Origin of the sequence: Herminiimonas glaciei, assembly GCF_042664955.1 — a bacterium.
In the GTDB taxonomy this organism is placed as follows: Bacteria; Pseudomonadota; Gammaproteobacteria; order Burkholderiales; family Burkholderiaceae_D; genus Oxalicibacterium; species Oxalicibacterium glaciei.
Window position 1 is genome coordinate 1,045,463 of record NZ_JBHTBU010000002.1, and the last position, 57,074, is coordinate 1,102,536.

55 protein-coding genes (2 of these 55 running past the window's edge) are annotated in these 57,074 nt (G+C 54.9%); 25 read left to right on the forward strand and 30 right to left on the reverse strand.

What is annotated here, in order from left to right; translation table 11 throughout:
* Positions 1-491: the beginning of a serine hydrolase domain-containing protein gene (locus ACFQPC_RS15870; protein ID WP_382272811.1), read on the reverse strand. Its footprint begins 847 nt before the window's first position; only the first 491 of its 1,338 coding nucleotides appear in the window; the start codon lies at positions 489-491; its stop codon lies beyond the left edge, outside the window.
* A gap of 231 nt (positions 492-722) precedes the next feature.
* On the opposite strand from ACFQPC_RS15870, the gene ACFQPC_RS15875 reads away from it, so the two are divergent.
* The 4 genes from ACFQPC_RS15875 to ACFQPC_RS15890 all read left to right on the forward strand — a co-directional run bounded on the left by ACFQPC_RS15875 (position 723) and on the right by ACFQPC_RS15890 (position 4,079).
* Complete coding sequence (locus ACFQPC_RS15875) at positions 723-1,412, forward strand: response regulator (RefSeq protein WP_382272812.1); 690 nt, start codon at positions 723-725, stop codon at positions 1,410-1,412.
* Positions 1,387-2,799, forward strand: coding sequence for a sensor histidine kinase (locus ACFQPC_RS15880; RefSeq protein WP_382272813.1), 1,413 nt, complete (start codon positions 1,387-1,389; stop codon positions 2,797-2,799). The genes ACFQPC_RS15875 and ACFQPC_RS15880 overlap by 26 nt, the downstream gene beginning before the upstream one ends.
* A 131-nt stretch (positions 2,800-2,930) precedes the next feature.
* Complete coding sequence (locus ACFQPC_RS15885; RefSeq protein WP_382272814.1) at positions 2,931-3,623, forward strand: TerC family protein; 693 nt, start codon at positions 2,931-2,933, stop codon at positions 3,621-3,623.
* Positions 3,624-3,650: 27 nt separating this feature from the next.
* Positions 3,651-4,079, forward strand: coding sequence for a universal stress protein (locus tag ACFQPC_RS15890; protein ID WP_382272815.1), 429 nt, complete (start codon positions 3,651-3,653; stop codon positions 4,077-4,079).
* A gap of 268 nt (positions 4,080-4,347) precedes the next feature.
* Here ACFQPC_RS15890 and ACFQPC_RS15895 read toward each other — a convergent pair whose 3' ends face one another.
* Complete coding sequence (locus tag ACFQPC_RS15895; RefSeq protein ID WP_382272816.1) at positions 4,348-5,673, reverse strand: hypothetical protein; 1,326 nt, start codon at positions 5,671-5,673, stop codon at positions 4,348-4,350.
* Between the two features lie 20 nt (positions 5,674-5,693).
* Positions 5,694-5,936 (reverse strand): hypothetical protein, encoded by a 243-nt coding sequence (locus ACFQPC_RS15900; RefSeq protein ID WP_382272817.1) that lies wholly within the window; start codon positions 5,934-5,936, stop codon positions 5,694-5,696.
* A 387-nt stretch (positions 5,937-6,323) separates the two neighbouring features.
* Between ACFQPC_RS15900 and ACFQPC_RS15905 the strand changes: the two genes are divergently transcribed.
* From ACFQPC_RS15905 to ggt (ACFQPC_RS15935), 7 genes are all read left to right on the forward strand, one after another.
* Positions 6,324-7,730, forward strand: a complete 1,407-nt coding sequence (locus ACFQPC_RS15905) for a patatin-like phospholipase family protein (protein WP_382272818.1) — start codon at positions 6,324-6,326, stop codon at positions 7,728-7,730.
* A gap of 42 nt (positions 7,731-7,772) precedes the next feature.
* Positions 7,773-8,837: a PAS domain-containing sensor histidine kinase gene (locus tag ACFQPC_RS15910; RefSeq protein WP_382272819.1), complete on the forward strand. Its 1,065-nt coding sequence runs from the start codon at positions 7,773-7,775 to the stop codon at positions 8,835-8,837.
* The gene (locus ACFQPC_RS15915) at positions 8,834-9,478 is read left to right on the forward strand and encodes a response regulator (protein WP_382272820.1); all 645 of its coding nucleotides are present in this window, start codon (positions 8,834-8,836) and stop codon (positions 9,476-9,478) included. The genes ACFQPC_RS15910 and ACFQPC_RS15915 overlap by 4 nt, the downstream gene beginning before the upstream one ends.
* A gap of 108 nt (positions 9,479-9,586) precedes the next feature.
* The gene (ggt, locus tag ACFQPC_RS15920) at positions 9,587-11,179 is read left to right on the forward strand and encodes a gamma-glutamyltransferase (protein WP_382272821.1); all 1,593 of its coding nucleotides are present in this window, start codon (positions 9,587-9,589) and stop codon (positions 11,177-11,179) included.
* 30 nt (positions 11,180-11,209) lie between these two features.
* Positions 11,210-12,520 (forward strand): amidohydrolase family protein, encoded by a 1,311-nt coding sequence (locus ACFQPC_RS15925; protein ID WP_382272822.1) that lies wholly within the window; start codon positions 11,210-11,212, stop codon positions 12,518-12,520.
* A 31-nt stretch (positions 12,521-12,551) separates the two neighbouring features.
* Positions 12,552-13,103 (forward strand): DUF1097 domain-containing protein, encoded by a 552-nt coding sequence (locus ACFQPC_RS15930; protein WP_382272823.1) that lies wholly within the window; start codon positions 12,552-12,554, stop codon positions 13,101-13,103.
* A gap of 201 nt (positions 13,104-13,304) precedes the next feature.
* Complete coding sequence (gene ggt, locus ACFQPC_RS15935) at positions 13,305-14,999, forward strand: gamma-glutamyltransferase (protein ID WP_382272824.1); 1,695 nt, start codon at positions 13,305-13,307, stop codon at positions 14,997-14,999.
* A gap of 150 nt (positions 15,000-15,149) precedes the next feature.
* Here ggt (ACFQPC_RS15935) and ACFQPC_RS15940 read toward each other — a convergent pair whose 3' ends face one another.
* The gene (locus ACFQPC_RS15940) at positions 15,150-15,368 is read right to left on the reverse strand and encodes a hypothetical protein (protein ID WP_382272825.1); all 219 of its coding nucleotides are present in this window, start codon (positions 15,366-15,368) and stop codon (positions 15,150-15,152) included.
* A 302-nt stretch (positions 15,369-15,670) separates the two neighbouring features.
* On the opposite strand from ACFQPC_RS15940, the gene ACFQPC_RS15945 reads away from it, so the two are divergent.
* Both ACFQPC_RS15945 and ACFQPC_RS15950 read left to right on the forward strand, forming a co-directional pair.
* A complete protein-coding gene (locus ACFQPC_RS15945) occupies positions 15,671-17,539 on the forward strand; it encodes a hypothetical protein (RefSeq protein WP_382272826.1) in 1,869 nt (622 codons plus the stop codon).
* A 37-nt stretch (positions 17,540-17,576) separates the two neighbouring features.
* Positions 17,577-18,926, forward strand: coding sequence for a surface lipoprotein assembly modifier (locus tag ACFQPC_RS15950; protein ID WP_382272827.1), 1,350 nt, complete (start codon positions 17,577-17,579; stop codon positions 18,924-18,926).
* 6 nt (positions 18,927-18,932) lie between these two features.
* Here ACFQPC_RS15950 and ACFQPC_RS15955 read toward each other — a convergent pair whose 3' ends face one another.
* Positions 18,933-19,544, reverse strand: coding sequence for a response regulator (locus ACFQPC_RS15955; RefSeq protein WP_382272828.1), 612 nt, complete (start codon positions 19,542-19,544; stop codon positions 18,933-18,935).
* A gap of 124 nt (positions 19,545-19,668) precedes the next feature.
* Between ACFQPC_RS15955 and ACFQPC_RS15960 the strand changes: the two genes are divergently transcribed.
* Together ACFQPC_RS15960 and ACFQPC_RS15965 are read left to right on the forward strand one after the other, a co-directional pair.
* Positions 19,669-21,435 (forward strand): hybrid sensor histidine kinase/response regulator, encoded by a 1,767-nt coding sequence (locus tag ACFQPC_RS15960; protein WP_382272829.1) that lies wholly within the window; start codon positions 19,669-19,671, stop codon positions 21,433-21,435.
* Positions 21,436-21,633: 198 nt separating this feature from the next.
* On the forward strand, positions 21,634-23,757 hold the full coding sequence (locus ACFQPC_RS15965) for a sensor domain-containing diguanylate cyclase (protein WP_382272830.1): 2,124 nt from the start codon (positions 21,634-21,636) through the stop codon (positions 23,755-23,757).
* 16 nt (positions 23,758-23,773) lie between these two features.
* Here the strand turns inward: ACFQPC_RS15965 and ACFQPC_RS15970 are convergent, their stop codons facing one another.
* The 16 genes from ACFQPC_RS15970 to ACFQPC_RS16045 all read right to left on the reverse strand — a co-directional run bounded on the left by ACFQPC_RS15970 (position 23,774) and on the right by ACFQPC_RS16045 (position 39,121).
* Complete coding sequence (locus ACFQPC_RS15970) at positions 23,774-25,042, reverse strand: multidrug effflux MFS transporter (RefSeq protein WP_382272831.1); 1,269 nt, start codon at positions 25,040-25,042, stop codon at positions 23,774-23,776.
* Between the two features lie 66 nt (positions 25,043-25,108).
* Positions 25,109-26,581 carry an NAD-dependent succinate-semialdehyde dehydrogenase gene (locus ACFQPC_RS15975; protein WP_382272832.1) on the reverse strand — a complete coding sequence of 491 codons (1,473 nt, stop codon included), beginning with the start codon at positions 26,579-26,581 and terminating at the stop codon, positions 25,109-25,111.
* 110 nt (positions 26,582-26,691) lie between these two features.
* Positions 26,692-27,381 (reverse strand): helix-turn-helix transcriptional regulator, encoded by a 690-nt coding sequence (locus ACFQPC_RS15980; RefSeq protein WP_382272833.1) that lies wholly within the window; start codon positions 27,379-27,381, stop codon positions 26,692-26,694.
* Between the two features lie 141 nt (positions 27,382-27,522).
* On the reverse strand, positions 27,523-27,897 hold the full coding sequence (locus ACFQPC_RS15985; protein ID WP_382272834.1) for a VOC family protein: 375 nt from the start codon (positions 27,895-27,897) through the stop codon (positions 27,523-27,525).
* An 85-nt stretch (positions 27,898-27,982) separates the two neighbouring features.
* On the reverse strand, positions 27,983-29,203 hold the full coding sequence (locus ACFQPC_RS15990; RefSeq protein ID WP_382272835.1) for a THUMP domain-containing class I SAM-dependent RNA methyltransferase: 1,221 nt from the start codon (positions 29,201-29,203) through the stop codon (positions 27,983-27,985).
* 116 nt (positions 29,204-29,319) lie between these two features.
* Positions 29,320-29,922, reverse strand: coding sequence for a 2-hydroxychromene-2-carboxylate isomerase (locus ACFQPC_RS15995; protein ID WP_382272836.1), 603 nt, complete (start codon positions 29,920-29,922; stop codon positions 29,320-29,322).
* An 18-nt stretch (positions 29,923-29,940) separates the two neighbouring features.
* Positions 29,941-30,360: a CopD family protein gene (locus tag ACFQPC_RS16000; protein WP_382272837.1), complete on the reverse strand. Its 420-nt coding sequence runs from the start codon at positions 30,358-30,360 to the stop codon at positions 29,941-29,943.
* A gap of 97 nt (positions 30,361-30,457) precedes the next feature.
* Positions 30,458-31,723 (reverse strand): glutamate-5-semialdehyde dehydrogenase, encoded by a 1,266-nt coding sequence (locus ACFQPC_RS16005; protein ID WP_382272838.1) that lies wholly within the window; start codon positions 31,721-31,723, stop codon positions 30,458-30,460.
* 96 nt (positions 31,724-31,819) lie between these two features.
* Positions 31,820-32,836, reverse strand: coding sequence for a DNA polymerase III subunit delta (gene holA, locus ACFQPC_RS16010; protein WP_382272962.1), 1,017 nt, complete (start codon positions 32,834-32,836; stop codon positions 31,820-31,822).
* On the reverse strand, positions 32,820-33,344 hold the full coding sequence (locus ACFQPC_RS16015; RefSeq protein WP_382272839.1) for an LPS-assembly lipoprotein LptE: 525 nt from the start codon (positions 33,342-33,344) through the stop codon (positions 32,820-32,822). Before ACFQPC_RS16015 ends, holA begins: the two co-directional genes overlap by 17 nt.
* Positions 33,345-33,388: 44 nt before the next feature.
* Positions 33,389-36,034: a leucine--tRNA ligase gene (gene leuS / locus ACFQPC_RS16020; RefSeq protein ID WP_382272840.1), complete on the reverse strand. Its 2,646-nt coding sequence runs from the start codon at positions 36,032-36,034 to the stop codon at positions 33,389-33,391.
* A 68-nt stretch (positions 36,035-36,102) separates the two neighbouring features.
* Positions 36,103-36,429, reverse strand: coding sequence for a barstar family protein (locus tag ACFQPC_RS16025; protein ID WP_382272841.1), 327 nt, complete (start codon positions 36,427-36,429; stop codon positions 36,103-36,105).
* 4 nt (positions 36,430-36,433) lie between these two features.
* Positions 36,434-36,862, reverse strand: a complete 429-nt coding sequence (locus ACFQPC_RS16030) for an ExbD/TolR family protein (protein WP_382272842.1) — start codon at positions 36,860-36,862, stop codon at positions 36,434-36,436.
* Between the two features lie 17 nt (positions 36,863-36,879).
* On the reverse strand, positions 36,880-37,572 hold the full coding sequence (locus ACFQPC_RS16035) for a MotA/TolQ/ExbB proton channel family protein (protein ID WP_012080742.1): 693 nt from the start codon (positions 37,570-37,572) through the stop codon (positions 36,880-36,882).
* Positions 37,573-37,612: 40 nt separating this feature from the next.
* A complete protein-coding gene (gene dapB, locus ACFQPC_RS16040) occupies positions 37,613-38,419 on the reverse strand; it encodes a 4-hydroxy-tetrahydrodipicolinate reductase (protein ID WP_382272843.1) in 807 nt (268 codons plus the stop codon).
* Between the two features lie 18 nt (positions 38,420-38,437).
* Complete coding sequence (locus ACFQPC_RS16045) at positions 38,438-39,121, reverse strand: outer membrane protein assembly factor BamE (protein WP_382272844.1); 684 nt, start codon at positions 39,119-39,121, stop codon at positions 38,438-38,440.
* A gap of 76 nt (positions 39,122-39,197) precedes the next feature.
* Here ACFQPC_RS16045 and fur point away from each other — a divergent pair, with 76 nt between their 5' ends.
* On the forward strand, positions 39,198-39,623 hold the full coding sequence (fur, locus tag ACFQPC_RS16050) for a ferric iron uptake transcriptional regulator (RefSeq protein WP_041297148.1): 426 nt from the start codon (positions 39,198-39,200) through the stop codon (positions 39,621-39,623).
* Positions 39,624-39,696: 73 nt separating this feature from the next.
* Here the strand turns inward: fur and hrcA are convergent, their stop codons facing one another.
* Together hrcA and ACFQPC_RS16060 are read right to left on the reverse strand one after the other, a co-directional pair.
* Positions 39,697-40,725, reverse strand: coding sequence for a heat-inducible transcriptional repressor HrcA (gene hrcA, locus ACFQPC_RS16055; protein WP_382272845.1), 1,029 nt, complete (start codon positions 40,723-40,725; stop codon positions 39,697-39,699).
* 66 nt (positions 40,726-40,791) lie between these two features.
* The gene (locus tag ACFQPC_RS16060) at positions 40,792-41,508 is read right to left on the reverse strand and encodes an HAD family hydrolase (RefSeq protein WP_382272846.1); all 717 of its coding nucleotides are present in this window, start codon (positions 41,506-41,508) and stop codon (positions 40,792-40,794) included.
* A gap of 88 nt (positions 41,509-41,596) precedes the next feature.
* Between ACFQPC_RS16060 and ACFQPC_RS16065 the strand changes: the two genes are divergently transcribed.
* The 9 genes from ACFQPC_RS16065 (at position 41,597) to ypfJ (ending at position 52,207) form a co-directional block, all read left to right on the forward strand.
* Positions 41,597-42,514, forward strand: coding sequence for an NAD kinase (locus ACFQPC_RS16065; RefSeq protein WP_382272847.1), 918 nt, complete (start codon positions 41,597-41,599; stop codon positions 42,512-42,514).
* Positions 42,515-42,645: 131 nt separating this feature from the next.
* Entirely contained in the window at positions 42,646-44,292 is a 1,647-nt protein-coding gene (gene recN, locus ACFQPC_RS16070) for a DNA repair protein RecN (protein WP_382272963.1), read from the forward strand.
* Positions 44,293-44,355: 63 nt separating this feature from the next.
* Positions 44,356-45,462 carry a ferrochelatase gene (gene hemH, locus ACFQPC_RS16075; protein ID WP_382272848.1) on the forward strand — a complete coding sequence of 369 codons (1,107 nt, stop codon included), beginning with the start codon at positions 44,356-44,358 and terminating at the stop codon, positions 45,460-45,462.
* A gap of 462 nt (positions 45,463-45,924) precedes the next feature.
* A complete protein-coding gene (gene grpE / locus ACFQPC_RS16080) occupies positions 45,925-46,464 on the forward strand; it encodes a nucleotide exchange factor GrpE (RefSeq protein WP_382272849.1) in 540 nt (179 codons plus the stop codon).
* A gap of 89 nt (positions 46,465-46,553) precedes the next feature.
* On the forward strand, positions 46,554-48,506 hold the full coding sequence (gene dnaK / locus ACFQPC_RS16085) for a molecular chaperone DnaK (RefSeq protein ID WP_382272850.1): 1,953 nt from the start codon (positions 46,554-46,556) through the stop codon (positions 48,504-48,506).
* Positions 48,507-48,677: 171 nt separating this feature from the next.
* Positions 48,678-49,802, forward strand: a complete 1,125-nt coding sequence (gene dnaJ / locus ACFQPC_RS16090) for a molecular chaperone DnaJ (RefSeq protein ID WP_382272851.1) — start codon at positions 48,678-48,680, stop codon at positions 49,800-49,802.
* A gap of 110 nt (positions 49,803-49,912) precedes the next feature.
* Positions 49,913-50,500, forward strand: a complete 588-nt coding sequence (locus ACFQPC_RS16095; protein ID WP_382272852.1) for a chalcone isomerase family protein — start codon at positions 49,913-49,915, stop codon at positions 50,498-50,500.
* A 133-nt stretch (positions 50,501-50,633) separates the two neighbouring features.
* Entirely contained in the window at positions 50,634-51,308 is a 675-nt protein-coding gene (can, locus tag ACFQPC_RS16100; RefSeq protein ID WP_382272853.1) for a carbonate dehydratase, read from the forward strand.
* A gap of 35 nt (positions 51,309-51,343) precedes the next feature.
* Entirely contained in the window at positions 51,344-52,207 is an 864-nt protein-coding gene (gene ypfJ, locus ACFQPC_RS16105) for a KPN_02809 family neutral zinc metallopeptidase (protein ID WP_012080728.1), read from the forward strand.
* 59 nt (positions 52,208-52,266) lie between these two features.
* Here the strand turns inward: ypfJ and panB are convergent, their stop codons facing one another.
* From panB to hda, 7 genes are all read right to left on the reverse strand, one after another.
* Positions 52,267-53,085, reverse strand: coding sequence for a 3-methyl-2-oxobutanoate hydroxymethyltransferase (panB, locus tag ACFQPC_RS16110; protein WP_382272854.1), 819 nt, complete (start codon positions 53,083-53,085; stop codon positions 52,267-52,269).
* Between the two features lie 2 nt (positions 53,086-53,087).
* Entirely contained in the window at positions 53,088-53,729 is a 642-nt protein-coding gene (locus ACFQPC_RS16115) for a deoxynucleoside kinase (RefSeq protein ID WP_012080726.1), read from the reverse strand.
* A 56-nt stretch (positions 53,730-53,785) separates the two neighbouring features.
* The gene (locus ACFQPC_RS16120) at positions 53,786-54,133 is read right to left on the reverse strand and encodes a DMT family protein (protein WP_382272855.1); all 348 of its coding nucleotides are present in this window, start codon (positions 54,131-54,133) and stop codon (positions 53,786-53,788) included.
* Between the two features lie 62 nt (positions 54,134-54,195).
* Entirely contained in the window at positions 54,196-54,678 is a 483-nt protein-coding gene (gene folK, locus ACFQPC_RS16125) for a 2-amino-4-hydroxy-6-hydroxymethyldihydropteridine diphosphokinase (protein WP_382272856.1), read from the reverse strand.
* Positions 54,675-56,042, reverse strand: a complete 1,368-nt coding sequence (pcnB, locus tag ACFQPC_RS16130) for a polynucleotide adenylyltransferase PcnB (protein ID WP_382272857.1) — start codon at positions 56,040-56,042, stop codon at positions 54,675-54,677. The genes folK and pcnB overlap by 4 nt, the downstream gene beginning before the upstream one ends.
* Positions 56,035-56,709, reverse strand: coding sequence for a histidinol-phosphatase (locus tag ACFQPC_RS16135; protein WP_382272858.1), 675 nt, complete (start codon positions 56,707-56,709; stop codon positions 56,035-56,037). Before ACFQPC_RS16135 ends, pcnB begins: the two co-directional genes overlap by 8 nt.
* Before the next feature lie 19 nt (positions 56,710-56,728).
* Positions 56,729-57,074: the 3' portion of a DnaA regulatory inactivator Hda gene (hda, locus tag ACFQPC_RS16140; protein WP_382272859.1), read on the reverse strand. It continues 326 nt past the right edge of the window; only the last 346 of its 672 coding nucleotides appear in the window; the start codon falls outside the window, past its right edge; it ends in the stop codon at positions 56,729-56,731.

Here is a 57,074-nt window from a genome sequence, read left to right on the forward strand (position 1 = left end):
TTCGTGACGGACATGGCGCCATGCTGACCGTCTGCTTTCAGCACACCGAAGTAGCGTTCGTAGACGATGCGGCCCTTATGCAGGACGACGATGCCATCGGTGTAATTGGTGGCCAGCGATTCCCGCCACGTCATCGCTTGTTTGCCGTTTAGTGGCATGAAACGCACATCATCGATATCGCTACGCAAGGCATACGGCAAGGCGCCGGGCGCGGACAGTCCGCGTGAGACATTCATGGTTGGCATCAACTGGCGGAAGTTGGATACGCTCCAGCGCATCGCCGGAAACTGGAAATAGCTGCCGTCTTCGAAGCGCAGTATGCGATCGGCCGGCGGCGGCGCGCCGACCATCCAGCCCAACTTGGCCGGATCGCTGGCGGCGGCGTCGGGGAAGCGGGCTGCATCGGCTGCTGCAGCACTTGTACAAATACCGCCCACCAGCAAGGCCAGGTAGCAATGGGTGCGCGTATTGCGGAGGATATGTCCGAACATGATGGCAGCCTTTCGATGGAGTCAGCGTCAGTGTGGTGAGGATAGGGTATTTCATTTGCCGTGCATTTGTCTCATTTATCCTAAGCCCTGCCATTATTCAGGTTTTAATACAGATTCCGGTTTGCCAAGTTTTTAGAAGCCTGCGTAGAATGCATGCACAAGAGACGATACACAGCTGTCATTATTTTCAGTTGTGTTTCCAGCCGTTTAGAAAAAGCCACGGAAGCTTACATGCGTATTTTGATCGTCGAAGATGATGCGGTATTGGCTGCTGCGCTGACCCGGGCGCTGACCCAGGCCGGTTACTCGGTCGACCATGTCGATAATGGCGAGGATGCGCACCGCGCATTAGGTAACGATGTATACGCATTGTTGCTGCTGGATATCTCCTTGCCAAAAATGGATGGTTTGGCCGTGTTGCGTCGTTTGCGTGAACGCAAGTCGCGCCTGCCGGTGCTGATCCTGACTGCGCGCGATACGCTGGATGACAGGGTGGCCGGACTGGACCTGGGCGCCGACGATTACATGACCAAACCATTCGACCTGCCGGAGTTTGAGGCGCGGGTCAGGGCCCTGATACGGCGCGGGCAGTTCGATGCAGGCAAGACGCTGACGCACGGTGGTTTGCGTTTCGATCTCGAAGCGCATCGCCTGTTTTACAACGAACAGCCGGTAGAGCTTTCAGTGCGTGAACTGGCGGTGTTTGAAGTATTGCTGTCGCGCCAGGGGCAGGTCGTCACCAAGGAACAAATGATAGATCGCCTGTTTGGCTGGGGTGATGACGGTGGCAGTAATGCGATTGAAGTGTATGTGCACCGCACCCGCAAGAAGCTGGAACCCTACAATATCAACATCCGTACCGTGCGCGGCATGGGTTATCTGCTGGAAAAATCCGGTGAAGCCGAACGCCAGGAACAATAAACTCAATCCCAGCCTGCGCAGCCGCCTGCTGCGCCTGGTACTGGTACCACTCTCCTTTATCCTCCTGATCGATATCGTCGGCAGCTATTTTGTCGTGCGCCATGTCGCCAATGATGTGTACGACGTCGAGTTGAATGAAATCGCGCGCGAGATGTTGCTGCACGTGACGCGCAAGGGCGGGCAACTGGGTTTTGACCTGTCGCCGGATGCGGAGCGGACCCTGTTGCTGGATAAGGAAGACCAGGTGTATTACGCGATCCATACGACAGACGGCAAGTTGATTGCCGGTGATCCCAGCCTGCCGGCCCGGCCGGCGATTAAAAGTGGCAAGGAAACCGCCTACTACGACGGCATCTTGCAGGGACAGGATGTACGCATCGCGCTGTTGCGCGGCAAGCCATTGCTGGAGCCGCCGGCAGAGGCGGTGATGATCCAGATTGCGGAAACACAGATCAAACGTGACAGGCATGAGCGCGCCTTGCTGATCCAATTGATCCTGCCGCAGGTTTTGTTGATCCTTATCGCAGGCATACTTATCTGGCGTGGCGTCGCACACGGTTTGTCACCCCTGCGAAAATTGCAGCAGGAGCTGGCGATGCGCTCGCATCTGGATCTCAGTCCTATCGCCGCCGACAATGTGCCGGGTGAGGTCGAACCGCTGGTCGGTGCGGTCAATGATTTGATGACACGTGTCGATGGGGTGCTGGGTTTCCAGGGGCGCTTCATTGCCGATACCGCGCATCAGTTGCGTACCCCGGTGGCAGGTTTGAAAGCGCATGCCGAGCTGGCTTTGCGTGAAACCGATCCGGTCCAGGTCAAACGTGCACTCGGGCATCTTTATACGAGCGCCGAACGCTTGTCGCGCCTGGTTTCACAGTTGCTGTCCCTGGCGCGCAATGAACCGAATAATGTTGCCGCCAATTTTGCTCCTTTTGATTTGAATCAACTTGCCTTGCGCACCGCGCAGGATTGGGTGCCGCTGGCTTACAAGAAGCAGATCGACCTGGGATTTGAAACTGCCGAGCAAACAGTGCTGCTGAACGGTGAAGCGGCGCGCGTCACCGAAATGATCAATAATCTGGTCGACAATGCGATCCGCTATACACCATCCGGTGGCCGCGTGACGGTACGGGTGCACAAGGATGAGGAAGGCGCGCACCTGGTTGTCAGTGATGACGGCACGCGGATTCCTATCGATGAGCGGCAGCGTATTTTTGAACGCTTCCATCGCTTGCTCGGCAATCACGAAGAAGGTAGCGGCCTTGGCCTGGCGATCGTGCATGAGATCGCAACCCTGCACAATGCGCGGATTACACTGGAAGACGATATCGACGGTGTCGGCAATACGTTTACCGTGACTTTCCCTGACACGCCGGTGAGCGCCTAACTGGTTTTGTTTGCAACTGTAAGGATTTTGTAATATTCGCGAAAGCTGCCTGTAATGTTCGCGAAAGTACAGCGTAAGCGCTGATCTCTACTATGGAATTGCTTTCACAATAACCATAAACGGAGACAGAAATGCTAGCAACGCTAAGTGATTCGACCATGTGGGTGGCGCTCTTCCAGATCGTCATCATCAACATCCTTTTGAGTGGCGACAATGCGGTGATCATTGCATTGGCCTGTCGTTCGCTCCCTCCCAAAGACCAGAGGAATGCCTTCCTGATCGGTACGGTTGCGATCGTCTTGCTGATGACCGGCCTGACCGCAGTCGCATCCTACCTGCTTACTATTCCTTACGTCGAAGTGGTCGGTGCCATCCTGCTGCTGTGGATAGGTATCAAGCTGCTGATACCGGAAGATGAAGACGCCGAACTGAACGCCAGCGATAATTTCTGGGGTGCGGTTAAAACCATCATCATCGCCGACATTGTGATGAGCCTCGACAACGTACTCGGCATGGCTGGTGCTGCGAATGGCCATATGGGCTTGCTGTTCGTCGGTATGGTCATCACCATTCCATTGATCCTGTTCGGTAGCGCGATGCTGATGCGCCTGATGGAACGCTTCCCTATCATCGTTACGCTGGGCGCAGGTTTGCTCGGCTACGTTGCCGGTGAAATGGCGGTGGAAGATCCGGCCCTCAAGGGTTTCATCGCGAATGCGCACTATCTGGAAATTGCGCTACCCATCCTCGGTGTGTTGATCGTCATCGGCTTTGGCAAATTGCTTGCCTCGCGCCAGACACCAGCGCTGTCTACCGAAGCCTGATTACTGCCCATATCGAGGAGACTACAAATGAATACCGTCCTGGTTCCAATCAATGACAGTAGCGATATCGAATGTGCGATCAAACATGTGATCGAGCGTTATCGCACGCAGCCGGTCACCCTGTTCCTGTTGAATGTGCAAATGCCTATTTCAAAATTCGTCACACGTTTTGTCGGGCGTCGGCAGATCGATGAATTCCATCAGGAAAACGGCATGCAAATCCTGCAGCCGATGATAGAGAAGCTGGACGCCGCCGGTATCCCGCATCAGGAACGTATCGTGATCGGACACAAGGCAGAAAGCATCGCACAATTCGCACGCGAGCATCACTGCGACCAGATCGTGGTGCCCAAGCATCAAAGTATTTTTGAGAATATAGGCCTCGGTTCGGTCGGTAGCCAGTTGCGCCAGCTCATAGGTCGTGACGGCCGTTGCGATATCAGCGAGGTGTATTAACCCCGGATGCGCTGCCGGCAATAGCGGCGGCGCAGGAAACGAGTGTGTATCGAGATCAGTCCTCAAGCTGAATCTCTTGGCCCGGCCTTTGGTCGGGCCTTTTTTATTGTTGGTATTAATTTAATAGATCGCTTATTAATACCGGATTTTCTTCGATTGCACTTGGCATGCCGGGACGGCGGCAACTTACGTTTCTTACTTGGACGAGAAACGTAAAAAAGAAGGCGATCGCACAGCCCGCCTGGTATCCGCTTTCGACTCGAACACCTTACAAATTTTGAGTTGCGGTAATGACTCGCTGTTTTCCGAAGAAGGATTGCGGTGGAAAATATCTAATGTAATCAAACGCCCGTTTGCGGGTCGTTACTATCTCCTCTGTTTCATCAAGCCAGATGTCAGCTTGTTTTTTCTGGGCCGGGTGCATGCCGAAAAGCCACTGCTTGTCCGTTACATCTTTAAGTGGGACAACAAACTCTTCGTAAGCACACAATGCCGCAAACGCACGGAGAAATTTCTCTGTGGCGGTATATTCGGAATAGCGAGCCAACTCGATGGCTTTTATAAATAGATCTCGCGCTATCTTGGGTTTTCCTGTGAATACTGCCATTCTGGCCTGGAATGAATAGAGGTGATATTTGCCACGGCCATCATAGGCATCCACGATATCTTCAAATTCTTGCAAGCTTTTCAGTGCCAACTCATAGTCGCCATCTTTCCTTGCGGCTTGGGTACACAAGAGTTCATTTAAAATTAGATAACTTGGTGGAACCTCGGTGTCCAGGATGGCCTGGTTGCTCATATCGATGAAAGTGGCCCTCGCCGAGTCTTTGTCGTATCCTTTACCCACGCCTGCGGCGATTTCCTTCTTAAATTCGCTATCGCAATTATCCAGAACGATGGCAATCCAGAACCATAGTCCGTAAAGCGGATTTCCCTCCAATCCATATGCCTCGCGAATTTCCGGATAAGAATCTCTTCGGGGGGCGTGTTTTCCGCTTTCCCATCGATACATTTTTTTCCCGAATTCGTCGAATTCGGATATGCCAACCCTCTTTGCTGCATTTTGAATATCGAGCTTTTCCAATCTTCGAATCCAGCGGAGACATCTCCCTACCAGATTGGGTTTGGCAGGATCGTCTACGAATTTTCGCAAGAATCCTATACCCCATCGCTGTTCTAGCCAAGCCAAGGTCACCGCGATACGCTGTGCAAAGTAGAAACATCTGAGGTTGGAAACAACCTGAGTTTTCTTGAGAACCGCCGCCGAGATCCCGAGTACGTAAAGTTCGACATAGTCGGCCATAATTTTTGCGAGCCGTTCCCTTATTGAGGATGCGATTTCAGGAGATGTCCATTGCTCCCCCAATTTCTCTTCCAGTTCTTTCAGTACATCGGGTAGCCCTTGTGTTTTCGCGGTGACTGAGTCGTCTAGATGGGATAGGTCAAAGAGACGTCGCTTTCCATCACGAAGCTGCTTTACATCGGTGTAAAGTTTGCTTTCCTTTGGCACTAACTGGCTAGCCTTGATGAACCCGAATATCAAGGATTCAACGGACGGGTAGCCCCACAGATAAATTTCTTTTTTGACTTTCATACAATAGATATTCCCGGGGCTTACGCCTTCTTTTCAGAAACACGCTTCATAACATGTGCTGTAAGAGAGCTTTTTTCAACCTTGCCTCCATTGATGATGGCCTCGTGCGCATGGATTCGCTTCTGGGCGCTGATTGTCCACGGTGTTTTGGTTTTTTGCGAAGGATTACCGCTTGGCTCTTTCACGGCTTTGCTAGGGGAGACCGCAATTTGCGGTTTGGCTTTTAACTTGGATTGCTGGGCGGGCTTTTTATTGATGTTCACAATGACTCTCCTTATCGTAAATTTGCCAAATGATTTAGGCAACGAAAATATAGTGAAAGTCAGTTCTTCTGTGTACCGGCAAATCGGGGAACAAAATTTCCGAACAAGCTTATCGGGCCGTGTTTGCTGTTACTGGCTTTTGAAAGTCCGGGTTTTTCAAAGCACGAGTATTTCGCTCGGGAATAACACGCTGTGTCCGGTGATCCGACCTACCAAGAAATAAAGTAGTCTCGGTACTAAGAGCTTTGGCAGCTAAAGGCTGCCCTCAATCCACTTGCTTGGTACAAGCCTGACTACCAGCCGTATCCCCCGATATAATGCGGATCATCCCCCTGCGCGATCATGCCGGGTGTCCCGGTATTCCCAGCCAAGCAATGCGTAAAAATAATGATAACTAAACGTTCCCGCCTGTGGTGTACGGCGTCCTTACTTGCAATGACCGCCTTATTGGCCGGTTGTGGCAGCCTGGTCCAGTACAACATCAATGAGCCACTGACCGAATACAAGCCGGGTCACGGTTACACAGTCAAGTCGATCGACCTGGCGCCGGGCGACAGCAAAATCTTTATGGTGGTGCTGTTTTCCGGTGGCGGTGCGCGCTCGGCGGCCTTGGGCTATGGCGTACTGGAAGAGCTGGCGCGCAATAAATTTATTAAAGATGGCAAGAGCAGGCGTTTGTTCGACGAAGTCGACCTGGTGTATGGCGTATCCGGCGGCTCGATACTGGCGGCCTATTACGGCTTGCATGGCGAGGATGTGTTCCCGAGTTTTAATGATCGTTTCCTGAACCTGGACTTCCAGGACAAGATAGTCAGCCGCATCATTTCCTTTTCGAACCAGTGGCGCCTGACTTCGCCGCGTTTTGGTCGCTCGGATTTGCTGGAAGAACAATTGGATGAAGTCCTGTTCGATAAGCGGACTTTTGCCGACCTGGCCAGCAAGAAACGCAAGGGACCATTGACCATCATCAGTGCGACCGATATGTCTTCCGGCGCACGCTTCGATTTTATCCAGGAAACCTTTGATTTCCTGTGTTCGGACTTGAATCGCTTCCCGATTTCCCGTGCCGTTGCAGCGTCCAGTGCCGTGCCTTTGTTGTTTTCGCCTGTCACCCTGTGGAACTACGCCGGTACTTGCGACTTCCACGTTCCAGATGTCTTGCTTGCGGCTGCTGACAATAAGAACCGCGGGCGTATCGCAGCGGTTTCACGGACCCGGGCGCAAGAGTTGTTCAGCTATCTGGATCCAATTAAACGGCCGTATATCCACTTGCTGGACGGTGGCTTGTCCGACAATCTCAGTATACGCAGCATCCTGGATATGGAGGCATTGGTCGGCAGCGAAGAAGTGCGGCAGGATTTTCGCCTGGATGAAATGGAAAAGCTGGTACTGGTGGTCGTAAATGCACAAAATAATCCGGAAAATACGATAGACCAGAGCGCTGATGTACCTGGTTTTCGTGATGTGATTCGCGCGATCAGTGATATTCCGATTGCGCGCTATACCCAGGAAACCGAGTTGGCGATGCAATCATCGATAGAGCGCTGGCAGGAAGCCGGACGACTGCGGGCGGAGCAAAATCATACGAAAGCGCCATCTGTCTACTACATCAATGTATCGTTGAAGAATATGACGAACGAAGAAGAGCGGATGGACTTGTTGAATGTGCCGACTTCCTTGTACCTGCCGAAGAAAACTGTCCGGGAGTTAAGGTCGGCAGCGACGACATTGATGCATGAATCGCCGGAATTCCAGCGCTTGCTGAAAGATCTTGCTGTGCAAGGCGGCAACTGAGCTGCATACTCATGACTATGAAATCGGTAAACGAGGCGCACGATGAGCAAGGATGATGAATTGCAAAAAGCAATCCTGAACAATATTCCCGACCAGGCTTGGTTGAAGGATAAGGATTCGCGTTACATCCTCGTGAATGAAGCATTTGTCGCTGCCTGTCGCCTGCCGGAAAGCGAAATCCTGCACAAGACGCCGGCCGAGGTGTGGCCGGAAGAGTGGGGCAATGTCTATATCGATACCGACAAGCGCGTCATGGAGCAGGGCGAACGCCTGCGCTATGAAGAATGGCGCCATACCGAAGACGGGACCCTGCGCTGGTACGACACGATCAAGACACCGATCCGTAATGAGCAGGGTGAAGTGATAGGTACCACCGGCATTTCACGCGATATCACCGACCGCAAAATGGCGGAACAGGAATTGCTGGCATCGCGTACCCAGTTGCGAGAATTGTCGGCTTACCTGCAAGTAGTGCGGGAAGAAGAACGTACGCGTATTTCACGTGAACTGCATGATGAGCTGGGTCAATCGCTGACCGCTATCCGCATCGGCCTGAGCGTGATCGAAACCCAGCACGGGATGCAGGACGATGAATGGCTCAAGAGTGTTTCCGGTTTAAAGAAAATTGCCGATTCGACCGTAGAGTCGGTACAACGCATCGCGGCTGATTTACGCCCGTTGATCCTGGATGAGCTGGGTTTGTTGCCGGCGATGGACTGGTTGCTGGAATCTTTTTCCGAGCGCAGTGCGATCGCATATGAGTTGAGTTTACCGTCGACACCGCTGGCTTTCAGCCGTGAAGCCAGCACTGCCATTTTCCGCATACTGCAGGAGTCGTTGACGAATGTCAGCCGGCATAGCCAGGCTACGCTGGTAGGTGTGGCGCTGAAAGAAACAAAAGATTTCATTACGCTGAAAATTACTGATAATGGCAAGGGCATAGACAGTTCCGTGTCGCGCCATGACAGCCTGGGTTTGCTCGGCATGCGTGAACGTGCTTTCATGCTGGGTGGCAAGCTGAAGATCCAGAGTCGTGCCGGTTCCGGTACCAGTATCGAAGTGCGTATTCCAAAGACCAATGCCGCGCATGCGGGGGAAAGAAAATGATTCAAATATTGATTGCCGATGATCACGCCATCATTCGTGACGGCCTGAAGCAAATCATTTCTTTCGTGTCGAATATGGCGGTGGCCGGTGAGGCATCGAACGGCGAAGAGGTATTGCAGAAACTGCGTTCCCTGCAAGTCGATGTGCTGGTACTGGATATGTCGATGCCGGGCAAAAGCGGGATCGCGCTGATCCAGCAAATCAATGCAATCAAGCCGGACTTGCCCATCCTGGTGCTGAGCATGCATCAGGAAAGCCAGTACGCGGTGCAGGCGATGCGCGCCGGTGCTTCCGGCTATATTACAAAAAATACGGCATCCAGCCAGCTGATCGAAGGCATCCGCAAGGTGGCGGAGGGCGGCACCTTTGTTTCGCCGGAAATTTCAGCCAAGCTGATCAAGCAATTGCACAAGCCGGAAACCGACTTGCCGCATACCAAGCTGACGGCGCGTGAATTCCAGATTTTCAGCATGCTGGTCGAAGGGCATTCAGTCAACGATATTGCAAAAATATTATCTCTCAGCAATAAAACCATCAGCACCCATAAAGCGGCGGTTTTACAAAAAATGGAAGCTTCCACCACTGCCAGCCTCGTGTATTACGCTTTGAAACACGGCTTGATCAATGAGGGGTACGATTGATCCGTGGGCTCTAGGAAAATCCCTAGATTCGAATCAGGCAATCCCGATTCCCTCCCGGGCAATTGATCCCTATGCTCATCTTCCATGAACCCGATTCCTGGAGAAATGATGAGAACCACCCGCCCAGTCAGTTATGCCGAACACGGCATGGTCGCCACCGCCCATTACCTGGCGACCGGTGCGGCACTGGATGTGCTGAAAGAAGGCGGAACCGCGGTGGACGCGGCAATCTGTGCAGCCGCCACCATGAGCGTCGTGTTGCCGCACATGATAGGCATAGGCGGTGATGCATTCTGGATGATCCACGACGCCAAATCCAATACCCTGTCCGCGCTGAACGGCAGCGGCACCTGCGGCAAAGACATCACACTGGACACTTACCGCGGCATGGATGCGATTCCGAACCGTGGTCCGCAATCGGCGATCACCGTGCCGGGCGCTATCGATAGCTGGGCCTTGGCCCATGAGCGTTTCGGTACCATGCCGCTGACGCGCTTGCTGGCACCGGCAATCCGCTATGCCAGCGAAGGTGTGGCCGTGACCCAGGATATCAGCCGCTGGATCAGCGACGATACCGAAGATTTCCGCAAAGACCCTGGCTCGGCCGGCATCTTCCTGAAGAACGGCAATGCCTATCAACCCGGCGAACGCCTGCAACAACCGGCTTTGGCCAAGACCCTGGAAAACATCGCGCAGCACGGTCCGCGTTACTTTTACGAAGAAACGGCAAAATCGATCGTGTCTTACCTGAAGAGCCAGGACGGTTTGTTGACGGTTGAAGACTTCCAGAACTATCACGCCAAGTGGGTTAAACCGATCTCTACCAATTATCGCGGTTTCCAGGCTTTCCAGGTACCGCCACCGTCGCAAGGTATTGCGGGCCTGATGATCCTTAATTTCCTGAACGGTATCGACCTGTCAGGGCTGGATGCCAATTCGCCCGAGTACTACAACGCGATGATCCAGGCGATCAAATGGGCTTTCAACAAGCGCGACCAGTACCTGACCGATCCCGAGTTCTCGGATATTCCAATTGAGAAATTGCTCGACCCGGCACTGGCGAATGCCGAACGTGCAGAGTGGCTGGCCGATACCAAACGGACGCATGAAAACCGTCCGGGCGGCAGCGACACAACCTTTATCAGCATTGCCGATAAATACGGTAATGCAGTCGGCCTGGTGCAGAGCCTGTACTTCGACTTCGGCTCTTGCGTGACTGACCCGGGTTCCGGCGTCTTGATGCAAAACCGCGGCGCGTTTTTCTCGCTGAACCCCGAGCATCCGAATGTACTCAAACCAGGTAAGCAAAGTGCATCGACACTGATGTCGGGCATGCTGTTCAAGGATGGCAAGCCTTACATGGTGTACGGCACGCAAGGCGGCGAAGTGCAGCCGCAGACGCAGACATCAGTCGCTACCCGTGTGGTCGACTTTGGTTTGAATGTGCAGGAAGCAATCGACGCACCGCGCGTGCTGTATGGCCGTTCATGGGGTGACACCTCGAATAAATTATTGCTGGAATCGGCGGCACCGGAAGCGACCTTTGACGCATTGCGCGAACAGGGGCATCCGGTGGAGCCGGCCCAGTGGCCGTTCCCACGCATGGGTACGGCGCAGGCGATTCGTTTGCCGGGACCATGGTCCCCGTTCTTTGAAGGCGGAGCAGATCCACGCGGCGAAGGGATTGCATTAGGTTTTTAGTTGTTTCATCCAGAGGAGATGGTTATGGAGATGGACTTGTTAATACACAATGTACGCGTGTGGGATGACAAACCACTGATGGACATTGGTATCAAGGATGGGAAGATTGCTGCCATAGAAGAAGGTCTTGAAGCCTCGGCAAAAGAAGCAATCGATGCAGAAGGTCGTGCCGTTATTCCGGGCATGGTCGAGCCGCATATGCATTTGGAAAAAGCTTTCTTGCACCGCCGCTTGCCGCCGGTGCTGGGCACGCTGGAAGAAGCGATCCGTGTCACCGGTATCCTGAAAAGCAAACAGGAACGCAAGGATGTACTCGATCGTTCGCGCCAGGTATTGGATATGGCCGTAAAGAACGGTACCGTCGCCTTGCGTGCGCATCCGGACGTGGATTTGATCCAGGGCCTGATCGGTGTGGAAACACTGGTCGAGCTGCGCGACGAATACAAAGACCTGATGGATATCCAGATCGTTGCTTTTCCACAGGAAGGCATCATCAAATCACCGGGCACGACCGACCTGATGGAAAAATCCATGCAGCTGGGTGCCGACGTGGTCGGTGGCTGTCCATACAACGAGCTGACCTGGGAAGACACCAAGCGTCATATCGACATCGTGTTCGATATGGCTGCCAAGCATGATGCTCCTATCGATCTGCATGCGGATTTTTCCGACGATGCCAGCGATCAGCGTTTTGCCGCTACCGCTTACGTCGCGCAAAAAACCATAGATACCGGCTATCAGGGCCGTGTCTCGATGGGGCACGTAACCAGCCTTGGTTCACTTGATCCGGATGAGTTGAAACCGATCATTGAATTGTTGCGCAAAGCCGATATCAGCATCGTTACCTTGCCTGCGACCGATCTCTATCTCGGTGGCCGCAACGATACCAAGAATCGCCGTCGTGGTTTGACGCCGGTACGTTCGCTGCATGAAGCAGGTGTCAACGTCGCCTACTCGTCGAACAATATCCGTAATGCCTTCACACCTTTCGGTAAAGCCGACATGCTGGTGATCGGCAATATGCTGGCGCATGCGGTGTCCTTCGGTACCCCTGCACACCAGGCTGCGATCCTCGAGATGGGTACGACCAATGCTGCGCGCTCTATCGGCATCGGCGCCAATTACGGTGTCGCGGTAGGCAAGCAGGCAGATCTGGTGATCCTCGATACCTACCAGGTTGCTGATGCATTGCTCGATATCCCGGCCCGCTCATGGGTGATCAAACGCGGCAAGATCACAGTCGTCACCCATCACAAAGCGGAAATCCATCGCCACGGCTGTTGCGGCGCGCAGGACCATGGCGCCAAAGGCCATGTCTGCGAAACCGCTGCAGCGAAATAATTATTTTTAATTTATAAATCAGGAGACAAACATGAAAAAGCCACCACACGCAGTTGTTGCATCATTGCTCGCAGTTACCACCGTCCTCATGGTCCAGTTGCCATGGCACTTGCCGGTCTGGGCAATCTTTATCAGCTGGGCAGGTACGTTTGCGATGGGCGGCCCGACCGCTTCCAACTTGAAGCGCATCTGGCCGACCTTGCCTATCGGTTCGATTACCGGCTTCCTGGTCGTCACCGGTTTCGGTATTGCAGCGAAGAATTTCTCCGGGACCAATCTGGTTATCGCAGAGATGGTCATCCTGTTCTTCCTGAACACCGGCATGATCATGCTGGCACGTGTACCTGGCCTCAACTTCGTGCCAGGCATGTTCTTCGGTTTCGCGACCTTCTTTGCCACCATGTTTGGCGGCTTCGGTCCTACCCCGAAGGATCCATTGTCCGCGCTGGGCATAGCGATCCTGATGAATGCGATTGGTCCTGTGTATGCATGGATCACCGCTAACTTCTCGCATCGTCATGTACCGCTGGAAAACACCTTCCCGCAAGCCAAGCAAGGGCAGCAGGCACAGCACAAAGTTTAATTCTGTTGATCAGAACGCCACCCCTTCAGATTGAACCGGGTGGCGTTTTCTTATGTCCACGCAGCATCAAAGCTTGCTATGGTATAGCTGCTTGTACCGTTGTATGCATTGCCCGGAAAGGCGAGCTCGCATCAATTGCTGTGGGGTTTGTTGTTGGTGCGTGTCTTGCCTCAGTTATAAAAAACTAAAAGGAGAAGACACATGAAAAACAAAAATTTTCACGATATGACGAGAAGAGACTTTTTATCGGCTTCAGGTGCAATGGCACTGAGTTCGATTGCGCCCATGTCGATGGCGCTGGAAGCCAGGCCGAAGAGTGTGCTGGCTACCTCAACCAAGGGTATGGTCACCAGCCCGCATGAGCTGGCTACCAATGCCGGCCTGGAAGTATTGAAATCCGGCGGCAATGCGATTGAAGCTGCGATTGCCATCGCCAGCTGCCTGAGTGTCACCTATCCGCATTTCGCCAGCTTTGGCGGCGATGCTTTCATGATCATCAGCGATCGCAATGGCAAGGTGCGGACCCTGTCCGGCATCGGCCAGGCACCTGGTGTACTGCCGCAATACAGCGGCGCAATCCCGGTACGTGGCCCCGGCTCCATGCTGACGACTGCCGCCAATGTGGATACGCTCGGCAAAGCCTTCGACATCAGCAAGAATGAACTGGCCGGTACCAAGAGCTGGGCAGAATTGCTGAAGCCGGCGATCGGCTTTGCGCGCAATGGTTTCCCGGTCTCGCCTTCAGAGCGCTTCTGGATGGATTTCCGGCAAAAGGAAATGGCCGACCTGCCGGCCCTCGCCAGCAACTTCATGATAGACGGCAAGGTGCCGGAAGTCGGGCAAATGTTCAAGCAGCAGCAACTGGCCGATACGCTGGAAATGCTGGCGGTACGCGGTTACCGCGATTTCTATGACGGCAAGCTGGCGGAACGCATCGCCAAAGGTTTGAAAGAAGCGGGTTCACCACTGACTGCAGCCGACCTGGCAAAAACCCAGGCACGTATAGAGCCGCCTTTGCGCGTCGCTTATCGCGGTGGTGTCTTGCTGGCCAACCAGCCGCCTACCCAGGGCATCACGACACTGGAAATCATGGGCATACTGGATCGCTTCGACCTGAAGAAAATTCCGGAAGGCAGTGCCGACTACTACCACGTCGTAGTGGAAGCGGTAAAACGCGCTTTCATCGATCGTAATCAATATGTGGCAGATCCTGAATTCGTCAACATGCCATCGGCGAAGTTGTTATCCAAGGCCAATCTCGACCAGTGGGCAGGCAGCATCAAGATGGACCAGGCGATGCCGTGGCCGCACGTCTACAAGCATGGCGACACCGTCTATATCGGCGCTACCGATTCGCAAGGTAATTCGGTCTCCATGCTGGAAACCGTGTACTTCGATTGGGGTAGCGGCGTGATGGCAGGCGATACCGGCATTCTGTGGCATAACCGTGGCGCTTCATTCAGCCTGAAGCCAGGAGTGCCGAATGTACTGGAGCCAGGTAAGCGTCCGTTCCACACCTTGAATCCGGGCATGTATCTGAAGAACGACAAACCGCACATCCTGTACGGTACCCAAGGTGCTGATGGACAGCCACAAACCTTGTCAGCCATCCTGACGCGCATGATCGATTACGGCATGGATCCGTTGACGGCCTTGTCGCGGCCACGCTTCTTATTGGGTAAAACTTTTTCGGATACCCGTGATTCGCTGAAGCTGGAAAAAGATGCGGGCGATCAGGTATTCCAGGAACTGGCACGACGTGGTCACGAGATGAGTGTGATTCCGGCACAAAGTCCATTGGCAGGTCATCCGGGTGCGATCGTGATCGATCAGAAAACCGGGACTTTCTCCGGTGCGCATGATCCGCGCAGTGACGGCAGGGCATTGGGAGTCTGATTCGGGGATACGTTCAGACACGCGTTAACAACGCGTTAAGGGACGTATCTGCTTGTATGAAGTACGCGCCCATAAAAATGCCCGATCAGTATCCGGTCTGATCGGGCAATAAAAAAGACAGGCAAGCCTGTCTTTTTTAATTACTGCGAATTACTTAGCTGCTGCAGGAGCTGCTGCTGGTGCAGCTGCTTTTGCTTTCTTAGCTTTTTTGTGTTTCTTGGCGTGTGTTTTGGTTGCTTTAGCTGGGGTTGCTGCTTCTGTTTTTGCAGCTACTGGAGCTGGAGCAGCAGCAGGTGCTGGAGCAGCGGCTTGTGCAAAAACGGTGGAGGCAAACAGACCAGCAACCAGGGCAGCGATTAATTTGTTCATTTGAGTGCTCTCTCTAAAGTATTAGGAAATTTTGCGAACTGCTTAATCAGTTCGTACGTATATAACGCCAGCCGATTAATGCGGTTGACGCATTTACACAAATATTTTGAAATCATTTTCAGAGGGAAAACCATGTGTTTTGCGTGAGGATATCGTTAAGGATTTGTGACGATTTTTGACCCGTTAAAGTCATCTGCAGCGACCTCCGACTACTGCATTTGCAGTATTTACTCCCGGCAAACCCATTGCTATTCTCGCCGCCATCAGCCGTTTCCATATACGGCGTGGCCAGGGAGAAGCACATGCAATCATTTACCTCTATATATAAGTACAGCCCGCTTACACCGGTACGGCAGTCATGGGTGCTGAGTTGTGCTGCCTCTGTCTTGTTGACACTCGTAGCCACTCATGTAGGGCCGGTACAAGCGCAAGATGTGCAAGGTATCGATGTAGATTTGGGCCGAGCCATGCAGAAGCAGCCTCCTGGACAACAAGGAGGGCAGCAGTCAGGTGGTCAGCAGACGCCGATACCTTTATCTGACAGCGCATTATTGCGTATCACGAATATGCTGAAGAATCTCACGCCTGCAGGGCGGGACATCTTGTTGAGCAAGACATATACGCCGGAGGAAAGACAGCAGATCCTGGGCTACATGCAGTCGCAGACCAAGCAGCAGGAAGTCACACCGCAACCTCAGCCGCAGGAGTTAACACTGGAGCAGCGCAGGCAATTGATGTCAGCACCGCAGTCTGAAATGACGCAGCAACAGACTGTGCCGGAAGAAGTGAAGAAAACTGAACAGCTGACAATGGAACAGCAAAAGTTGCCGCCCAAGACTTTGCAGCAGCAAGAGCAGGTTAGGGAAGAAATCAAGAAGACTGAGACGCTGACGCCAGAACAGCAGAAGCAATTGTTATTGACACAGCAGTTGGAGCAAAAAAAACAGCTCGAGCAAGTTCAACCTGAGCAGACCAAAGAACAAATCAAGCAAGTGGAGAAGCCGACGCTTGAGCAACAAAAACAATTACTGCTGACACAGCAACTGGAGAAACAAAAGCTGCTGGAAAAAACGCAACAGCAGCAATTAAAAGAAGAAATCAAACAAGTCGAAAGGCCGGTGCTGGAACAGCCAAAACAAATTTTGCAGGTTACGCAAACCGGCCTGCCCGCAACTACGCCACCTGATAGCCTTGTGCAGCAGAAGTATCAAAAGTTGCTGGAAGCAGGTGTTTTCTCCAACAGCGATGGTACGACGCCGTTTTTGGATACGACGATGACGCGTGCACAATTTGCGATGATTGCGAACAAGCTAAAGGATCTGACTGGGAACTCAGGAACGACCTTCTCTGATATACCAAGCCCGCTCTGGGGTGAGCTGACGGGGCCGCAGACTATCGGCACGATAGAGGGCGCCAGTAAACCATCTATCACGGTGATTTCCGATGACAAGAAATCGTCAGCTGATTTTCTGGAATTGCTGGCAGCATACAGCAAGGAAAAAGTAAATCAGGAAGACTTGGATAAGTTAATCACAAAACTTGGCTCCATGAATCCGACTGTTAAACCGGCTGCATCACTGTTTAACGGCGAAGTTCCCGTACTGGGCGCAATCCGGCCAGTCGAGCAGATCGTCGCTCCGCATGGTGGAGCTGTTGTGGCAACGGGTATAGCCGGCATCACAAGCGGAGGACTAGCGGCCATACAGGCGGCTTTAGCTGCTGCCATTGCCGCATCCAGCAGTGCAAACAATATTGCGCTGGCAAACGCAGTGACAGTGGGCGCTGAATATACCGTGGTCACACCGCGTGCGAATTTCCCTACTAATCTGAACGCGACTTTCAATGGCCGCATGACCGGAACCCTGAGTGATAGTTCGGCAGTCGGCGCTAACCTGACCATGAACGTCAACTTTGCCAATATAGGCAATGGCACACCGATAGGCGGCAACGTCCAGTTCGACCATAACAAAGGCAGTGCGAGCTTTAATAGTGTCGCTTACATCGGCGGATATGTTGGTGGCGGCATGAGTGGGACGTATAACGGTGCAGCCATGAACGGCTTTATCCGGAACGGACAGTTCTTTGGCCCGGCCGCTAACGCAGTCAAGGGCTCCTGGGATATGACGACCAATAGCGTAAGCGGTGGTGGTAGTTTTGCCGCTACACGTTGATCTCATGACCTTCCTTTTTTTCAAGCCTACTTCACCCATGAATCACATTTTTCGTTCGGCTGCAGCTGCATTGATGTTTTCTTCTTCCGTGGCTTACGCTGCGCCGACTGCGGCCGATAGCCGCAGTGAATTACTGGTAGCGCGTTTGATGCAGGAAAACGGCAGGGCGGATATGGCATGTGCACTGCTGGCAGATACACCCGCAAACAGTGTGGATGCTGATCGCCTGTATGTACTGGCGCGCTGCAATGCTTCCTTGCAGCGGGTCGATGCCGCGATTGCTTACTACCAGCGTGTGATTGCTTTAAGACCGGCAGATGCAAATCCGAAAGTGGAGCTTGCAGCCATCCTGGTGGCGCTGGATCGCAAGGATGAAGCGACACAACTATACAAGGCAACCCTGCCTTTGCTGCCGGCCGGACAAGTATCGACCCAGATGAGTAACCTGATCGAGCAACTGGGGAGGGATGATCCTGCCTCGTTTGCGCGCCAGGCATCAGGCAAGCCGTGGTCGCTGGAATTCTATGCAGGGCTGGTGCATGACAGCAATATCAACGGTGGGCCGGTGTCGAATATCGTGCCGGCTATCGTAGGTGGCTTTCCCGGTAATTTCATTCTGTCGCCGGATGCGATGCCACGTTCGTCTTGGGGCGCGACCGGTAGCCTGACCGGTAGTTATGTGATGCCACTGAATGAACGCTGGACAGTATTGTTCCAGGGCGTGTTGCTGGGAAATGCTTACTTCGATACTTCTGACTTCAACAATGAATACATGTCCTTGTCGGCGGCTTTCATCTATCGTGCCAAGGACTGGAGCATGAGCATACAGCCGAACATCGGTTTTTCGCGGCAGGCGAATCGCATGAATGAAACGACGCCAGGTGTGATCGCACGTTTTTCGCGCAACCTGAATCCGACCTGGTCACTGACTGGTTCGCTTGGCTACATCAACCGTACCGTGCATCTGGATCACAACAGAAACGCAGATGGTGTGCTCGGCAGTGTCGGAGTGGTCGCGCAAGTGCAGCCTGATTTACAGGCAGGTGCTGATTACAATGTGCAGCGTGAGCATGCCGATGCCGCGGTGTACTCGCGTCGCCTGGACGGACCTAGCGTTTTCGCTGCCTATCGCATCAACCCGCAATGGACGGTAGTCGGTAACTATAGTTATTCCAAGGTGAAGTATGACGAAGGCAGCTTCTTCTTCCCGGCACGCGAAGATACGCAAAAGACCGCCAGCCTGACCAGCCTGTGGGACATCAGTTCATGGGCGGGGCGCAATATGGTGGTGCGTGCGCAATATACGCAGATCGATAATCCGTCGAATATTGGTTACAGCAATTACACGCGCAATATTTTTAGCGTGGGTGTGCAGACGCAATTTTGATGATGGTCAGAGCAAGCCCTGATGCATCGCGTAACGGGTCAGTTCAACCGCATTGTGCAGCGATAGCTTGGCCATCAGGTTTTGTTTATGTTTGCGTACGGTGAAGACGCTCAGTTCCAGCGCATCGGCGATTTCCTGTGATGACTTGCCGGCGGCGACCAGTTTCAGGATTTGTTGTTCGCGCGGCGTGACCGCTTGATCTTCGTTGTCCTGAAAGTGTGTCAATGGCCCCAGCAATTTGCTGACGTAGCGTCGATCAGCCAGCACGGTCGGGATCGCTTCCAGCAATTCGCTGCTGTCTTCCAGTTTGAGCAGATAACCATCCGCGCCGGCGGCAAAAGCCTGGCGCACGCTGTTGTGATCGGTCGAACCGGTCAGGATCAGGATTTTGATATGCGGGTGGCTTTGTTTGATGCGGGTGGTGAGGGTGATGCCGTGGCAGCCGGGCAGGTCGAGGTCGAGCAGGAGCAAATCAGTCGGGGTCTGCAGCAGGAGTTCTTCTACCTGTGCGCCACTGCCGGTGTCGGCGACGATCTCCATTCCCGCGACATGTGCCAGCAGGGATCGTAATCCTTCCCGGATCAGGGTGTGATCTTCTGCGATTACGATTTTCGTCATGGCGCTGGATACAGGGATGCTGGAATAATTGCCGCTGGAACTATTGTCACATGGTAATAATAGCGAGATATTACACTGCGGGGCGGTAGCGCCCCCCATTTTCTATGTTTTGGGCGAAACATTCATGAACGATCATTCCGCGGCACCTGCTGTTGAAGCGCGCATCTTCAGCGAGCTGGTGAATGTCTTGTACCGGCAGGCGACGCCTATTTTTTTTGGCAATTTCGCGGTGGTCGTGCTGTCGGTTTACTTGCTGTGGGGTGAGCTGCCGCACAGCGTGCTATTGCCGTGGGCGGCGGCTATCTTCGTACTGACTTCTCTCCGTATCGTGATCGTGCGGCGCGACCTGCGGACCGCACATGGCCCGGATCAGGCTGCGCGGCGTGCTTGGACCTATGCCTTGTTTGCCGGATTGTCGGGTTGTCTGTGGGGTTCCATCGGCATCTTTTTCTTTACACCTGAAAGCACCGTGATTACGGTATTCATTTGTATCTTGCTGGCCGGCATGACGGGCGGCTCGGTCGCATCGCAATCTTCGTTTCCGCCTGCGTATTACGCGTTTGCCTTACCGACGGTATTGCCGTTTGCTGTGCGCTGCTTTGCTTACGGCGGTCCTCTGTTTTCGGTGCTGGCCCTGCTCTCACTGTTTTTGCTGGGCGTGAACCTGGCGTATAGCCGCAATGTGCATCGCACCGTGCGGGAAGCGGTTTCGCTGCGCTTCGAGAATACGCAACTGATCGCGCAACTGCGGCAAGAGAAGGAAAAGGCCGAATCGGCCAGCCGTTCCAAGTCGCAATTTCTTGCCGCCGCCAGCCATGATTTGCGCCAGCCTACGCATGCGCTCGGTTTATACATCGCCACCTTGCGCGCACTGTGCAATGCACCTGTGGTTCGGGCCGAAGAGGTGGGCAATATTGCTGGCAAGCTGCAGGCAGCACTGAAGGGGCTGGTGCAGTTGCTGGATGTATTGCTGGATATTTCGAAACTGGATGCCGGTGCAGTCAAGGTCAAACGTGAAGTGTTTGATTTGCAGGATTTACTGGAGACGATAGACCAGCAGTTTTCAGCCGTCGCAGTCGAGCAACGCCTGCGCTTTATTGTCAGGCCCACCGCGGTACTGGTACAAACCGACCGTGCCTTGCTGCACAGCATATTGGCGAATTTTGTATCGAATGCCTTGCGCTATACCGAGCGTGGCAAGATTCTGGTGGGGGCGCGTCGACGCGGCGCTTTTATCGAAGTGCAGGTGCTGGACACCGGCCTCGGCATTGCGGCCGAGCAATCACAATTGATCTTCAGCGAGTTTTACCAGATCGGTAATGCGGCACGGCGGCGTGAGCACGGCCTGGGCTTGGGGCTGGCCATCGTCAAGCGCACTGCTGACTTGCTGAAGCTGCGTATAGGCCTGCATTCCATCCCGGGACGCGGGTCGGTCTTTTCGGTCTGGCTGCCACTGGCACCCAAGGTGGCTGCTGTGACGACCGCGCCACTGGCAAGGTCGGGGCTTCCGGCCGCCGCGAAAAACATCCTGGTGATAGATGACGACGCCAACGTACTGGATAGCATGCGCTTACTACTGTCGTCGTGGGGGCACCAGGTGGTGGCGGTATCGTCTTTAGGCGAGGCCTTGCAGGCAGTGAAGGCTTATCAGGGGGCGTCCGGGATGGCGTTTGACATGATTTTGAGCGACTTCCGCCTGGCGGAGAACGTCAGCGGTATCGATGTGGTGCAGGCGGTCCGACAGGCCAGCGGCTATCAGATCCCGGCGGTGGTGATCACCGGCGACACCTCAGTGGAGAGTATCAGCAGTATTGCCCAGGCGAATTTACGTATCCTGCATAAGCCCCTGGCGCCGGAGATGTTGCAGGAAGTGTTGCGTGATTTGCACTGATTTTCGCTTTTCCCCGTCAAATCCACCTATAAAATTCGTATTCATCTGCAAACAACGTTTAAAGTAGTTCGAGCCGTCATGGTATTCGCTTGGTAATAAAGAAATTTTTCACAAAAAGAAATCTTTCCATAAAACTATTAAAGCACCAGTGCATCTAAAAGATGCATGCTACCAATGCAGTAGCCACGGGACCTTCGAATGCGACCAAAAACGCCGGAGCGCTTGCGACTTGCCACCTTGGTGACGATAGGCGTGTGTGCGACTGTGATCGTTACCATGCTGACCTTGCTGGTGTTGATCGATCATTTCGCCGCGACTTACGCCAAGCAACAAGCGCAGGAACGCCTGCAACAACTATCGTGGCAAATGCGCGATTCACTGGATCGCGGCATGGGCCGCATGATAGATCACGCGCAAGTCATTGCTGACCTGGTGCCGGTGCGCGACGCCCAAAATCCTGCCGACATCAGGCGGGTATTCGACAACGTCCATAAAAATTTCCCCGATTATGCGTGGATTGGTTTGACCGATCCCAAGGGCACGGTAGTTTCTGCTGCCGGCGGTTTACTGGAAGGTGTCAACGTCAGTCAACGTCCGTGGTTCCAGGGCGGCGAAAAGCAGGTATTTGTCGGGGATTATCATCCGGCTGTTTTGCTCGAAGACAAATTGCCGGAGACGGAAGACCGCTGGCGTTTCGTTGATGTCGCCTTGCCAGTCACACGTAGCGACGGCAGTTATCGGGGCGTGCTGGGCATACACCTGAGCTGGAACTGGGCGCGCGGTATTGCCAACAGTTTGCTGGTGCCGGCAGATCGGCAGTATATGGTGGAAGTCATCGTCGTCCGTAACGACGGCATGGTGATGCTGGGGCCGGATTACCTTGAAGAAAGCACAATCGCGACAGCCAGCCTGGACCTGGCGCATACCGGGAATACCGGGGCCATCGCGGAAAAGTGGCCGGATGGGCGGCGCTATCTGACCGGCTATTCGCAAACCGGCGCGCGTCCCGGACATCCTTCCTTGAAGTGGGCCATCCTGATCCGGCAGCCGGAAGAAATTGCCTTGGCGGATTTTCGTGATTTACAGCAGCAGGTCTTGTGGGTAGGTGCGGCGCTCGGCCTCTTGCTGGCATTAATAGCCGTCGCGCTGGCGCGGCAACTGGCACGGCCGCTGGATGAGTTAAGTGCGGCGATCATGCAGCGCAAGGAAGGCATGATCGCCGCGATTCCGGTGATCGATGGTTATCATGAAGTGCATTTGCTGTCACGGACATTGGCCGATATGGTGGGGCGTGAGCAGCAACATGTGGGCAAGCTGCGCGCATTGAATGAAAACCTGGAACACCTGGTGCAGGAGCGCACGCAAGAGATAGAACACAAGGCACAGGCACTGGAAGACGCCCTGCAACAGCAATTGGCGATCCAGGAACGCTTGCAGGAGAGCGAAGCGGAGTTGCGTGCAACGCTGCAAAACGCGAACGATGCTTTCATCTCCATGGATCAGGACGGCATCATTGTCGACTGGAATGAGCAGGCCGAACACCTGCTGGGCTGGACGCACAACGAAGCAGTCGGGCAGCCCTTGGCGGAACTGATCGTGCCGCCGGCGATGCGCGAAGGATACGCCAAGGACCTTCAGCATTTCCTGGCAACGGGTGAAAGCAATATCATCAACCGGCGCGTGGAGCTAAGCGCTTTGCGCCGCGACGGCAAGGAGTTTCCGATTGAATTGGCGGTCGCCTGTGTACCGCGCCGCAATGGCTATCTGTTCATTGCTTTCCTGCATGACATCACTGAAAGAAAATTACTGCAAGCCTCGCTCATGGGCATGGCGCTGAAAGACCCATTGACCGACTTGCCGAATCGTCGCGCCCTGATACAAAGGTTGCCGGAGTCGATCGCACGTGGTGCACGCCTCGGTAAGCCACTCGCCGTTTTATTCCTCGACCTGGACGGCTTCAAGGGTGTGAATGATGGCTATGGTCACGAGGCCGGCGACGAGTTGCTGCGCACGATTGCGCAGCGCCTGCTGGGGGCGGTACGTACCACCGATACCGTCGCCCGCCTGGCCGGCGATGAATTTGTCATCGTGCTGGAAATGCTGAATGGCGATAGTGATGCGATGGATGTTGCCGACAAGATCCTGCATACCTTGCAACAGCCGTTTACATTGACGGCTGCCACGGTAACTATCTCTGCCAGCATAGGTATCGCGATGCACTGGCCGGATGACCATACAACGCCGGAGCAGCTCATTACCTTGGCCGACGGCGCCATGTATGCGGCGAAAAAGAAAGGCAAGAATCGCGCGGTGGCCGTCTAGCGATCAAGGCTTGGGGTCACTCGACGGTTTCCCATGCATTCGGTTCCTGGCGCGCATCAAGGAAGCGGCGGTAGCTACGACCACCCAGCCACAGACTCAGTGCAATCAAGGTAAAAATCATCTGGCCGGCAGCCAGTGCCAATGGCGAGTGTGACAGCGCCGGTGCAATGACACCTGCAACCAAAGCGCCCAGCAGTGTCAGCGTGAAGGATTGGCAGGATGCGACAGTGCCGCGTATATTCGGAAACAAATCCAATACCAATAGCGTCGCACCCGGTGCCACCATGGACATACCGAAGGTATAAAAGAATAAAGGTGCGACCGACCATGGCAAGGCCGGCGGGTATAGCGCGTGGTAAGTTACATTGAAAATACCGGCACCAATCAGGAAGACAAAACCGATCAGGACCTGGCGCGAAATCGGGATGTTCCCGGCCAGGCGATTCGCCGCCAGCGCACCGCAAAAAATACCGGCCACGGTAGGAATGAATTGCCAGCCGAACTGGTCCGGTCCCAGGCCCAGATGCTGTACCAGGAAAACCGGTGCCGCCGCTACATACAGGAACATGCCGGCAAAGTTGAAGGCAACGGTCCCGCCTTTCAAATGGAATAGTGGCGAACGGAATACACGCTTGTAGCTGTGGTACAGGAAATGCGGATTGAAAGGCTGGCGTTTTTCCGGTGGCAAGGATTCAGGCAAACGCTTGTAGCAATAAATCAGCAGCAACACCGCGTAGGCAAACAGTGCGAGGAAGATGTTGCGCCAGTTGCTGTGCTTGACGATCCAGCCACCGAGTATCGGTGCGATCGCCGGTGCAATGGAAAAGATCATTGTGACCAGCGACAGCAGGCGTTCCGCGGCCGAACCGGCATACAGGTCGCGGATGATGGCGCGCCCGATCACGACGCCGGCACCGGCTGAAATTCCTTGCAGCATGCGGAACACCCATAGGTATTCGATGCTGTGTACGGCGGCACAGGCGAGCGTTGCTACTGCAAATACGGCGAGTGAAACCAGGATGATATTGCGTCGTCCGAAGGCATCCGACAAAGCACCATGCCACAGGATCATGACGGCGAAGGAGAACAGGTAGGCGGTCAGGGTTTGCTGCACTTCGAGTGCGCTGGCATCCAGTGAGGCCTGGATGTTCGGGAAGGCCGGCAAGTAGGTGTCTATCGAAAACGGGCCGAGCATGGATAGCAGCGCCAGCATGATAGCCAGCGCGCTGCTATTGATCACCACTGCGGCCAGCGGTGCGGTCTTTACTTCATTTGTTTCTGACATCGGTATTATTCTTTTCTGCGTGCTTGATTCGTATGGCCGATGCGCTTGCGGTTTAAAGGAGCGGGATCAGATCCCGCCCATGCACAGGTATTTGATTTCCAGATACTCTTCTATCCCGTATTTCGAACCTTCACGGCCCAGGCCTGATTGCTTGACACCGCCGAAGGGTGCGACTTCATTCGAGATCAGGCCGGTGTTGATGCCGACCATGCCGTATTCGAGTTTTTCGGCAACGCGCCAGACGCGGCCTATATCGCGTGAGTAGAAGTAACTGGCGAGGCCGAAGTCGGTATCGTTGGCAGCGGCAACTGCTTCATCTTCGGTTTTGAATTTGATGACGGCGGCGACCGGGCCGAAGGTTTCTTCATGCATGATCAGCATGTCGGGGCTGATATTCGACAGCACGGTAGGTTCGTAAAAATAACCGCCCAAGGCGTGTTGCTTGCCGCCGGTGATGACTTTCGCACCCTTGTTCACGGCATCGCTGACATGCTGCTCCACTTTCTTCACCGCTTGCGCATCGATCAGTGGTCCTTGCAACACGCCTGCTTCAACGCCGTTGCCGACCTTGATTTTTGCCGCACCTTCACCCAGTTTTTGCACGAAGGCATCGTAAATTGATTCGTGTACATAGAAGCGGTTGGTGCAGACGCAGGTTTGTCCGGCATTGCGGTACTTAGATTGCAGGGCTCCGATAACTGCCGCATCGAGATCGGCATCATCGAAGACGATGAAGGGCGCGTGGCCGCCGAGTTCCAGGCCGATTTTCTTCACGGTAGGCGCGCATTGTTCCATCAGGATGCGGCCGACCGGTGTCGAGCCGGTGAACGATACATGGCGCACGATAGGGCTGGAACACAGGACCTTGCCGACTGCGATCGATTGTTCGGAGTCGGCGGTTACGACATTGATGACGCCCGGAGGAATGCCGGCACGGTGCGCCAGTTCTGCGATCGCCAGTGCCGACAACGGGGTTTGCTCGGCCGGCTTGATCACGATGGTGCACCCGGCGGCGATCGCTGGTGCAACCTTGCGCGTGATCATGGCGATCGGGAAATTCCATGGCGTGATGGATGCGCACACACCGATAGGCTGCTTGAGGGTGACTGTGCGTTTGTCGCTCCAGGTGGATGCCATGACGTCGCCGCTGACGCGCTTGGCTTCTTCGGCAAACCATTCGATAAAGCTGGCACCGTAAATCACTTCGCCACGTGATTCGATCAATGGCTTGCCTTGTTCTGCCGTCATGAGCGCGGCGAGGTCGTCCGCATTCGCGATGATGAGATCGAACCATATGCGCATGATGCCGGCACGTTCCTTGCCGGTTTTGGCGGCCCAGGCAGGGAAGGCTGCATGCGCGGCTTGTATCGCTTGCTCGGTTTCCTGTGTGCCCAGATTGGGTACATCGGTAATTTTGCTGCCATCGGCCGGATTGTTGACGTCGAAGCTGGCCTTGCCCGTTATCCATGCCCCGTTGATGTATGCGTGATTACGCAGGATGGTGGGGTCTTTTAACTGTAAGGCGGCGCTATGCGACATGGGATGCTCCTGCGTGGCAAAAGGAAAAGCATAGCCCAATCAAGCCGGGCGCGCTGACGGCGGCTGTAAACGTCTGTTGTCGTATTGAAAGAGGGCGCGGATGGGCAGCTTCAGTTGCAGCTCATCTCGCGTTTCATGGCACGCACAAAATCGGCCAGTCGACGCCCACTGACGCCGGTGTAAGGGCCGTCATCGGCGAGCGCCTGGACGCGATCAAGGCGGAAGGAGCGAAAATCGCTGCGGGTCTCGCACCAGGCGGCGATAGACCAGCCGCTGCCCCAGAAATACAGCGCCAGTGGCCAGATTGTGCGGCAACTGGCTTGTTGTTTGGCATCGACGTAGTCGAGCCGCAGTTTGTTTTGTTTGCCTATCGCCTGGCGTATATTTTCCAGTCGCTCACCATGGCTGGCTTCGATATGGAAATCAGGGGCAAACAAAGGCGTGGCTTCGACGAAATCGCGTTTTTCGCGCGGCAGGGCGAGCGTGATCTTGGCCAGTGCGGCGGCCCCGGAGGCCGCCAGTTGCGGTCCGCCCCAGGCTTGCACCATGCGCATGCCTGCCACCAATGCTTCTATCTCATCGCTGGAAAACATCAAGGGCTGTAAGTCGAAACCGGCCTTGACCCGATAACCGACCCCGGCTTCGCCTTCGATGGGTACTCCTGACAGGGACAGGTCACGGATGTCGCGATAAATCGTCCGCTCGGAGACATATAGCCATTCCGATAGTTGCAAGGCCGTGGTCAGTCGACGGCCGCGCAAATATTGCGCGATCTGGAACAGGCGTTCAGCACGGCGCATGATGTTTTTTGATAATCAGTAGGGGCTGCAGCATACGGATACTCCAGTGACAGGAAGGCCGGGCGCAGAGAACGTCAGGCGCTTCATTTTGACAAATGCTTGCGCCAGCGTCCAGTTGCCCGTGATGCTGATGATCGAGGTTTAGTGCATGGCGTGCAGGCCGATCAGATTGCCTTCGGTATCGACGAAATGCGCCATATAACCTATGTCGTCTGGCAATTGTGTCTTTGGTACATATACTTTGCCACCGGCCGGTGCGATGCGTTGTATGACGGCATCGATAGAAGCGCCCGCATCCAGGTAAATCATGGTGCCGTTGCTGCTGGGTTTTTGATGTTCGCTATGCGTTACACAGCCACAGGTGTCACCGTCAGGACTGGTGAAGATGGCCATCTGCATCAGGTCGGCAGTTGCACCTTCTATCCGCAGTGTGGTGTCAAACAGTGTTTCGTAAAAACGTGTGGCGCGTGCAAAGTCGTTGGAAGGAATTTCGAACCAGTTTATTTTTGTTTGCATGATGTCCTCGCAGGAAATGCCAAATGGCATGGAGCATTATGCGCGGGTGCTCCTGACAGCATACTGTCAGGAGACTTCAGTAGCTTTATTGTTTTGGCTCGGTCTTCGGGATCGCTTGTTCACGGCGATTGAAGCCGGCCACCATGTCGAAACGGAACAAACGGCATTCCAGTGCACCGTTGAAGAACGGCGTTTTACGTGCTTCTTTCAAGCGCAGCAGTTTCGGCAAACCGAGGTCGGCGGTGAACAGGAAGACTTTCCAGCCGGCGAAGCGTTGCTTGAGCGTGGTGCCAAAGGCGCTGAAGAATTCCTTCGCCATATCATCGGCTTCCACCGTGCTGTCGCCACGCACGCCGATACGCTCGCCATAAGGCGGATTGGTCAGCAGGATGCCTGGCGTTTCGCTGGGCGCTTTGACTTCCTGCGCTTCAATTTGCTTGAGCGGGACTTCGAAGCGTATACCGGCCTTGTTCAGGTTGTTGCGCGTCATGGAGACCATGTCACCGGAAATATCGCTGCCGAAGATGGTCGGTTCGGTTGGCAACGGATTTGGCTTGACGCTGGCTTTGATAGCCGCCCATTCGTCCTTGCTGAAACCGGCAAATTTTTCAAAGGCGAAATCGCGGTGCAGGCCGGGCGGGATACCGGCCAGCATTTGCGCCGCTTCGGCGAGGATGGTGCCGGAACCGCACATCGGATCGAACAAGGTCATGCCGGGCTTCCAGCCCGAGGTGCGCAACAGGCCGGCCGCCAGGTTTTCGCGCAGTGGCGCGTCGCCGGTTTCCATGCGCCAGCCACGTTTGAACAGGGCTTCGCCGGAAGTATCGAGGTAGAGCGTGAAAGTGCGTGCATCAAGGAAGCCGACGATGCGCATATCCGGCATTTTGGTATCGACCGAAGGACGACGGTTGTAAATGTCGCGGAAGCGGTCGCAGATCGCATCCTTGATCTTCAGCGTGGTGAATTCCAGGCTGCGCAATGGCGATTTGATGGCAGTGACGTCGATGCGTATCGTGTGGTCGACTTCAAACCAGTCTTCCCAGGCTTGCGCCAGTGTCAGGTCATAAATATCGTTTTCGGTGGCGTAGCTGGCATGTGCCATACGCATCAGTACGCGCGAGGCGATGCGGGAATGCAGGTTGATGCGATACGCATCCTGCAATGTGCCTGAGCAATGCACGCCACCCGGTACCTGGGTGTGTACCTTCAGGGTTTTATCGAGCAGCGCGATTTCGTTGAGTTCTTCAGCGAGGGCGATTTCCAGGCCGCGCGGGCATGGGCAAAAATAAGAATGTGATGAAGACATATGGGGAACCCTTTATCCGTTATAAAAATAGACGCGCGACCACATCATGGTGATGCGTCGCGCGAAGCTTGTTGCTACTGATGTTGCTGGTGTTGCCAAATACTGTATTGCTGCTTTTATTTCTGGAATGCGCGTTCCACGAAATCCAGGCGGTCCTGGCCCCAGAAGGCTTCGCCGTCGACGATATACCATGGTGCACCGAAGACACTGGCGGCCATCGCATCGTTGGTGAATTGTTCGTACTCATTCTGTACGCTGGTGGTTTCCGATGCTTTCACCAATGCCGCACCATCATGCCCGGCGGCACTTGCCAATCCGGCCAGCGTATCTGCATCCATGATGTTTTTATCCTCGGCCCAGAAGGCATGCATGATGGCGCTGGTCAATTCCAGTGCTGCATCTGTGCCATGCGCAAACTTGGTGGCGATGATCAGCTTGGACGCGGCATCACCGGAAGCAGGGGAAAACTTCGGTTGCAGGTTGAGCGGCAAGCCGAGATGGGCGCTCCAGCGCTTGAGTTCGACCAGGCGATAGGCCTGGCGTTGCGGTGGCCGTTTCGCCAGGGGCAAACCACCGGAGACACTGAACAGCTTGGGCAAATCGATGGGCTTCATGTCGATTTGCACATCGTATTGCTTCGCCAGTGCGATCAGGCGCGCATGGCCGAAGTAGGCCCACGGTGACTGGGGCGCAAAATAGTATTCGCAGATCTTGGCCATGGAGGCTCCGAAAAATGTTTAAAACGGTTTGACCACGACCAGGATCACGATGGCGAGCAGCAGGACGATAGGCACTTCGTTGAACCAACGAAACCAGGTATGACTGCGCTTATTGACGCCATGCTCAAATTTTTTCAGCAAAGAGTTGCAGGCATGTTGGTAACCGATGACCAAAATCACCAGCACCACTTTCGCATGCAGCCAGCCACTGCCTGGACTTTGGCCGAAGCCGTAGTACAGCAGGCCTACGCCAAACAATACCGCCGGTACCGCCAGGATGGTGGTGAAGCGGTACAGCTTGCGTGCCATCAGCAGCAGGCGCGTGGTCGCAGTGGCATCGGTTTCCATCGCCAGATTCACGAAGATGCGCGGCAGGTAAAACAGGCCGGCGAACCAGGAGATGACGAATACGATGTGCAGCGATTTAATCCAGAGCATGTGATTTTCCTGCTAAGTGAAGAAGGACTTGCGCAGGGCAATGCCCTGTGCCTGCGGAACGGTGTTGCCTTGCAAGGCAACACTCCTTTGCACGGCATTAAACACGTACTTCCCCGTGCCCGAAAACAACATATTTCAGCGACGTCAAGCCATCGAGACCCACTGGTCCGCGTGCATGTAATTTATCGTTGGAGATGCCAATTTCGGCACCCAGACCATATTCAAAGCCGTCGGCAAAGCGGGTCGATGCATTGATCATGACCGATGCTGAATCGACTTCCCGCAGGAAGCGCATCGCACGGGTGTAATCCTCGGTCACGATGGCGTCGGTGTGTTGCGACGAATAAGTGTTGATGTGATCAATGGCTTCATCCAGGCTGCCAACGATTTTGACCGACAGGATGGCGGCCAGGTATTCGGTGCTCCAGTCTTCTTCCGTCGCGCTGGCCAGGTGCGGATAGCCTTGCAGGATGGCACGTGCTTCATCGTCGCCGCGCAACTCTACTTCTTTCGTTGCATACAGCTTGGCGAGTTCAGGCAAGACGGCAGCAGCGACGCTACGCGCCACCAGTAGTGTTTCCATGGTGTTGCAAGTACCGTAGCGATGGCACTTCGCATTGAAGCAAATATCCAGCGCTTTTTTCAGGTCGGCCTTGTCGTCGATATAGACGTGGCAAATACCATCCAAATGTTTGATCATAGGTACGGTGGCTTCACGCATCAGGCGTTCGATCAGGCCTTTACCGCCGCGTGGCACGATGACGTCTACGTATTGCGGCATGGTGATCAGTTCACCGACTGCGGCACGGTCCGTGGTTGCGACGATTTGCACGGCATCAGCCGGCAAACCGGCTGCCGCCAGGCCTTCGTTGACCAGTTTGGCCAGGGCCTGGTTGCAATGGATGGCTTCGGAGCCGCCGCGCAGGATGGTGGCATTGCCGCTCTTGATGCACAGGCCGGCAGCATCGACCGTCACATTCGGACGCGCTTCGTAAATGATGCCAATCACGCCCAACGGCACGCGCATCTGGCCGACCTGGATGCCGGTCGGACGGTATTTCATGTTCGAGATTTCACCAATCGGATCAGGCAAGGCGACGATTTGCTCCAGCCCCTCGGCCATGGTGGCGATGGCTTTGTCGGACAGTGTCAGGCGATCGAGCAGGGCAGGGGCCAGGCCACCGGCGCGGGCTGCTTCCAGATCGAGCTGGTTAGCCGCACGCAAGGCGTCGGCTTCGCGTCGTATCGCCGTAGCGATAAAGAGCAAGGCCTGGTTCTTGGCAGCGGTGTCAGCCTTGGCCATGGCGCGCGATGCCTTGCGTGCCCGTTGACCGACTTCTTTCATGTATTGCTTGATATCCATTTTGCTAAGGAATGGTTGGTGTGACGATTGATATTAAAACCTGAATAACTTATATGGCGTGTATGAACGGTTATTGCAAGCCGTGACAGCTGCAAACTAGCCGCGGGCTATCTTCAGGCCCAGTTGCAGCATGGCATCCCAGGCGTCGCCGGAAAACTGTTTGGCGCGCAAACCTTTCACCATCTTATCGATTTGTGCGGCTTCTTGCAGCGCGCTCTCCAGCGTCGCCAGTTTAAGGCGGCGCAGTGCGGGTTCGACCAGGCGTTCGCGCGGGCCCCAGATGCGATATTCTTTTGTTAACTGGCTCAAAGGACGTCCCTGCGCCACGCCGGCTTTCAGCTTGAGCAAGGTGCGTACTTCTTCGGCCACCGCCCACAACACCAGCGGCAAGGCCTCGCCTTCGCCTTTCAAACCTTCCAGCATGCGCACCAGGCGGGTGGTATCGCCACTCAGCATCGCTTCATTCAGTTTGAAGACATCGTAGCGCGCGACATTCAGTACCGCGTCATGGATTTGCTCAAAGCTCAAAGGTCCTTCCGGATACAGCAAAGCCAGCTTCTGGATTTCCTGATGGGCGGCCAGCAAATTGCCTTCCACCCGATCTGCGATGAAGTCCAGGCATTCGCGATTCGCGCTTTGGCGTTGTGCCGCCAGGCGCACTCCAAGCCAGGCAGGCAATTGCGCGCGCTCGATCAGCGGGATGTCGATATACACACTGGCTTGCTGCAGGCTGGTAACCCAGGCTGCTTTTTGCGTGGCCCAATCGAGTTTGGGCAGCGTAATCAGCGTGACATTGTCAGGACTCAGCGAGGCCGCATAATCCTGCAGCGCCTTGCCGCCATCCTTGCCCGGTTTGCCGGTAGGGATGCGCAGTTCTATCAGTTTCTTGTCACCGAACAGCGATTGCGATTGATTGGCAGCCAGCAATTCACCCCATTTGAAACTGCGGTCAACCACCAATACTTCGCGTTCGGAATAGGCCTGCGCGCGCGCCGCCTTGCGTATCTTGTCGGCCGCTTCCAGTGCCAGCAAATGCTCATCGCTCGTGATGACATACAAGCCGGCCAACGGCTTGTTCAGATGAGCGTCGAGCGCATCAATCCGCAGTTGCATCATCCGCCGGTTTGATAGCCGCCATGCGACGCAGGATTTGTTGTACCAGGTCGGATTGCATATCACGGTACAGCATCGCTTCTTCCGCTTCCTTCGCCAGAACTTGCGATTCGTTATAACTGAGGTCGCGTTTCAGGGTGATGAGGGTTGGTGCCATGTATTCGACGCCGGCATTATTCCGTACACGGATAGTGACATGGTAGTACAACACGTATTCGCGCACGCGACCCTGGCTGTTGAGCGAGAGGATGACCTTGTTGCGGGTTTCACTGACGATTTCCAGGATGGCTTCGGCGTCTTCTGCCCTTTGCTTGATTTCGAGTTCGCCGCTGCCGCGGATATAACGACGCAACTCACTACCCAGCGTAGAGTTTTCCGGTGCTGCGATATAAATCGACTTGAACGGCAGGTCACCACCCAGGATGGTGCCGCGCAGCTTGAAGCCGCAGGCAGACAGCAAGAGGGTCGAAGCCAGCACCAAGGTAAGAAGACGGCGATTTTTAAACATGAATAATCCTGCGTCAGTTGTTACGTCAAATTAGATACGTCAAATCAGGCAACGATGTTAACCAGTTTGCCCGGTACCACAATGATTTTCTTCGGCGTGCCTTCGATGAATTTCTGCACGCTTTCATTGGCCAGCGCTGCTGCTTCTATGCTGGCTTTGTCCGCATCCTTGGCGACGATGATGCTGCCGCGCAGCTTGCCGTTCACCTGGATCATCATTTCTATCTCGGCCTGCTCCAGCGCTGCCGGATCGACCTGCGGCCATGGTGCATCGAGGATGTCGCCGTGTACTTTGGCCAGGCCGAGTTCCTGCCACAACGCGTGGGTGATATGCGGCGCGACCGGATTCAGGATGCGCAGGAAAATGCTGAGGCCTTCGCTGATGACGGCATTCGATGCCGGCGTATCATCCAGCTTCGCCGCTTCCAGCGTGTTCAGCATTTTCATGCTGGCTGACACCACGGTGTTGTACTGGATGCGTTTGTAATCGTTATCCGCCTGCTGCAGGATCTTGTGCGTTTCACGGCGCAAGGCTTTGTGCGCTTCAGGCAATGAGGCGAAATCAAATGCAGATGCGTTTGCCACGCGCGTCGCCTGGTTGTAGCCATAGGCCCAGACGCGGCGCAGGAAGCGGTTCGCACCTTCGACACCGGCACCCGACCATTCCAGTGTCTGTTCCGGTGGCGAGGCAAACATGGTGAACAGGCGGGCGGTATCCGCACCGTACTGATCGATTTGCGCTTGCGGATCGATGCCATTGTTTTTCGACTTCGACATTTTTTCGGTGCCGCCGATTTCGACTGCCTTGCCATCGCTGCTGAGGACAGCAGAAACAGGGCGACCCTTGTCGTCGAGTTGCAGTTGCACATCGGCCGGGTTGAACCAGGTCTTCTTGCCGCTGGCATCTTCGCGGAAATAGGTTTCGTTCAGCACCATGCCCTGCGTCAGCAGGTTGGTGAACGGCTCGTCGAATTTGACCAGGCCGAAGTCACGCATGACCTTGGTCCAGAAGCGTGCGTACAGCAAATGCAGGACCGCATGTTCGATACCGCCGATGTACTGGTCCATCGGCATCCAGTAATCGTTACGGCTGTCGACCATGGCGTCGCTGCTGTTCGGCGAGCAATAGCGCATGTAGTACCACGACGAATCGACGAAGGTATCCATGGTGTCGGTTTCGCGACGCGCCGGTTTGCCGCATTGCGGGCAATCGACGTGCAGGAATTTTTCGTGTTTATTCAGTGGGTTGCCGCTACCGTCTGGTACGCAATCTTCCGGCAGGACGACAGGCAAATCTTTTTCCGGTACCGGTACATCACCGCAATCCTTGCAGTGGATGATAGGAATCGGGGTGCCCCAGTAACGCTGGCGGGAAATACCCCAGTCGCGCAGGCGGTAGGTGATTTTCTTTTCGCCGAGGCCGAGTTCGGCCAGGTCGGCGGCAATCGCATCGACTGCTTGCTGGTAGTTCAGGCCATCGTATTTGCCGGAATTGATGCAGCGACCGTTTTCCTTGTCGCCATACCATTCATGCCAGGCAACGTCGGAGAAAGTCTTGCCCGGTACATCGATGACCGGGTGGATAGGCAATACGTATTTTTGCGCAAAGGCGAAATCACGTTCGTCATGTGCCGGTACGCCCATCACGGCGCCGTCGCCGTAAGTGATCAGTACATAGTTGCCGACCCAGACTTCGACCAGTTGGCCGGTCAGCGGGTGTTTGACGAAGAGGCCGGTTGGCATGCCTTTCTTTTCCATCGTCGCCATATCGGCTTCGATGACGCTGCCGAGTTTGCACTCGGCGATGAAGTCGGCCAGTTCCGGATTCGATTTCGCGGCGAAGGTCGCCAGTGCGTGCTCCGGTGCCACCGCGCAGAACGTCACGCCCTTGATGGTGTCAGCGCGGGTGGTGAAGACCCACAGCTTGCCGTCGTTGATCAGCTTACCTTCTTCAGCGATGTCATGCGTGAATGCAAAGCGGACGCCGGTCGATTTGCCGATCCAGTTCGATTGCATGATGCGCACGCGTTCCGGCCAGCCCGGCAATTTATTGTCGACGTGGTCCAGCAATTCTTCGGCGTAATCGGTGATGCGTGCGTAGTACATCGGGATTTCACGCTTTTCGATCAGCGCGCCCGAGCGCCAGCCGCGACCATCGATGACTTGCTCATTGGCGAGTACGGTCTGGTCGATCGGATCCCAGTTCACGGTCCCGGTTTTTTTGTAGATGATGCCTTTTTCCAGCATCTTCAGGAACATCCACTGGTTCCATTTGTAGTATTCCGGACGGCAGGCGGTCATTTCGCGTGACCAGTCGATCGCCAGGCCCATCGAGGCCATCTGCGTCTTCATGTAATCGATGTTGGCGTAAGTCCATTGCGCCGGTGGCACATTGTTGGCCATCGCCGCGTTTTCCGCCGGCATGCCGAACGCGTCCCAGCCCATAGGCATCAGCACGTTGTAGCCGTTCATCCGCAGGTAGCGGTACATCACGTCATTGATGGTGTAGTTGCGCACATGCCCCATGTGCAGTTTGCCGGATGGGTACGGCAGCATAGAGCAGGCATAGAACTTCTTCTTGTCCTTGCCGTTTTTATCCTTGGCGTTTTCGACGGCTTTGTAAGCGTCGATTGCCTGCCAGTGGTCGTGCGCCGATTTTTCTACTTCGGCGGGGCTGTATTTATCTTGCATGACGGATGGAGCCAAAAGTGAATGTGAACCCGTGATTATACTGGTTCACCCACCGAGGCGGGCTCAAACTAGGCCAGTTTGAGTTCCAGCGCAGGATTTTCGCCGTAATCGGCGTAGCGCTCGTTGATTGCCTCTATGCAGAAGGCAACATCTTCGAGGATGTCAGGGGCTTTTTTCTGCAGGATATCTGCATGATCGACGATGATCTGGAGTTTTTCCGCCGGCTTCAGGCGGAATTTCGTCATGCCGTCTTCATCGCGCAAATAACTCATGCAATCGACCCAGGCATCCATATTATCGCCATAGAAATCCGGGAAACCGAAGGCAGCCTTGCAGGCGCTGTGAAAGGATGGCCAGTCGGTGATGTTTGCACCGTTTAAATGAACGACAGCCATGGAGTTATTTCTTGGTGGATTGCGGTACTTCGGTCACAAAGCCGAGCTTGGTGATGCCATTGCCTTGTGCGGATGCCATCACTTGCGCAATGACCTCATAGCGTGTCCCCTTGTCAGCGCGCAATTGCACCTGCGGTTGCGGCTGTTGTTTGGACGCGGCGGCCAACCTGGTGTTGAGATCATCCAGCGTCACGGCATCGTTGTTCCAGAACACGGCACCGGCGCCATTGATGGAGAGCGAAATGGTGGTCGGTTCGGTCGGTGCCGGCGCCGATTGCGCACTAGGCAGGTCGAGTTTGATTGCATGCGTGAACAAGGGCGCGGTGATGATGAAAATCACCAGCAACACCAGCATGACGTCCACCATGGGCGTGACATTGATGTCTGCCATCGGACCGGCTTGCTGCTTGTCGTTGAATCCGCCGAATGCCATATCGTCTCCCGGTGGGCTTACTTGCCGACGCGTGCGCCGGTAGTCAGGTAGGCGTGCAAATCGTGGGCAAAGGCGTCGAGTTCAGCCAGTGTGACGCGATTGACGCGGGTAAATGCGTTATAGGCCAGCACTGCCGGGATTGCCACGGCCAGGCCGAGCGCGGTCATGATCAATGCTTCGCCGACCGGACCGGCTACTTTGTCGATTTGTATCGTGCCGGACGAAGAGACTGCGACCAACGCGTGGTAAATGCCCCAGACAGTACCGAACAGGCCGATAAACGGCGCGGTCGAGCCGACTGATGCGAGCAGTGTCAGGCCGGTTTCGAGGCGCGACGAGACGCGATTGATTTCCTGGCGCAGGGTACGTGTAATCAGTTCGCCGGGATCGGTATTGGCGTTGAGTGAATTCGCATGCGGCTTGATGTTGGCGGCTTCGACGCTTTGCGCAGCCAGCGGCGTATAGACGTTTTCGCTATCGCTGCGCCTGATCGTCGCGATCGCATCGGTCAGTGTCGGCGCTTGCCAGAAACCGTCGAGCGCCGCTGCGCTTTTGCGGATGCGCCATGAACTCCAGGCTTTCGACAGGATGTAGTACCAGCTGAGGATGGACATGATCAGCAGCACATAGGCAACCGAGTGCGATACCGCATCACCTTGTGCCCAGTAATGCGCGAGTCCGAGGCCCTGATCTGCTGCTGTTGAATTCATGGTGTCGATCCGAGTCTGTCAGTGATGGTTGTGTCTGCGATCAGCGCAAACCGAGTACGTCCTGCATATCGTACAAACCGGTTTTCTTGTCGGCCAGGAAGCGCGCAGCGCGCAGGCTGCCATGTGCATAGCTGACGCGGCTGGACGATTTGTGTGAAATCTCTATGCGTTCGCCGATGCCGGCAAACAGCACGGTGTGGTCGCCGATGATATCGCCGCCGCGTACGGTGGCAAAGCCGATCGACGATGGGTCGCGCGCGCCGGTCACGCCTTCGCGTGCCCAGACGGCGACATCGTTCAATTCCTTGCCGAGTGCACCGGCAATCACTTCACCCATTTTGATCGCAGTGCCGGATGGTGCATCGACCTTGTGACGGTGGTGGGCTTCTATGATTTCGATGTCATAGCCTTCGGAGAAATTCTTTGCGGCCATTTCCAGCAATTTCATCGTGACGTTGACGCCTACGCTCATATTCGGCGCAAACATGATCGCGGTCTTTTCAGCGGCGGCGGCGATGGCGGCTTTGCCGGCCGCATCGAAACCGGTGGTGCCGATGATCATCTTGATATTGTGTGCGGCGCAGTACTCAAGGTGCTGCAAGGTGCCTTCAGGACGAGTGAAGTCGATCAGGAATTCGGAATTGGCGAGGCCTTTGGCGAAGTCGGATTCGATCTGTACGCCGGCAGGTTTGCCAAGGAAGGCGGCGGCATCGCTGCCTACGGCCGGCGATGCGGCGATATCCAGTGCGCCGGTGAGCGTGGCATCCTGTGCTTCCAGGATGGTTTCGATCAGCATATGGCCCATGCGGCCGGACGCACCCGCTACCGCGATTTTCAGTTGATTCATGTGTTCAGATTCTGTTGATTATTTGTTTGCCGCTTTGGCTTTGTCGGCGATACGTGCCAGGTAATCTTTTTCGGTTGGCAGGTCACCACCGCCTTCGAAGGACGAAACCAGCTTGTCCTTGAAGTGGACCGTGACGCGGCTGCTGGTGATTTCGCCATTACCTTTTTGCATGCGGAACGCATAGTCCCAGCGATCGCCGTGGAATACATCGGTCAGCAAAGGCGTGCCGAGCAGGAAGATAACCTGGTCTTGCGTCATGCCTTCTTTCAGTTGCGCGACCATTTCCTGCGAAACGAAGTTGCCTTGCTGGATATCCGGACGGTAAGGGGAGAAAATGCCAAGGAAGCGTTTTTCACGTTTGACTTGCACGCCACTGGTGGCGGCTGGTGCGGCGGCAACCGCGGCGACAGGCTTGGCTTCGGCCACAGCGGCTTGCGTGGCCTCGGCTGCAGGCGCAGCAGCGACCGCAGGTGCTTCTGCCGCTACGGCTGTATCTGCAAGCACTTTTTCTTCGCTGGCCTGAACTGCGACTGGTGCCGGCTTGGCGGCAGGTTTCGCAGCCGGTTTGGCGGCGGCTACCGGTGCCGGTTCATCTATCAGCGGGTTTTTCGACGCACAGCCTGTGAGTACGCTTGCCAATAACAGGCAAAAAGTAGCAGCGAGGGCCGGGGCGCGATTAGAATGACGGGGCAGCATTTGCATATGGGGTCTCAAGGGATTGAGCAATTGTACGAAAACACTATATGATAAGGCAGATATCCTTAATATGAGCAAGAACATGCCGAACAATCCATCCGAGTTAAAAGCCAGCGGTCTCAAAGCGACCCTGCCACGTCTGAAAATCCTCGATATTTTCCAGACTGCCGAAGTACGCCACCTGAGTGCGGAAGACGTCTACAAGATGTTGCTGGCCGACAATCTGGATGTCGGCCTGGCAACCGTGTACCGCGTTTTGACGCAATTCGAACAAGCCGGCTTGCTGCAGCGTAACCATTTCGAAACCGGCAAAGCCGTATTCGAACTGAACGAAGGCTCACACCATGACCATCTGGTTTGCCTCGACTGCGGCAAGGTGGAAGAGTTTTTCGATGCGGAAATTGAAAAACGCCAGGTCCGTATTGCCGAAGAACACGGCTTTGAAATTGCAGATCATGCACTGGCCTTGTACGGTCATTGCAAAAATTGCCAAAAAGCTAAAAAATAAGACGACAAGACCCGATAAAAAACCATGCTGGCTTTGCGGCCGGCATGGTTTTTTTGTTTTCAGCAGCGTTGATTTAGCTGGAAGAGTGGCTGAGTGCGTTCGATAGCAACTTGGCAGTGATGTCGACGATAGGGATTACGCGTTCATACGCCATGCGGGTCGGGCCTATGACGCCCAAAGTGCCGACTACCTTGCCGTTGACGGTATAGGGCGAAGTCACCACGCTCATCTGGTCCATCGGCACCAGGTTGGATTCGCCGCCGATAAAGATTTGTACACCGGTCGCCTTGTTCGAGACATCCAGCAATTGCATCAGGCTGGTTTTTTGTTCGAACAGGTCAAACAACTGCCGTAGCGACACCATATTCGATGACAGGTCGCTGACGCTGAGCAGATTGCGCTCGCCGGAAATGACGACGTCATCGCTATTGTCATTCATCGCATCGCTGCCGGCTTCGACCGCCGCCTGCATCAAACGTGTCATATCGTCGCGCAACTGCTTCAGTTCGCCTTGCAAACGTATCCTTACTTCGTCGAAGCTGAGGCCGCCATAATTCTGGTTGATGTAGTTTGCAGCCTGTATCAATTGGCTCGGCGAGTAATCGACATCAGTCAGCAGCAGGCGGTTTTGCACGTCGCCGCTCGGGCTGACGATGACCAGCAGGATGCGCTTTTCCGACAGGCGCAGGAAGTCGATTTGCTGGAATACCGATTCGTGCCGCGGCGTCATGACGATGCCGGCGAACTCCGATAGCGAAGACAGGATTTGCGCCGCATTTGAAATGATCTTTTGCGACGAGCCGGTTTGCAGAGAAGTCTGTAACTTCGACTCAAGTGCGCTTTCATCGATGGATTGCACAGTCAGCAGCGTATCGACGAAGACGCGATAGCCGCGCGGTGTCGGGACCCGGCCGGCGGACGTGTGCGGGCTGGCGACAAAGCCCATCTCTTCCAGGTCCGCCATGATGTTGCGGATGGTGGCGGGCGACAGTTCCAGTCCGGATATCTTGGAAAGCTCGCGCGAGCCCACCGGCTGGCCATCCGCAATATAGCGTTCGACCAGGGCTTTCAGCAGGGTTTGGGCACGGTTATCAAGTTGCATAGTATCGCTATTGTATGAGTGGCCATGCCGGGCGGCAAGGGCAAGACCGCAGGGGCATGGCGACCATTATGCGCGCTTTAGCCAGGCATCGAGCTCATATAAGTTGGTGCAGCTGGCATCCGGCACGATATGGGCCGGCAGCGTATGGTCAAAACGGTTCATCCATACCGCGCGCAAACCGGCGTTTTGTGCGCCTTCGATATCCAGTTTCGGATCATCGCCGACGTAAACTGCTTCATGCGGTTCTACTGCCAAAGCTGCGCAGGCGGCATGGAAAATTTCCGCGCCCGGTTTGGCGCTGCCGAATTGGTGTGCCGCGATCGAGACCTTGAAATGTGCTGCCAGGCCGATTTCGCCAAGGTCGGCAAAACCGTTGGAAACCGAGCCGAGCAGATAGCGTTCGTTCAGGCTGCTTAACACCGGCACCACATCGTCAAACGGATTCACCGCATTACGCGCAACCGAAAAAACCGCCATCGCCTGGTCGACCAGATCCTTGTTTTCACTTGTTAAATGACAGGCACGTGTCAGTGCGGCGTGGCGCAAAGCCCATACATTGAATTGAAATTGCGGATCGGTAGGCAGCAATTCCATGCGCAACGCGCGCAGTTCTTCATTGCTGAAGCGTTGTGTGACCCCCGGGATGTGCACATTCAGCCAGTCGTACAAAATGGCTTCGGCCCTGACCAGGGTCGGGGCCAGATGCCACAAGGTGTCGTCCAGATCGAACAGGATAGCCTTGATTGGCGGAGGAGGGGAATGCGGTGTCGGCTGGGACGTCATGGTGCTTACTCAATCATTTACGTAGATGATGCATTGCATAGCGCAAGAGAAGGCCAAAAGAAGGACAAATTATGGTCTAATCTGCAGCATGTCGCTTACCCCACACACACCACATCCATCCAGTTTTAATACGATCGCTATCGTCGGCAAACATATGGCCGGCGGAATTGCGAAATCGTTGACGGATATTGCCGACTGCCTGGGCAGTACCGGCCGCAAAGTCATTTTCGAGGCGGAAACAGCCCTCAATTTCTCTTTGACCGATTACGATGCCATGACTTTGCCGGAAATCGGCGAGTGCGCGGATGCCGCTATTGTAGTCGGTGGCGACGGCACCATGCTGGGCATCGCACGCCAACTGGCACCCTACAATGTCCCGCTGATCGGGGTAAACCAGGGACGTCTCGGTTTTATGACCGATATTTCGCTGGACCAGATGATGCCGCTGCTCAAGGAAATGCTGAGCGGTAAAGTCCGTTCCGAGCAACGCACGCTGTTGAAAGGTTCGATAGAACGCGAAGGCGAACCGATGTACAGCACGCTGGCCTTCAACGATGTGGTGCTGTCGCGCGGTTCAGGTGCCGGCATGGTTGAGTTGCGCGTCGAAGTCGATGGCCATTTCATGTACAACCAGCGTTCGGACGGCTTGATCGTGGCGACACCTACCGGCTCCAGTGCGTATGCCCTGTCGGCCGGAGGCCCGATTTTGCATCCCAGCCTGACAGGTATCGGACTGGTGCCGATTGCCCCCCATGCCTTGTCGAATCGTCCTATCGTCGTGCCGGACAGCAGCGTGATCGTGATTGAAGTCATGAGCGGACGTAACGCCAGTGTCAATTTCGATATGCAATCGGTGGCGCGCCTGCTCAAGCATGACCGCATTACCGTACAGCGTTCCGAACATACGATTACCTTCCTGCATCCGGAGGGCTGGAATTATTACGATACCCTGCGCGAAAAGCTGCATTGGAATGAATATCCGTCGGTAGAAGGTCGCTTAAAATAAAACGGTAGGCGTTGTGCGGCTATGGCTTGCGAGCGCTTATCCCCTGTATCACTTGAATTTAAACGTCTGCCTGTCACATCCGCCATTAGTGCATTGTGACGAGGACGCATGAACTGGAACGCACTATCCCCATGCTGCGCACGCTCTCCATCCGTGATTTTGTCATTGTCGATGTCATCGAACTGGAATTTGCCCCAGGTTTCTCGGTGTTTACCGGCGAAACCGGCGCCGGTAAATCCATCCTGATTGATGCGCTGGCCCTGGCGCTGGGCGGTCGTGGCGACGCCAGCGTTGTGCGCGAGGGCGCTGCCAAAGCCGATATCACCGCCGAGTTTTCCGCCAGTGCGGAACTGGATGCGTGGCTGGCGGAAAATGAATTCAGCAATGAAGATGGCGGTGCCTTGTTGCGTCGCGTAATCGACAACGCCGGTCGTTCCAAAGCCTTCATCAATGGCATCGTCGCCACCGCAACGCAATTGCGCGAGCTGGGCGAAAAACTGGTCGATATCCACGGCCAGCATGCGCACCAATCCCTGTTGAAAACCGATGCGCAACGTGTGCTGCTGGATAACCAGGCCGGTTTGCAGGACGAGGTCAAGGCGGTTGCCGCCGCATACAAAACCTGGCGCGCACTGGCGCGACAACGGGAAGAATTCGAAACCAATGCGAAGAATGTATTGCTGGAGCGCGAGCGCCTGGAGTGGCAAGTCGGCGAGTTGGAAAAACTCGCGGTCAAGCCGGGTGAGTGGACCGACATCAGCAATGAGCACAGCCGCCTGTCGCATGCAGCCAGCCTGATCGAAGGCGCACAGGAAGCACTGAGCCTGATCTCAGAAGCCGACACTCCGATGTTGTCGCAACTGTCTTCGCTCAATACGCGTATCGGTAAACTGGTCGATCTCGACGCCGGTTTGCAGCCGGTGCTGGATGCACTGGAACCGGCGCGCATCCAGTTGCAGGAAGCGGTTTACACACTCAACGATTACCTGAGCCGGGTCGAGCTTGATCCGGCGCGCCTGCGCGAGGTCGAAGTGCGACTGGAAAATATCCATTCGGCTTCACGTAAATTCCGTGTCGCGGCTGACGATTTGCCGCAGGAACTCGAAACCCTGTCGGCACAGCTGAAGCAACTGGCTGATGCCAGTGACCTCGATGCCTTGCGCGCGCAGGAAGAAAAACTGAAAGCCGCCTACACCAGCGCAGCGCAGAAACTCACGAAGGCGCGCAGCAAAGCCGCCAAGGCGTTGGGCGATGCAGTCACTGCCGCGATGCAGGAGCTCAGCATGACCGGCGGCAAATTTGCAATTGCCTTGCAGCCGTGCGAACCAGCTTCATATGGTCTGGAGCAAATTGAATTCATGGTGGCGGCGCATGCCGGTACCACGCCGCGGCCACTGGCCAAGGTCGCGTCCGGTGGCGAGCTGGCACGTATTGCACTCGCTATTTCTGTCATTACGTCGAGCGCGACTGCGACACCTACACTGATTTTCGATGAAGTCGACAGCGGTATCGGTGGCGGTGTGGCGGAAGTAGTCGGCCGCCTCTTGCGCCGCCTCGGGCAGGATCGCCAGGTATTGTGTGTCACTCATTTACCGCAAGTCGCGAGCCAGGCCAACCAGCATTTCCAGGTCAGCAAGCAAAGCAGCAATGGCAAAACCGCGTCGTCTATCGATGCACTGGATAGTAATGCACGTGTAGAGGAAATTGCCCGTATGCTGGGTGGGCTGGAAATCACGGCCACCACCCGTTCGCATGCACGCGAATTGCTGGCAAACTGAGCTAAGCTTATTCATGCGACGCTGCGGCGCCGCTTCCCATAAGACCAATAATATTGAGAGCTCATGTCCTTTAGAACAGAACCGCCGTATATCCATGGCAGTACGCCGAAAACTGCCGTTGTGCTGGTCAACCTCGGCACTCCCGATGCTCCCACCACGTCTGCGGTAAGGCGTTACCTCAAGCAATTTTTATCCGATCCGCGTGTAGTGGAAATTCCGCGCGCCATCTGGTGGTTCATCCTGCACCTGATCATCCTGCCATTTCGTTCAGGACAATCGGCCAGGAAATATGCGTCGATCTGGAGTAATGAAGGCTCACCGCTGAAGGTGCATACCGAGAAGCAGGCCAAATTGCTGAACGGTTACCTCGGCGAACGCGGCCATAAAGTCAAAGTGGTGTATGCGATGCGTTATGGCCAACCGGCACTGCCGGATGTGCTGCGCCAGCTCAAGGCTGACGGCTGTGAACGCATCCTGTTCCTGCCGGCGTACCCGCAGTATTCCGGCACCACGACGGCATCCATCTTCGACGCCGTATTCAGTCATTACACGCAGGAACGTAATGTGCCAGAGTTGCGCTTCATCAAGCATTACCACGACCACGATGCCTACATCCGTGCCTTGCGCAAATCGGTGCTGGCGCATTGGGACATGGTCGGGCGACCGGACAAGCTGGTCATGAGTTTCCACGGCGTGCCCAAACGCACACTGACGTTGGGTGACCCCTATCATTGCGAATGCCATAAAACCGCGCGCCTGCTGGCCAAGGAACTGGAGCTGACGCCGGATCAATACATGGTCACCTTCCAGTCGCGTTTTGGCAAGGCGGAATGGCTGCAACCCTATACCGCACCGACGCTGCAGAAGCTGGCGAAAGAAGGCATGGGCCGGGTCGACGTAATTTGCCCGGGTTTTACCAGCGATTGCCTGGAAACCCTGGAAGAAATCGCAATGGAAGCGCGCCATGATTTCATGAGTGCCGGCGGCAAGGACTTCAACTACATCGGCTGCCTGAATGAAGACGATGCATGGATCAAGGCAATGGCGGAAATTACGGAGTTGCACCTGATCGGCTGGCCGACTATCGTTCCACCTTCGCTGCGCGAAGAGCAGGAGCAGCAGGCGCATATTTCACGGGAAGAGGCCAGGCGTCTTGGCGCGGACCAATAAAAACGGCCCAAACGGGCCTTTTTATATGGAAAACCTTGAATTTTTGCAATAAACCCCCATTTATTGAGGGTAAAAGCAGCCTATACGCGCTTTTGCCCTGCTGTGACTGCTAAGTGATAGGCGCATTGTTTTACAATGTCGTATAACAAATAACCGTGGTCGCCATGGCGGTATAGGCAAGGATCGACATGGAAATAAGCGGCAGTTTCATGACTGGCTCCTGTCGGCAGCAGTGGCGGTGAATACCGCCACCTGATTACAGCCTAGTCCGTGCCGGGAAAAATGCCATCCCATGAACAGGGAAATTTTGTAACAACGACACCACTGCTGCGCTTATCATCGCTTTTCGTGAATTTTTGCTAAGTCCGCAGGAATACCCCTTGAAATAGTGTGGGATAACCCCATGTGCACTGTCGCATTGGCATTTTTTGTCATAACTCATTGATTGTTGGAGATTTTTTCATGCAAGACCAAGATAAATACGCTGAGCAAGCAGCGTCGATCGAAGATCCGGTAACGGCTGAGGCGGCTTCTGCACCTACTCCTACTTTGGAGGAGCAGCTCGCGGCGTCCCAATTGCTCGTACAGGAATTGCAGGACTCATTCTTGCGTGCAAAAGCCGAAGTCGAGAATTTCCGTCGTCGCGCCCAGGAAGATGTGACCCGTGCGCACAAATTCGCGATTGAAGGCTTTGCCGAAATGCTGTTGCCGGTGAAAGACAGCCTGGAAATGGCGTTGCAAGTAGAAACACCTTCCGTCGAATCACTGAAGGAAGGCGTGGAAATGACCTTGAAACAGCTCAATGCTGCGTTCGAGAAGAATCGCCTGCTGGAAATCAAACCACAGCAGGGCGACAAACTGGATCCAATGAAGCACCAGGCGATGTCGCTGGTTCCTGCAGACCAGGAACCAAACACAGTCGTCAACACGCTGCAAAAGGGCTATCTGATTGCAGATCGCTTGTTGCGTCCAGCGCTGGTAACGGTTGCACAAGAAAAATAACTTGAAAGCATCTGTTTACGCCACATATTGACGTTAACAAATTTTGTATTTAACAGTTTCGCATCACAGACATTAAGGGAAATTCCATCATGGGCAAAATAATCGGTATTGACTTAGGTACGACCAACTCCTGCGTAGCAATCATGGAAGGTGGCAAGCCGAAAGTTATCGAAAACTCGGAAGGTGCGCGTACTACGCCCTCCGTGATCGCATATCAGGAAGACGGCGAAATCCTGGTCGGTGCGCCGGCCAAGCGCCAGGCAGTCACCAATCCAAAAAACACGCTGTACGCAGTCAAGCGTCTGATCGGCCGTAAATTCGACGAAAAAGAAGTGCAGAAAGATATCGGCATGATGCCGTATCAAATCGTCAAAGCCGACAACGGTGACGCATGGATTTCCGTGCGTGACAAAAAGCTGGCCGCACAGCAAATCTCTGCAGAAATCCTGCGCAAAATGAAAAAAACTGCCGAAGACTACCTCGGTGAAGAAGTGACTGAAGCCGTCATTACGGTTCCTGCTTACTTCAACGATGCACAACGCCAGGCAACCAAGGACGCAGGCCGTATCGCTGGTCTGGACGTCAAGCGCATCATCAACGAACCAACCGCTGCGGCGCTGGCCTTCGGCCTCGACAAAGGCGGCAAGGGTGACCGCAAGATCGCCGTGTACGATCTGGGCGGCGGCACCTTCGATATCTCGATCATCGAGATCGCGGACGTGGATGGTGAAATGCAATTCGAAGTGCTGTCGACCAATGGCGACACCTTCCTGGGCGGTGAAGATTTCGATCAACGCATCATCGATTACATCATCGACGAATTCAAGAAAATCAACGGCCTCGACCTGAGCAAGGATGCGATTGCACTGCAACGTATCAAAGCATCGGCTGAGCGCGCGAAGATCGAACTGTCGTCGTCGCAACAAACTGAAATCAACGAACCGTACATCGCGATGGCGAACGGCGCACCGGTGCATTTGAACTTGAAAATCACCCGTGCAAAACTGGAATCGCTGGTTGAAGAACTGATCTCGAAAACCATCGAACCATGCCGCACCGCGATCAAGGATGCTGGCGTTAAAGTTTCCGACATCGATGACATCATCCTGGTCGGCGGTATGACCCGTATGCCTAAAGTGCAGGAAACCGTAAAAGACTTCTTCGGCAAGGATCCACGTAAAGACGTGAATCCGGATGAAGCAGTTGCTGTCGGTGCTGCGATCCAGGGTTCGGTTCTGTCCGGCGATCGTAAAGATCTGTTGTTGCTCGACGTGACACCGTTGTCGCTGGGTATTGAAACCCTGGGTGGCGTGATGACCAAAATGATCCAAAAGAACACTACCATCCCGACCAAGTTCAGCCAGGTGTTCTCGACTGCGGACGACAATCAGCCTGCGGTCACCATCAAAGTGTTCCAGGGTGAACGCGAGATGGCAGTTGGTAACAAGGCCCTGGGCGAATTCAATCTGGAAGGCATTCCACCATCAGCACGTGGTACGCCGCAAATTGAAGTGACCTTCGACATCGATGCCAACGGTATCTTGCACGTCGGCGCGAAAGACAAGGCAACCGGCAAGGAAAACAAGATCACCATCAAGGCAAACTCCGGTTTGACCGAAGAAGAAATTCAAAAGATGGTGCAGGATGCAGAAGCCAATGCAGAAGAAGACAAACGCCTGAAAGAACTGGCAGAAGCACACAACCAGGGCGATGCATTGGTGCATTCGACGCGTAAAGCCTTGACCGAATACGGCGACAAGCTGGAAGCCGGCGAGAAAGAAAAAATCGAAGCAGCGATTGCTGAGCTGGAAGAAGCATTGAAGGGCAGCGACAAGGCGGCCATCGATGAAAAATCCGCAGCCGTGACGACTGCAGCGCAAAAACTCGGTGAAAAAATGTATGCCGATATGCAAGCGCAGCAGGCAGCAGGTGCAGCCGGTGGTGATGCTGGTGCAGGTGATGCCGGTCACAACCACGCTGACAGCAAACCACAGCAAGATGATGTAGTGGATGCTGACTTCAAAGAAGTGAAAGACAAATAATTTTTATTGGTCAAGCGGTCGGATACATGACACCGCTTGATACTTCAAATTTCTGTCTTGAAGTGTCTTGCGTTTGTCATCGTCTGTACTGTGCAGACTCGCCGGGTCGAATGGTTCTTAAAAAACCGTCGATTCGGCGTTTTAGTTTAGATAGAACAAGGCGCCTACAAAATGGCAAAACGTGATTTTTACGAAATTCTTGGCGTAGGGAAGAGCGCTTCCGACGAGGAAATCAAGAAGGCGTATCGCAAGCTTGCAATGAAACACCATCCGGATCGCAATCCGGACAGCAAGGGCGCGGAAGATAAATTCAAAGAGGCAAAAGAAGCCTACGAGATGCTGTCCGATCCGCAAAAACGCGACGCGTATGACCGCTATGGCCATGCCGGCGTGGATCCGAATATGGGTGGCGGCGGAGGTGGCGGCGGTTTTGCCGATGCCTTCGGCGACATTTTTGGCGACATTTTTGGCCAGGCCGGTGGTGGTCGCGGTGGTCGTGGCGGCCCGCAGGTATATCGCGGTGCCGATTTGCGCTACAACCTGGAAATTACGCTGGAACAGGCGGCGCATGGTTACGACACGACGATACGTGTACCGTCGTGGGACAACTGTGAAACCTGCGATGGCAGCGGTGCCAAGCCGGGTACTTCGCCGGTCAACTGTACGACTTGCGGTGGTCATGGCCAGGTCCGCATGCAGCAAGGCTTCTTCAGCGTGCTGCAAACCTGTCCGAAATGCCATGGTAGCGGCAAGATCAATCCGTCGCCTTGCGGTACCTGTAGCGGCGCCGGCAAGATCAAGCGCAACAAGACACTGGAAGTCAAAATCCCGTCCGGTATTGATGATGGCATGCGCATCCGTTCGTCCGGCAACGGTGAACCGGGCATGAATGGCGGCCCGCCAGGCGACCTGTATGTGGAAATCCGCATCAAGCAGCATCCAATGTTCCAGCGCGATGGTGACGATTTGCATTGCGAGATTCCGATCTCGTTTGCCAAAGCGGCATTGGGCGGTGAAATCGAAGTGCCGACACTGAACGGCAAGGCTTCGTTCACGATTCCTGAAGGTACGCAGTCGGGTAAAACCTTCCGCCTGCGCAGCAAAGGGATCAAGGGTGTACGTTCCGGCTATGCCGGCGACCTGTTCTGCCACGTGGTGGTGGAAACACCTGTCACCCTGACCGAACGCCAGAAAGAGTTGATGCGTGAGTTTGAGCAACTGACGATAGAAGGTGGTTCCAAGCACAGCCCGCAAACCAAGTCATGGAAAGACAAGGTCAAGGAATTCTTTGAGTAAGCTTTCCTGAATCCTGCCAAATGCCGGTCGATTATTCGACCGGCATTTTTTTTGTTGATCACCGGGCCGTAAGCTTCTATGCTGGTTCCACATCCACCACAGGAGACACTATGAAACCGTTCCGGGCTATAGGCTGTATCCTGGCCTTAAGCAGTGCCGTGTTCTTCGCCAGCAACGCAGCAGCAGTCGAAGTGGCCGGGGTCAGGCTGGATGACAGTGTACGGCTGGCGAATCAGGATTTGCGCCTGAACGGGGCGGGTATACGCAGCAAGCTGATCTTCAAAGTGTATGTAGTGGGTTTATACCTGCCTGAAAAGAAAACCTCGACCGCCGATGTACTGGCGGCTACGGGAGCACGGCGTGTCAGCATCGTAATGTTGCGCGACGTTGCCAGCGATGAGTTCGCCAAGGCATTTGCTACCGGCATAGAGCAAAACACCGATGCGGCGGAGCGTGCGACGCTGGCACCCTCGATGGCGAAATTCAATACGATGTTTGCATCCGTTGCCCAGTTGAAGGAAGGCGATGCCTTGCAGGTGGATTGGTTACCTGCTGCGGGCATGACGGTGCAACTGAATGGCAAGCGCATACTTGAGCCGCTGGCTGACACACCTTTCTACAATGCCGTACTGCGCATCTGGCTGGGTAACAAACCGGTAGATGACAAGCTCAAACGACAACTGTTAGCAGAACCGTAAAGCGGGCCTTTCCCCGCACATATAGTTTTCACGCTGCGCAATGCTCTTTATCCGGGATGTTCAATTCCAGATAAAATGGCAGCCATCGCGGCTACGCCGTCGGCGTAGCCAGTCCGCAGCATGATAGAAAAAGATGACTAAAAAAGAACCGCTTGAATTGGAACAACTGTTTCAGAAAAACCGACATTGGGCAGCATCGATGGTGGCGCAAGATCCGGAGTTCTTCGCCAAACTTGCCGCCCAGCAATCTCCCGAATATTTATGGATAGGCTGTTCCGACAGCCGGGTCCCGGCAAATGAAATTGTCGACTTGCAGCCGGGCGAATTATTCGTCCATCGCAATATCGCCAATGTGGTCGCGCATTCGGATTTGAACTGCCTGTCCGTGTTGCAGTTTGCGATTGATGTATTGCGCGTCAAGCATGTGATCGTTTGTGGTCACTATGGTTGCTCGGGCGTACACGCCGCGATGACAGGGCGTCGTGTCGGGCTGGCCGATAACTGGCTGCGCCACGTGCAGGATGTGCATCAAAAGCATGGCCGTTATCTGGGTGATGCTTTGCCGACCCAGGCCCAGCATGATCGCCTGTGCGAGTTGAACGTGATTGAGCAGGTAGCCAACGTCTGCCGTACCACTATCGTGCAGGATGCCTGGGAAAACGGCCAGGACCTGACGATACACGGTTGGGTGTATGGCTTGAAAGACGGTTTGCTGAACGATCTGGACGTGACGATTAATAGCCCGGATGCTGCCGACGAAAAACTGAAGAATAGTTTTGCCCGTTACGAGCAACTGGAAAAACGCTAAGCTAGCGGAACGTGTTTTAAGCCGGGGGAGGCCGCATGAAATGGGAAGGCAATCGCGAAAGCGACAATGTAGAAGACAGGCGCGGTAGTGGCGGCGGTGGTTTCGGCGGTCGCTCGATAGGCATAGGCACTATCGTGATCGCCTTGCTCGGTTCCTACTTCCTCGGTATCAATCCGGCTACCATCATCAGCCTGCTCAGCGGTGGTCCCGGCCAGTTGCAATCGCAGCAGGCACCGGCGCAACGGCCGCCGGCGGATGACCAGACCGCACGTTTTGTCGCAACCGTGCTGGCTGACACTGAAGATGTATGGACCCCGATTTTCCGCGATAGCGGTGCGTCTTATATCAAACCGAAACTGGTCTTGTTTTCCGGCCAGACACCGACCGCCTGCGGTACTGGCGATACGGCGGCAGGACCTTTCTACTGCCCGGGCGACCAGAAGGTATATATCGACCTGGAATTTTTCCAGACCATGCGTGACCGCTTCCGTGTTTCCAGCAACTTTGCGCAAGCCTATGTGATTGCACATGAGGTCGGTCATCATGTGCAGCACATCAGCGGCATTATGGACAAGGTTGACCAGGCACGTCGCGGTGGTACACAGAAGCAGGCGAATGCCTTGTCGGTGAAGGTTGAGTTACAGGCGGATTGCTTTGCCGGGGTCTGGGCTTACCATGCGAACCAGGCACGCAGCATTCTGGAAGACGGTGATGTGGAAAGTGCACTGAAAGCGGCCAGCGCAATTGGTGACGATGCCTTGCAAAAACAATCGCAGGGTGTGGTGGTGCCGGACTCGTTCACGCATGGTACTTCGGCGCAGCGGGTACGCTGGTTCCAGCGTGGCATACAGCGCGGCCAGCTGAATGATTGCAATACTTTTGCGGCACAACAGCTGTAAGCAGCAAATTTAGTCCGGTATGAAAAAAGCCTGTTCATTACGAACAGGCTTTTTTATTTTCAGAAGCAGTGTTCCGGTGCCGGGAAGGAACCGTCCTTGACGGCAGCAACATAGGCACGCGTGGCGCCTTCTATACTGGTCTGGCCTTCCATGAAGTTGCGCACGAAGCGTGCTTTCTTGCCGGGGAAGACATTGATGTAGTCGTGCAATACCAATACCTGGCCGGAGCAATCAGGACCTGCACCGATACCGATAGTAGGTATCCTGACCAGTTCCGTGATTTCCTTGCCGAGCGAGGCAGGAATGGCTTCCAGCAATAACATGTCGGCACCGGCATCCTGTAATACCAGCGCCTCGTTTTTCATCTTTTCCGCTGCTTCTGCTGTCTTGCCCTGTACTTTGTAGCCACCAAACTGGTGGACGAATTGCGGCGTCAGGCCCAGGTGCACCATGACCGGGATCGCACGTTCGGTCAAAAAGCGCACGGTGTCAGCCATCCAGACACCGCCTTCTATCTTGACCATTTGCGCGCCGGCTTGCACCAGTTTGACCGCGTTCTTGAACGCTTCTTCCTTGTTTGCATAAGAACCGAAAGGCATGTCGGACATGACGAATGCAGTCTTGGAACCGCGTGCCACACAGGCGGTGTGATAAGCGACGTCTTCTATCGTGACCGGCAAGGTTGAATTGTGTCCCTGGCAAACCATACCGAGTGAATCGCCGATCAGCAGCATCTCTACGCCGCAGGTATCCATCATCGATGCAAAGCTGGCATCGTAGGCGGTCAGCATGGTGATTTTTTCACCGCGCTCTTTCATCGCGAGCAGCGATGGAATCGTTACGGCTTTGGTACGTGCTTCTTGCAAATAGCTGGACATGCTTATTCTCCACGGCTAAAAAATTCGCGTTTTCCGCGCATGCTGGCAATGCGTGTCAACAACAACGCAAAGTCTTCATCATTATCAATCGGGTTCAAATGTTCGGTATTGACGATCAGCAGCGGCGCTGTATCGTATTCGTAAAAGATGCGGCTATAGCTTTCGCACAGGCGATGCATATAGTTTTCCGAAATACCGGCTTCCATAGGAATGCCGCGCTTCTTGATGCGATCAATCAGGGTTTGCGGTTCCGCCTGCAGGTAGATGACGAGGTCCGGCAACGGCGCTTGCGGGCGCAGGTGATCGTACAGTTGCTGGTAGAGAGCAAGTTCGTCATCACTCAATGTCAGGCGCGCAAAGATAGGATCTTTGTCGAGCAGGAAGTCGGACACGATGCGTGCATCGAATAAATCCGGTTGCGCCAGGTCGCGCAGCTGATTCATGCGTTGCAACAGGAAAAACATTTGCGTCGGCAGGGCGTAACGTGCGGCGTCGCGGTAGAACTTTTCAAGGAAGGGATTTTCTTCCGGTAGTTCCAGCAGGGTTTGCGCACCGAGTTGGGCTGCCAGTTTGCGAGCGAGCGTGGTCTTGCCGGCACCGATGGCACCTTCGACGACGATGTATTTGTATTTATCTAAATCCATAAGATCTTTTCTTGACCGTTTCTATAAGCGATGTTGCGGTGGCACTGCAGACGGTATCAGGTGCGGAAGATGAAATAAACCGCTCCGACCAGGCAGAGTGCGGCCCAGACATAATCCAGCTTGAACGGCTGGTCCATGAAGACGATGGCAAATGGCACGAACACCGTGAGTGTAATCGCTTCTTGCATAATTTTCAGTTGGGCCAAACTGAACTGGGTATAGCCGATGCGGTTGGCAGGTACTTGCAGCAGGTATTCGAACAGCGCGATGCCCCAGCTGATCAATGCGGCGATCCACCACGGCTTGGATGCCAGTCCTTTCAGGTGACCGTACCAGGCGACGGTCATGAAGACATTCGACAGCGTCAGCAAGCCGACGGTTTGGACGATTACAGGTATTTGCATGCTGGCCTCGTGTATTGAGTAATCAGTATGTGAGTGTGGCGCTGGGGAGGCGGATAAAGATATCAGGCCAGCTTGCTAATGGCCTGGCCCGCTACCGCCGGTGCAAACTGATGTGCTGCCCCCAGTCCCGGGATCTGGACGAAGGGATCGATTTGCAGTAATGGGATTAATACGAAGGCGCGGCTGGTCATGCGTGGATGCGGCACGGTCAGTGTGTCGGTGTTGATCACTGCGTCACCATACAGCAGCAAGTCGAGATCCAGCGTGCGCGGTGCGTTGAAGTAAGGACGTTCACGACCGCGTGTCTGTTCCAGCGCCAATAAAGCCTGCAGCAATTCTTCGGCCGGCAGGCTGGTGCTGACAGATGCAACCGCATTGATGTAATCGTCGCCGTTGGAATCTATCGGTGCGGTACGGAACAGCGATGACTGTGCGAGCAGGCGAGTGGATGCGAGCTGATCCAGCTCGCGCAAGGCGTACAAGACATGATCCCGGGCATCGCCCAGGTTCGAGCCTATGGCGATGTAGGCGGTGACTGCGGTCATTCGGCTTTGGTCGTGCCGCCGGCGCCACCACCGGTCGAGCGTGAACGACGACGACGTGGTCGTTTCTTGGCAGGTGCTGCTTCAGCGGTGCTGCTCGGTTTCTTCGCCAGCAAGGCTTCGCGACCGGGACCGTCGGCTTCCATGAAGGCGGTCCACCATTCGCCGATTTCGCTATCGATTTCACCGGACGCGCAACGCAGCAACAGGAAGTCGTAGCCGGCACGCATACGCAGGTGTTCGAGCAGCTTGTACGGCGACTTGCCGATGCGGCGTTCAAAGCGCGGCTGCATGGCCCAGATATCGCGCATATCGGATGCGATCTTGCGTTGCAGTGCGAGCTTGTCGGTTTGCGTGTTCAACACATCATCGGCAGCCAGGTGCAAGGCCGGGATCGGATATTCACCCGCCGCCTGGTAGGCCTTCCACTTTTCCAGGACCTGATGCCACAGCAGCGAAGCAAACAGGAAGCCGGGCGAGACCGGTTTGCCTTGTTTGACACGCTCATCGGTGCTGGCCAAAGCGAGGCGCACAAACTTTTCACCCAGCGGTTGTTCAAGCACGACGTCCAGCAAAGGCAGCAAGCCGTGATGCAGACCTTCCTTGCGCAATTGCTGCAGGCAGGCGAGGGCGGAGCCGCTCATCAGCAGCTTCAGCATTTCATCGAACACGCGTGCGGCCGGCACATTGTTGATCAACGGGGCCATTACTCGGATCGGAGCGCTGGTTTCGGGATCGATGGAGAAATTCAGTTTGGCGGCGAAGCGTACGACGCGCAGCATGCGCACCGGGTCTTCACGGTAACGTGCTTCCGGCACCCCGATGATGCGCAAGGTCTTGTTACGGATATCGGCCATGCCGCCGTGATAGTCCAGCACGGTTTGCGTGGCCGGATCGTAGTACATCGCATTGATGGTGAAATCGCGGCGCAGCGCATCTTCATGTTGTTCGCCAAAAGTGTTGTCGCGCAGTACGCGGCCATGTTCATCTTTTGGTGCGGCTTCGGTCGAGGCGCCACGGAAGGTGGTGACTTCGAGCAAGTCCTGGCCGAACATCACATGCACGATCTGGAAACGTTTGCCGATGATGAAGGCACGGCGGAACAGGCGTTTGACTTGTTCCGGCGTCGCATTGGTGGCGATATCAAAGTCCTTCGGCTTCACACCCAGCAGCAAATCGCGTACCGCGCCGCCGACCAGGAAGGCCTTGAAGCCGGCCTGTTGCAGGGTACTGGTGACGCGTACGGCATTGGCGGATACCAGCTTGGGATCGATGCGATGTTCTTTCGCAGTCAATACGACAGGCTGGGTGGTGTCGCCGGTTTTTTGTTTGGTGCCGAGGATGCGACGGATAAGCTTTTTAATCATTGAAGAGATTGATGATAGTCCAGCCCTGCGCTTTAGCGTGCGCAGTCAGCAAGGCGTTGGGGTTGGTTGCAATCGGGTGAGTGACGATGGACAACAAGGGAATATCGGCTTGCGAGTCGCTATAGAAATAGCTGCGTTCGAAATCCTTTAATGTAAGGCCGCGCGCGGCCAGCCACGCATTGGTATGTGCGATTTTACCCGCGCCTGAGGTTGGAATGCCAACTAGTTTTCCGGTCAGGTTGCCATCCGGCTTGAGTTCCGGCTCGGCGGCCAGCAAATGCTCGACATTCAGCGCCTGCGCGATAGGCGCAGTGACGAAGCGGTTGGTGGCGGTGACGATGGCCACCAGGTCGCCGGCATCCTGGTGCTTTTTCAATAAATCGCGGGCTGAAGGCAGTAGGACCGGGTGGATGACTTCATCCATGAATTCCCGGTGCCAGGCGTCGAGCTGGCTGCGTGGGAATTGCGCCAGCGTACCGAGCGCGAATTCCAGGTATTCCTGCGGATCCAGCGTGCCATTTTGATATTGTGCAAAGAACTCGGCGTTGCGTTTGGCAAAAGCTTCGCGATCCACCGCGCCGGTGCGGGACAGGAATTGACCCCATTCATAATCGGAGTCGAGCGGGATCAGCGTGTGGTCGAGGTCAAATAAAGCCAGGTTTGTCATGAATGTGCTTCGGAATGTGTTAATCCTGTCGCTGCAGCAACTCGCGCAGCAGGGGCAGGGTAATCGGGCGTTTGGTTTCCAGTGAATATTGGTCGAGGGCGTCCAGCATCGCCGATAAAGAGCGCATATCGCGCGCAAAATGCGTAATGAGGTAGGGTAACACGCCCGGCGACAGCGTCAGTCCGCGCGCATTCGCTGCATGCGTGAGGGCGGCGATTTTTTCATCGTCGCTCAAGCCATGCACCTGATAAATCAGGCCCCAGCCGAACCGCGTACGCAAATCTTCCCGCACGGTAAGGCTGGCCGGTGCGGCGTTGCCGGCCGCCAGCAGGCAGCCGCCTTGTTCGCGTACCTGGTTAAACAGC

What these genes read in the sequence shown, in the direction of transcription:
- ACFQPC_RS15980 (WP_382272833.1), bottom strand. Translation starts at nt 27,381, where the DNA reads ATGCGCCGTGCTGAACGCCTGTTCCAGATCGCGCAATATTTGCGCGGC.
- ACFQPC_RS15995 (WP_382272836.1), bottom strand. Translation starts at nt 29,922, where the DNA reads ATGGCCAAGATCTGCGAATACTATTTTGCGCCCCAGTCACCGTGGGCC.
- ACFQPC_RS15890 (WP_382272815.1), top strand. Translation starts at nt 3,651, where the DNA reads ATGAATACCGTCCTGGTTCCAATCAATGACAGTAGCGATATCGAATGT.
- folK (WP_382272856.1), bottom strand. Translation starts at nt 54,678, where the DNA reads ATGACCGCAGTCACCGCCTACATCGCCATAGGCTCGAACCTGGGCGAT.
- dnaJ (WP_382272851.1), top strand. Translation starts at nt 48,678, where the DNA reads ATGGCAAAACGTGATTTTTACGAAATTCTTGGCGTAGGGAAGAGCGCT.
- grpE (WP_382272849.1), top strand. Translation starts at nt 45,925, where the DNA reads ATGCAAGACCAAGATAAATACGCTGAGCAAGCAGCGTCGATCGAAGAT.
- ACFQPC_RS15930 (WP_382272823.1), top strand. Translation starts at nt 12,552, where the DNA reads ATGAAAAAGCCACCACACGCAGTTGTTGCATCATTGCTCGCAGTTACC.
- recN (WP_382272963.1), top strand. Translation starts at nt 42,646, where the DNA reads ATGCTGCGCACGCTCTCCATCCGTGATTTTGTCATTGTCGATGTCATC.
- hrcA (WP_382272845.1), bottom strand. Translation starts at nt 40,725, where the DNA reads ATGCAACTTGATAACCGTGCCCAAACCCTGCTGAAAGCCCTGGTCGAA.
- ACFQPC_RS15875 (WP_382272812.1), top strand. Translation starts at nt 723, where the DNA reads ATGCGTATTTTGATCGTCGAAGATGATGCGGTATTGGCTGCTGCGCTG.
- ACFQPC_RS15910 (WP_382272819.1), top strand. Translation starts at nt 7,773, where the DNA reads ATGAGCAAGGATGATGAATTGCAAAAAGCAATCCTGAACAATATTCCC.
- holA (WP_382272962.1), bottom strand. Translation starts at nt 32,836, where the DNA reads ATGCAACTGCGGATTGATGCGCTCGACGCTCATCTGAACAAGCCGTTG.
- ACFQPC_RS16135 (WP_382272858.1), bottom strand. Translation starts at nt 56,709, where the DNA reads ATGACAAACCTGGCTTTATTTGACCTCGACCACACGCTGATCCCGCTC.
- ACFQPC_RS15945 (WP_382272826.1), top strand. Translation starts at nt 15,671, where the DNA reads ATGCAATCATTTACCTCTATATATAAGTACAGCCCGCTTACACCGGTA.
- hemH (WP_382272848.1), top strand. Translation starts at nt 44,356, where the DNA reads ATGTCCTTTAGAACAGAACCGCCGTATATCCATGGCAGTACGCCGAAA.
- ACFQPC_RS15915 (WP_382272820.1), top strand. Translation starts at nt 8,834, where the DNA reads ATGATTCAAATATTGATTGCCGATGATCACGCCATCATTCGTGACGGC.
- ggt (WP_382272821.1), top strand. Translation starts at nt 9,587, where the DNA reads ATGAGAACCACCCGCCCAGTCAGTTATGCCGAACACGGCATGGTCGCC.
- ACFQPC_RS16005 (WP_382272838.1), bottom strand. Translation starts at nt 31,723, where the DNA reads ATGGATATCAAGCAATACATGAAAGAAGTCGGTCAACGGGCACGCAAG.
- dnaK (WP_382272850.1), top strand. Translation starts at nt 46,554, where the DNA reads ATGGGCAAAATAATCGGTATTGACTTAGGTACGACCAACTCCTGCGTA.
- ACFQPC_RS16035 (WP_012080742.1), bottom strand. Translation starts at nt 37,572, where the DNA reads ATGAATTCAACAGCAGCAGATCAGGGCCTCGGACTCGCGCATTACTGG.
- ACFQPC_RS16000 (WP_382272837.1), bottom strand. Translation starts at nt 30,360, where the DNA reads ATGCTCTGGATTAAATCGCTGCACATCGTATTCGTCATCTCCTGGTTC.
- ACFQPC_RS15925 (WP_382272822.1), top strand. Translation starts at nt 11,210, where the DNA reads ATGGACTTGTTAATACACAATGTACGCGTGTGGGATGACAAACCACTG.
- ACFQPC_RS16015 (WP_382272839.1), bottom strand. Translation starts at nt 33,344, where the DNA reads ATGTTTAAAAATCGCCGTCTTCTTACCTTGGTGCTGGCTTCGACCCTC.
- leuS (WP_382272840.1), bottom strand. Translation starts at nt 36,034, where the DNA reads ATGCAAGATAAATACAGCCCCGCCGAAGTAGAAAAATCGGCGCACGAC.
- ACFQPC_RS16065 (WP_382272847.1), top strand. Translation starts at nt 41,597, where the DNA reads ATGTCGCTTACCCCACACACACCACATCCATCCAGTTTTAATACGATC.
- ACFQPC_RS15950 (WP_382272827.1), top strand. Translation starts at nt 17,577, where the DNA reads ATGAATCACATTTTTCGTTCGGCTGCAGCTGCATTGATGTTTTCTTCT.
- ACFQPC_RS15975 (WP_382272832.1), bottom strand. Translation starts at nt 26,581, where the DNA reads ATGTCGCATAGCGCCGCCTTACAGTTAAAAGACCCCACCATCCTGCGT.
- fur (WP_041297148.1), top strand. Translation starts at nt 39,198, where the DNA reads ATGCCGAACAATCCATCCGAGTTAAAAGCCAGCGGTCTCAAAGCGACC.
- ACFQPC_RS16025 (WP_382272841.1), bottom strand. Translation starts at nt 36,429, where the DNA reads ATGGCTGTCGTTCATTTAAACGGTGCAAACATCACCGACTGGCCATCC.
- ypfJ (WP_012080728.1), top strand. Translation starts at nt 51,344, where the DNA reads ATGAAATGGGAAGGCAATCGCGAAAGCGACAATGTAGAAGACAGGCGC.
- ACFQPC_RS15960 (WP_382272829.1), top strand. Translation starts at nt 19,669, where the DNA reads ATGAACGATCATTCCGCGGCACCTGCTGTTGAAGCGCGCATCTTCAGC.
- ACFQPC_RS15895 (WP_382272816.1), bottom strand. Translation starts at nt 5,673, where the DNA reads ATGAAAGTCAAAAAAGAAATTTATCTGTGGGGCTACCCGTCCGTTGAA.
- ACFQPC_RS15970 (WP_382272831.1), bottom strand. Translation starts at nt 25,042, where the DNA reads ATGTCAGAAACAAATGAAGTAAAGACCGCACCGCTGGCCGCAGTGGTG.
- ggt (WP_382272824.1), top strand. Translation starts at nt 13,305, where the DNA reads ATGAAAAACAAAAATTTTCACGATATGACGAGAAGAGACTTTTTATCG.
- ACFQPC_RS15905 (WP_382272818.1), top strand. Translation starts at nt 6,324, where the DNA reads ATGATAACTAAACGTTCCCGCCTGTGGTGTACGGCGTCCTTACTTGCA.
- ACFQPC_RS16045 (WP_382272844.1), bottom strand. Translation starts at nt 39,121, where the DNA reads ATGCAAATGCTGCCCCGTCATTCTAATCGCGCCCCGGCCCTCGCTGCT.
- ACFQPC_RS15940 (WP_382272825.1), bottom strand. Translation starts at nt 15,368, where the DNA reads ATGAACAAATTAATCGCTGCCCTGGTTGCTGGTCTGTTTGCCTCCACC.
- ACFQPC_RS16115 (WP_012080726.1), bottom strand. Translation starts at nt 53,729, where the DNA reads ATGGATTTAGATAAATACAAATACATCGTCGTCGAAGGTGCCATCGGT.
- dapB (WP_382272843.1), bottom strand. Translation starts at nt 38,419, where the DNA reads ATGAATCAACTGAAAATCGCGGTAGCGGGTGCGTCCGGCCGCATGGGC.
- ACFQPC_RS16120 (WP_382272855.1), bottom strand. Translation starts at nt 54,133, where the DNA reads ATGCAAATACCTGTAATCGTCCAAACCGTCGGCTTGCTGACGCTGTCG.
- ACFQPC_RS15885 (WP_382272814.1), top strand. Translation starts at nt 2,931, where the DNA reads ATGCTAGCAACGCTAAGTGATTCGACCATGTGGGTGGCGCTCTTCCAG.
- ACFQPC_RS16030 (WP_382272842.1), bottom strand. Translation starts at nt 36,862, where the DNA reads ATGGCATTCGGCGGATTCAACGACAAGCAGCAAGCCGGTCCGATGGCA.
- can (WP_382272853.1), top strand. Translation starts at nt 50,634, where the DNA reads ATGACTAAAAAAGAACCGCTTGAATTGGAACAACTGTTTCAGAAAAAC.
- pcnB (WP_382272857.1), bottom strand. Translation starts at nt 56,042, where the DNA reads ATGATTAAAAAGCTTATCCGTCGCATCCTCGGCACCAAACAAAAAACC.
- ACFQPC_RS15955 (WP_382272828.1), bottom strand. Translation starts at nt 19,544, where the DNA reads ATGACGAAAATCGTAATCGCAGAAGATCACACCCTGATCCGGGAAGGA.
- ACFQPC_RS16095 (WP_382272852.1), top strand. Translation starts at nt 49,913, where the DNA reads ATGAAACCGTTCCGGGCTATAGGCTGTATCCTGGCCTTAAGCAGTGCC.
- ACFQPC_RS15990 (WP_382272835.1), bottom strand. Translation starts at nt 29,203, where the DNA reads ATGTCTTCATCACATTCTTATTTTTGCCCATGCCCGCGCGGCCTGGAA.
- ACFQPC_RS16060 (WP_382272846.1), bottom strand. Translation starts at nt 41,508, where the DNA reads ATGACGTCCCAGCCGACACCGCATTCCCCTCCTCCGCCAATCAAGGCT.
- ACFQPC_RS15965 (WP_382272830.1), top strand. Translation starts at nt 21,634, where the DNA reads ATGCGACCAAAAACGCCGGAGCGCTTGCGACTTGCCACCTTGGTGACG.
- ACFQPC_RS15985 (WP_382272834.1), bottom strand. Translation starts at nt 27,897, where the DNA reads ATGCAAACAAAAATAAACTGGTTCGAAATTCCTTCCAACGACTTTGCA.
- panB (WP_382272854.1), bottom strand. Translation starts at nt 53,085, where the DNA reads ATGTCCAGCTATTTGCAAGAAGCACGTACCAAAGCCGTAACGATTCCA.